Here is a 57671-nt window from a genome sequence, read left to right as displayed (position 1 = left end):
CAGCAGGCGGGTGGTCTGGTCAGCGAAGCCGCGCGCTTCGAACTGGGCCAGCCGGGGCAGGGCGCGCGTCATGCCGCACACCACGTAGAGCAATATGTCGCACCGGTGAAATCGCTGCCGCCGGCCAAGACCGCACGAGCGCTGCCCGCCCCGCGCAAAACGGTAGCAAAACCGGCCCCCGTCGCACGGACCGCACCGGCTGCGCCCGCGGCAACGAAACTGCGTCCGGCCCAGAAGCCTGCCGCACCTCAACGCGCGGCGGCCGTGCCGGCTGCGGTCCGCCCGCCGGTCCAGCGCAAGGCCGACGCCGCGCCGGTGCTGGCCCGCCAGCCCGCCAAGCCCGCTGCGTCCCGCGCGCCGGTCGTGCATCAACGCAAGGAACCGATCCTGGCCACCGCGCGCCGTCCGGCCGCAGCGCCCAAGCCGGCCATGGCCGATGCGGGTGACTGGGAAACGTTCTGATCTTCTGACCGACTCGCGGGCGGGTAGCCAAAAAGCGGCGCAGGCAAATCCTGCGCTGTTATTTTTGGGGGTTGCCCCCCACTGAAAGCAAACAGTCAGGCGCGGTTTTCAGCGGTCGCATAAAATGTCGGCTCTCTCCATCCGACACAAGAGCAGCGATCCCGCGCCGTGGGGTCATCTGCCTGTCAGGCCAATCCATGTCCGCTGCATCCAAGCTCGCCCCCGACCCGTCGTCGAACCATGCGCCGGCCAACGTCCCCGTCATGCAGGTCATCTTCGGCCTGATGCTCGCCATTCTTCTCGGCGCGCTGGAGCAGTCGATCGTGGCGGTGGTGCTGCCCGATATCGCGCTGCAACTGAACGGGTTCGAGGACATGGCCTGGGTGATCTCCGCCTACCTGGTGGCGTCCACCGTGGTGACGCCGATCTACGGCAAGCTCTCCGACGTGCTGGGCCGCCGCGCGGTGCTGACGTTCGCCATCGTGTTGTTTTTGCTGGCGTCGGTGGCCTGTGCCATGGCCACGACCATGCCGATGCTGATTGCCGCGCGCATCCTGCAGGGGCTGGGCGGCGGCGGGCTGATTTCGGTTTCGCAGGCGACGATTGGCGACGTGGTGCCGCTGCGCGAGCGCGGACGCTACCAAGGCTACGTCAGTGGCGTGTGGGCCGTGGCCAGCATGGCCGGCCCCGTGCTGGGTGGCTATCTGGCGCACTTCCTGTCGTGGCGCTGGATCTTCTGGATCAACATTCCGTTGGCGCTGCTGGCGCTGGTGGTGGTGCGCCGCGCACTGCGCCATCTGCCGGTGAGCGGGCGCAAGCACCGGATCGACTATCTCGGCGCGTTGCTGTTCGGTGGCGGGCTGTCGGGCGTGCTGGTGTTCCTGACGCGGCTGGGGCAGGGCCATGCGCCGCTGGAGCCGCAGACCATCGGCCTGCTGGCGGCGGGGCTCGTCGGCATGGCGCTGTTCGTCTGGCAGGAGCGCCGCGCGGTGGACCCCGTGATTCCGCTGAACCTGCTGGCCGTGCCCACGGTGGCCATCTGCTGCCTGACGCTGTTCCTCTGTTTCTTCCAGTTGATTGCGATGTCGGTGCTGCTGCCGCTGCGCTTTCAGGTGGTGGGCGGCGCCCATGCCGATACTGCGGCGCTGCGACTCGTGCCGCTGACGCTGGCCATTCCGTTCGGCGCGTATATCTCCGGCCGGCTCATGACGTGGAGCGGGCGCTACAAGCCCATGCAGATGACTGGTTCGCTGGTGGCGCCCGTGGCCATCGTGGCATTGGCCTTCACGCCGCCCGATGCGGTGCTGCTGGCCGCCCTCGTGATGATCGTGCTTGGGTTGTCGATCGGGCTGCAACTTCCTGCGGGCCTGGTGGCCACGCAGAACTCGGTTCCGCATCACCAGATGGGGATCGCCACGGCACTCACGGCCTTCGCCCGTCTGCTGGGCGGCGCGGTGGGCGTGGCTGTGCTGACCACGGTGCTGATCGCGCTGCTGCGCCATAGCGGCGTGGCGGTGTCCGACCTGAAGGGCGGCGAGGATGTACTGATGAGCATGTTCCGCCGCGTGATGGGCGGAGGCGACCAGGCGGATGCGGCAGCGGTGCGCATGGCGGCGGAGCGCGCGTTTCGCCTGCTGTTCCTGATGAGTGCGGGGGTCTCGCTGATCGCGCCGTTCTTCGTGGCACGCCTGCGCGAAACCACGCTGCGGGGCAGTGCCGTGCCGGCGCCGGCAGCGGCGGACTGAATCTAGCGCGGCTCGCGCGTCATCATACGGCAGACCGCCGCCAGGGCCAGCAGGTTGGGGTCGCGCTCGCGGCGGCGCAGGAAGCTCAGGCCGATGGTCTGCTTCATGCCGTAGTCGGCGGTCAGCGGCACAAAGGCCACGTTGCGGGCCACCACGTCGCGCACGCGGCCCGGCAACAGCGTGTAGCCGATGCCGCCGCCCACGAGGTTCATCAACGAGAAGATGTCGCCCACCTTCATCACCACGTTCGGTGTGAAGTCGGCAATGCGGAACGCCTCGGCAAATCCGCTCGACGTCACGAATCCATCCCCCAGCGACACAAACGGCTCGTCACGGCACTGGCGCAGATCCACGGCATCCATGCGCGCGTAATCCGAATTGGCGGGGGCGGCAAAGAAGATGTCGTCCTCGAACATCGGGATCGATTCGATCTCCGGGCTTGGATCGGGCATGCCCATCAGCGTGGCGTCGATGGTGCCCTGACGCAGCTTGTCGAGCAGGTCCGCGTTGGAGCCGAGCACCAGTTCCGTCTGCAGTTCGGGCCGGCGCATCTTGATGCCGATCACCACCTGCGGCACGGTGCGTACCGTCAATGAATAGAGCGATCCGATCTTGAGCTGGTCTGCCGAGTAGCCGGCGGCCTCGCGCGTGATGCGCACGCCGTCGGCCATGGTCTTGAGCACGTCGCGCGCCACATCGGCCAGCACATGGGCCGCTTCGGTGGGCAGCAGGTTGCGTCCCTCGTGGCGGAACAGCGTGCAGCGCAATCCTTCCTCCAGCGAATGCAGGGCCCGGTGGATGCTGACCGTGCTGACCTCGAGCGCCTCGGCGGCCTTGGCCAGGTTGCCGGTTTCCATGAAGGCGAGCAGTGCCTCCAGCTTGCGGAAGGTGATGTCTTCGCTGATGCGTTCGGGCATGGGGGGCGCCTTGGGGAAGGCGGAAATGCGAACAGGCCACGATGATCGCACACCGTGGCCTGTCATGTCATAGCGAGGGGGCTGGCCTCATCGTCTTCATGCCTGCTGCAGGTCTCCTTGCATCGTGTCTTCGGTCGCTCCCTTCGTCTCCTCCACAGCTGTGCTGCGTTGCTGCTTTGCGGCGAGGCGCAGTGCCTCGGTCGTTGTGCCCTGGCCGTCCGGTGCCCAGCCCGGAGGCATCGTCAGGTAGCCCAGTGCGTGCCACGGCTTGCGGGAGTTGGCCATGTCGCGGAACAGGCTGACCCAATGTTCGAACTGGTTGACGATCGGGTTGGCGGTAGTGGTCGGGTGAACCAGGCCGTAGCGCACCGGCTCTTCAGCGCGTTCTTCCACATAGGTGCCGAACAGGCGGTCGAAGATGATCAGCACACCGCCGTAGTTGGCGTCGAGGTAATCCAGGTTCGAGGCATGGTGCACGCGGTGGGCCGACGGGGTGTTGAACACGTATTCGAACCAGCCAAGCTTCGGAATCCAGTCGTTATGGAGCCAGAACTGATAGAGCAGGTTGGCGGACAGCGTAGCCAGCACAACTTCGGGACGCACACCCAGCAGTACCAGCGGTGCAAAGAAGACGGCGCTGCCGGTGATCTTGCCGGTCCAGCCCAGACGATAGGCAGAGGCCAGGCTCATCTGGTTCGGCGAGTGGTGCACGGCATGCGTGGCCCAGAAGAAACGGATGCGGTGCGAGGCGCGGTGATACCAGTAGTAGCAGAACTCTTGTCCGATGAAGAGCAGGAACACCATCAGCGCGCTGTTCAGCGTCACGGTGAACAGGCGGTGTTCCCAGGCCAGATGAAAGACCGGCGTGGCCAGCGACAGCGGCAGCAGCACGGAGAGCTTGCGGCCTGCGAGGTCGGCCAGCGACAGCCAGACTTCCTTCCACGAGTACGGGTTGTCGGTGCCCTGGCGGCGGCGCCAGAGGATGGCGGCTTCGACGAGCGATACGGTGACGATGAACGCTGTCACGGCGGTGGCGATGGTTCCGCTAGTCAACATGATTTTCCTCACGGTGTGTCTGCTTCTGTCTGGGGTGACGCGGTGTTGCTGCGTCGGTGAGGCAAATGTAGTGGGGCGACCGTCGGGCATCCAGTCATCAATTATGTCGTTCCATGTCACCGATTTTTCGTGACATATCCCGACATGATTTGCGGGGCGACAGCCGCCGATCCACGTCCTAGAGTTCAGCCCGTCGACGCGATACGCAGCGTCCCGAAGCAAACCGAACTCGAAGGACATCATCATGGCAAACCGAATCCTGATCGCCGCCGCCGGCTCCCTGCTCCTGCTGGTCAACGCTTCCGCGTTTGCCTGGAGCGGTGGCCACTTCAATGCCTATACCCCGCGAGGCACCTACAGTGGCGGCCACGCCATGTCGTGCGGCGGCGGAAGCTGCGGCCATGCCGGCGGCGTGGTCGGCCCCTACGGTGGACTGGCGACCAACACCGGCACCGTCACCCGCAATGCGCCGGGACAGTTTTCGAATAGCGGCACCGCGGTCGGCCCGAACGGCCGCTCGGTGCAGCACGATGGCAGCACCAGCTGCGCAGGCGGCACTTGCAACCACACTGGCGACATGACCGGATCGAATGGCCACTCGGCCACGACCGATGGCAGTGTCACCCGTAACGGCGCCGGGCAGTACAGCTCGTCGGGCACCGTGACGGCGGGCAACGGCAACAGCTACAACCACTCGGCATCCACGTCCTGTGCCTGGGGCACTTGTGATCGCTCCGGCACCGTCAACGGCAGCTATGGCGGCACCGTCACGCATTCGGGCAGTGCTACCCGTGTGTCGAGCGGTGTGGTGACCACCGGTGGCGGTACAACGGTCGTGCATGGCGCGACGGTGAGCACCGGCTCGACTGTCGTGGTGGGCGTGCCGCCGGTCTATGTTCCGCCGCCCGCTCCGATTGCCGTGGTAGCCCCGGTGCCTGCCGTCATGCCGCCGCCCCCGCCGCCGGTTGTGGTTGTGCCCGCGCCGGTGCCGGTGGCCCCCGTGGTGATCGCACCGCCGCCGCCCGTACGCGTGGCCCCGCTGCCGATGGTGGTGGTCACCGCGCCGCGCCCGGTGTATGTCGCACCGCGTCCCGCCTACGTAGTCCCCGGCCACTGGGTGGGCCGCGTCTGGGTGCCGACGCACTACGCCTGACCGATCCTTTCCTGTTTCCCTTTTTTCCTTTTTATCAACCGGCCGGCCCAACGTCGGCCAACCCACGGAGTTTCATCATGAAGAAGATGATGGCTGTACTTATCTTGTGTATTGTTTCTGCAGGCGCCAGCGCCCAGGGGATGCCGATGGCAGGCGGGGGCGACAAGTCGGTGCGCGCCGAGCAGGTGCTGACGCAATTGCAGGAACGCTTTGCCGCCGCCAACACCACGCGCGATGGCAAGCTGACCCGGGCGCAGGCACAGGCCGGCATGCCGATGGTGGCGCGTCATTTCGACGAGATCGATGCACAACGCGTTGGCTACATCACGCTGCCGCAGATCGAAGTCTTCATGGCCCAGCACATGAAGCAGCGTTGATGCGTCAAGCCCGCAACCGTGGAGGAACGGATGGAGCAGGCGAACCGGATTATCGTGCTCGACGACGAAGCGGAACTGCGCAACATGCTGCAGCGCTTCCTGACCGGCCATGGCTTCCAGGTACGCGCCGTGGCCGACGGCAAGCAGCTATCCCGCTACATGCAGCGCGAGCCGTATGACCTGCTCGTGCTGGATCTGATGATGGAACCCGAGGATGGCCTGACCATTTGCCGAAAGCTGCGCGCAGAAGGCCAGACCATCCCCATCCTGATGCTGACCGCCAAGGGCGATCCAGCCGATCGCGTGGTCGGCCTCGATACCGGGGCCGATGACTACCTGGCCAAGCCCTTCCTGCCCGATGAGCTCGTGGCACGCATCCGCGCCTTGCTGCGGCGCCAGAAAATCGCCGCAGGCGATCCCACCGTTTCCTCGCAGACCCTGAGTTTCGGGGCATTCCGCTTCGATGTGGGCAAACAGACGCTCACGCGCGATGGCGAGACCATCGAGGTGCACTCCGCCCAGATGCTGCTGCTCCATGCGCTGGGATCGTCGCCGAACCGCGCGGTGAGCCGCGAGAACCTGCTGGCACGCGCACGGGGCCGTGATCACGATGCGCTCGACCGCAGCATCGACGTGCAGATCCTGCGCTTGCGCCAGATCGTCGAGGAAGACCCGTCGAAGCCACGCTTCATCAAGACCGTGTGGGGCGTGGGCTACATGCTCGTGGCGGGTGTGGAGGGATGAGTCGCACCTTGCTGCCGCGCTCGCTGCTGGCGCGCAATATCGCGCTGCTCGTGATCCTCGTGTTCGTCACGCAGGCGTGCTCGCTGTTCGTGCTGCTGCATTTCGTGCAGCGTCCGCGCGTGGAACGGGCAGCTAGCGTGTTCTCGCATTACGTCACGTTGATGGATAGCGCATTGACCGGGCTGCCACCGGAAGAGGGGCGCGCTGCATTGGCCCGCATCGGCGGACAATTCACGCCACCGCCTGACGAACCGACAGGTGCCGATGTGGCGCATCCGTTCCGCACCTGGCAACGCGATACCTTCATGCAGGCGCTGCGGCGCGACCTCTCGCGCGATACCGATGTGCGATGGCAGGGCAGTGCCGATCAGGAAAAGCTCTGGATCGGCATACACGTAGCCGGTGCGCCGGCATGGATTGCCTTGCCGATGACTGCGGACTCGCAGGCCAGCGGGGTGACAGCCGCCATCGCGTTATCGGCGGGACTGGGTTTGCTTGCCGCGCTGGCGGGTTACCTGCTGCAGCGCCACATCAATCGCCCCTTGCGCGAACTGGAGCGCGCCACGCGTGACATCCACGCCGGCGATATCCCGGAGCCATTGCCCGTGGATGGGCCCACCGAAATCGCAGCGGTCAGCGTGGCGTTCAACGAGATGACCGAAGCACTCCAGCAGGCCGAGAAAACACGCGCGCTGATGCTCGCGGGCGTCTCGCACGACATCCGCACGCCGCTCACCAAGTTGCGGCTCGCGATGGCGATGGCCTTGCCGCGTGGCGCGGACGACGCGTTCGTGGCGTCCGTCGAAGGCTATCTCGATCACATCGACACCATCCTCCAGCAGTTCATGGACTACGCGGGCAGTGGCGAGCGGGAGACGCCGGAGCCGGGAGACCTCAACGCGTTGGTCGAACAACTGGCGGCGGATTTCGCGGGGCTTGGCCATGGCTTCGAACTTGACCTGCAGCCGCTGCGGCCCGTGCCGTATCGCCCGACCAGCATGTTGCGCATGTTGATGAACCTGATGCAGAACGCCATCCACTACGGCAAGACGGGACTGCTGGTGCGCACGTGGCAGGATGCGGCCAACGCGCACGTGGCGATCTGCGACCGTGGCAGCGGCATCAGCCTGGCCGAACTGGAGCAACTGCGCGCGCCGTTCAGCCGGGGCAGCAACACGCGTGGATCGAGCGGCACAGGGTTGGGTCTCGCCATCGTCGAGCGCATTGCAAGGCTGCACGGCGGGCAGCTCACGTTCCGCGCCAGGGAGGGCGGTGGCCTCGAAGTCGTGGTCTCGCTGCCTGCATGAGCGCGTGAAACAAGCACGTGAAGGGCCGTGACATTTCCCGACATAGTTGATGCCTGGCGTGTTGCACGCCCGTATCCAATACTGGGTCCTGCCCGGCACCGATGTCCGGTGCCAACGAAACTCACCAAGGACCCATCATGCAAGCCACCCTCAAGACCATTGCCCGCCAAACCAAGCTGACCGTCATCGCCGCACTCGCTGCGTCGTCGATGATGATGAGCGGCTGCGCCTCTGCCACGACGATGATTTCCGAGCCGCTCGCACCGGTCTCGGCCAGCGCCATCCACCCCGACATCGTCTATGTGCGCAACTTCGACACCACCGCTGCCAACGTGAAGACGGACACCACCGGTGTGGTCAAGCGCATCACCGCCATGGCCGAAGGCAGCAGCGCGGTCAATAGCGAAGACAAGGACACCACTGCAGCCCGCAACGCCACGGCTGACGAAATCGTGAAGCAGTTGCAGGCCAAGGGCCTGCACGCGGTGCGCATCGACGGCCCGGTGCCGACGGACGCCAATGCGCTCGTGGTGGAAGGCCGCTTCGAGAAGATCGACGAAGGCACGCAGCGCCGCCGCCTGCTGATCGGCCTGGGTGCCGGCAAGAGCGACGTGACCGCATCGGTGCAAGTGTCGTATCAACCCGCCCACGGCCAGCCAGTGCCGCTCGCCCTGTTCGAAACCCATGCCGATAGCGGCCATATGCCCGGCATGGCGGAAACGGCTGGCGTGGGCGCTCTGGCCGGTCACGCTGCTATCTCCGCAGGCGCGGATGTCGGCGTGCATGGCGCAACCGGCAGCCGCGACAGCGTCGGCGGCGAAGCCCGCCGTGTCGGCGACGCCGTGGCCAGGCAGGTCATGGCTGTGATCGACGGCCAGGGCGCCGTCAGCGCCCGCAGCTAAGCGCGACGCACTGTGGCGGGGTCCATGGCCTATGCAGTTTCGGATGGATCAGATACATTGACGCGATCCGATCTTCCGATCTGCTGGAAATGCCGTGAAACACTACACACGCGAAAACTTCCAACCGACGCACAGTGTGGGGTTCCATCTGAACCGGGCCCGTAACACCCTGTTGATGGAAATGGATGCGGCGCTGCGTCCGCTGGACATCACCGGGCAACAGATGGGCATCCTGCTGGCGCTGATGCGTGGCGCCGCCAGTACGCCACTGGAGATCAGCCGCGCACTGGGCATCGACACCGGCCTGATGACGCGAATGCTCGACAAGCTGGAGAACAAGGGCCTGCTGCAGCGTCAGCGCAGCGAAGAAGACCGGCGCGTGGTGCATCTGCTGCTGACCGACAAGGGCCGGTCCGTTGCGGGCACCATTCCCGAGATCGCGCCGCAGGTGCTGAATCACCGCCTGCGGCATTTCTCGCCCGAGGAGTTCCGCGAATTCCTGCGGCTGCTTCAGAAGTTTACGGACGGCGCGGCTGGCTGACTGGTTTGCGCGCCACGAAGTCCGCCGCAAACGCCACCGCCATCGCCACTGCCCCACAGGTAAAGATCAACGCGTAGTTTTCGTGGGTATGCGAAAACAGATACGCATATCCGTAACCGCCGATGGCCTGAAAGAGCGCGAACGATGCCGTGGCCCGGCTCCATGCGGCACGCTGCGCGACGGGATCGTGCGGCATCATGTCCTGCAGCTTTCCCAACACCATCGGCACGATGCCCGGTGTGAACGCGCCGAGCAGGATCGTTGCGATCCACAGCGCTACGGTGTGATGTGACACCGCCAGCAGCCCCACGGCAAAACCCTGCAGCACCATGGCGATGCGATAGCCATTGCGGTAACCCACCCGGCCCCCCAGCCAACTGCTGACCAGCGGCCCGGCGATGGCGGCCACGCCATACAGCACCCAATAGCCCGATCCCACGGAAGCACCTTGCCCGAGGCCACGCGCCACGTAGTCCACCAGCAGCACCATCGCGGGCACCAGTCCGAGCGCATTGGCGGCGTACTGGACGTAGATCACACGCAGCGCCTGCTTGTGCGACGCCAGCGCCTGATCGGCGGCGTGATGCCCTGCGGCCGTTGCCGCCGGCATGCCTGGAGGCGTGTCGCTGGCGGGCCAGCCGAGCCAGCTGATGGCGGTGAGCACCAGCGACACGGCACCGAGGCCGATCCACGTCGCGCGCAGTCCGAGCCTGAGCAACTCCGGCACCAGCGTGCCCGACGCGGCGATGCCGAGTCCCAGACCAAGGAAGATCAGGCCGCTCACAAAGGCGCGGCGTGGCGGCGCGATATGCGGCAGGATCGCCGTGGCCACCAGCACCATGATCGCGCCACCCGCCAGTCCGGACAGGAAGCGCCAGAAGAAGAACCAGCTTACCGAGAGCGGCATGGCGCAGGCAAAGAAGGCAGCCGTGGCAGCCACCATGAGCCAGCGCAACGCGTGCCGGTTCGACATTCGCGCAGCCAGCGGCCGACCCAGCAGGGCGCCGGCCAGGTATCCCGCAAAGTTGGCCGCGCCGAGCGTGACTGCATCGGAGGCGCTGAACCAATGCGCCTGGATCAGCGCCGGAATCAGCGGCGTGTACGCAAAGCGGGCCAGGCCAATGGCAACCAGACTGGCGCAGAGACCGGCCAGCGCGGCATGCAGCGCACTGCGGTCGAGGGCATCGTCAGCGGCAACCTTCCGTACGCTGGGTGGCGCGGCAGCGGCATCTTGTGACATGGGGGCGTTCCTTGTTGTCGATGTCCTGCTTTGGCAGGACGAGCGATACCGCCGCGCTGCGAGTGGCGCGTGTCGGATATCGGGAATTCGGGGGTATCGACGGCGGCGTGGCCGCTATCGGTCAGTGTGGCCCGTGCAGTGTGGCGCGCAAACCGAGCAGGCCCAGCGCCGGTCGCACCGAGGCTTCGAACAATGCGCGCTCGGGCATCACACGCGCCAGCACGCGCATGCCCACCTGAATCGATAACAGCATCGCGGCGATGTCATCCGCATCATGGTGCGCAGCAATGCTGCCGTTCGCTTGCGCCGCCCGCACCAGCCGGCTGAAGAAGTCACGCAGCAACGTCAGCTCCAGCGTCACGGCGGCTTGCATCTCGGGGTCTTCAGGCGAAGCTTCCAGCGCCGTATTGATCAGCATGCAGCCCCGATGCGGCAACTCGTTCGCACCACGCTCGATGCTTTCCGCAAAGAACTGCTCCAGCGCCTGCGCCGGGGCATAGCCGGATTCGATCCGCGCAATGCGCTCGCGCAGGGAACGGTTCAGGTAATCGTCCAGCGCCTGCATGAACAACTGGCGCTTGTCGCCAAACGCGTTGTAGAGGCTTGGCTGCGTCAGGCCCATGGCCTGCGTCAACTCGCGCGTGGACGTGGCCTGATAACCCTTGGCCCAGAACGTCTCCTGGGCCGCGGCCAAAGCGGTGTGGGCATCAAACTGCCGGGGGCGAGCCATGACGATCCTCGTTTTGTATCGATCGGTATGAAACCATGGGCGGAATTATAGATCGATCGCTACAAAACGCAATGTCCCTGTTGGGAGAGGGGGTCATGCGCGCGCAATTTCATGCCGCGCAGGGGGTGGAAATAGCCGTTCTTTTAAATGTGGCGTGACGTATTTGAAACCTGCGACAAAGGTAGTACCGTGCCACGCGCAATGAGAGTTCGCCGCCACGCAATGGGCGTGGCCGCGCTGTTAGCCACGTGATGCATGGGAGCCGGAGATGGTTGCAAGCAAGAACGGAGGGAAGCAGATTGTCAGGCGTTATGGAATTCGAAGAGGCGACCGTACCACTGCGGGTGGCGTGGTCGAAGGGGGCACCGCTGGCGCAGAGCTCGGTGGCAGGTTGCAGGCATTCGAGCACGATCCGGTCTGGTGTCCTCGTTGCAAGTCGATGGGACGAATCGTCTGCACCGGACCACGCATTCCGGCGAAAGGACCCGATGGCCGGGAAGCGGCGCTGAGTGAGGACTGGTGCGTTTGCGGCTGCGAACGGACCCCGCTTCTGGTGGCCTCGCAGTTCGACGCTTACGTCGAAGTCTGAGCCGGTGGCCACTTAGGCGGGCCACCGGTTCCTTGATTACCCCAATCCAAACACGAGCTGGCGCTCCGCCACGGCATTGCCCAAGGCACGATCATGCGTCACCAGCATCAACGCGCAGCCGCGCTCGGTGGTGACATCCACAATCAGGTCGATGACCTCTTTCTGCGTGACCGGATCGAGGCGCGAGGTGGGTTCGTCCGCGAACAGGAAGACGGGGTCGAGCAGCAGGGCGCGTAGCAGTGCGAAGCGCTGCAATTCTCCACCCGACACCGCGCCCGGCAGCCGCGTCAGCAAGACGGGCCGCAGCCGCAGGCGCTGCATCAGCGGTGCGATGCGGGCCGGGTCCACGCGGTGGCGTCGGCACAGGTCGTCGAGCGCGTGTCCCAGTGTGCGGCGTGGGGCGAAGGCGGCGGTGGGGTCCTGGTACAGCTTCTGATAGCGCACGCGCGCCACGTTCCCGGGTTGGTTCACGTGGCCCGCATCGGCCTGGATGAGTCCCAGCAGGATGTTCCCGAGCGTGGACTTGCCGCTGCCGCTTGGGCCGGTCACGGCCACACGCTCGCCAGCGTGCAGCGAGAGATCCAACTGGCGAAACAGGTTCTGCGCGCCGAACCGCTTGGCCAGCCCCGTGGCGCGAATCACCTCGTCGCCAGTGGCTGCCGCAGGCTTGCGCGGCCAGTTCAGGGGATCTGCGGCGATCAGCGTGCGCGTGTAGTCGTGCTGGGGTTGCGCCAGCAATGTATCGGCGCTGGCCTGCTCCACGATGGTGCCGTCCCGCATGACGGCCACCTCGCCGCCCAGCGCGCGAGCCACGGCGATATCGTGCGTGATGGTGAGCACGGCGCAGCCCTGGCGCATGGCGTCCTGCAACTGGGTGACGATGGCGTCGCGCCAGTGGGGATCGAGTCCCTTGGTCGGTTCATCCACGATCAGCACCGGCGCGCTGCCTGCGCGCGTGATGGCCAGTGCCACGCGCTGCGCCATGCCGCCAGAGAGCGTCGATGGCCACGCGTTGGCGGCGTGGGAGAGGCCCAGCGCGCCAAGATCCTTCAGGGTGTATTGCCAAGCCTCGGTGCGTGGCTTGCCGCCGACGAGCGCATGCGTCTCGGACAGTTGATGGCCGACACGCATCGTGGGATCGAGCGCCAGCGAGGGCTCCTGCGGCAGCAGGGCCAGCGCGCGGCCCCAGTGTTGCCGGCGCGCGCGGACATCGCCAGCATCGGAGGATTCGCGCCCCACCACGATGCGTCCGGCGGCACGCAGTCCGCGTGGCAGCGTGCCGAGGATGGCTTGTGCAAGCAGGCTCTTTCCCGCGCCGCTCTCGCCGAGCAGGGTCAGTGCGCGGCCGGGCAACAGCGAAAACGAGACGGGGCCGACCAGGCGACCGTCGACGCTGGAGATGTCGAGCTGGTCGACACGGAGAAGGGGCAGGGTGTCGGGCATCATGCGTGGCGCCTTTGCATGGCATCGCTCAATAGCACCAGTGCCAGCGTCGCGAGGGTCAGGACGACGATCGGGCTGGCGATGATCCACGGGGCTTCGGCGGCATAGGGCAGCAGTTCGGTCATCATCAATCCCAGTTCGGCCGCGGGCGGCTGTGCGCCTAGCCCAACGAAACCCATCGCCGCCAGGGCGAGCACTGCCGCGCTGGCGCCGAAGCTCATCAGCGTGGCCAGCAGCGGAAGCAATTCGGGCAATACGTGGCGCCAGAGCACATAGCCGGGGCCGAAGCCAAGCAATCGCGCCGCCTCCACATGACCGCTCGCGAACACGACGCTGGCCGTGGCCTGCGTGACGCGGAAATACTCGACCCACAGCACCAGCGACAGGCCAACATAGAGCGGCCAGAATGCGCCGGGCGCAAAGGCGCTGAGCAACAGCACCAGCAGCAGGCCGGGCAGCGCGAGCACCGAATCGGCCACCGTGCCGATCAGCCGTGCGGTCCAGCCGCCGCGCCATGCGGCGAGCAGGCCGAGCAGCGTGCCCGGAATCGCGGCGGTCAGTACGCTGATCAAGGCAAGGCCGAGCGACAACCGCGTGGCATCGGCCAGCCGTGCCAGCATGCTGCGGCCCAGGTGATCGGTGCCGAGGGGTTCGTGCAGCCCCGGCGCCTGCAGCACGCCGTACAGATCCTGTTCGAACGGGGCGCGCCCGGCCATCCACGGGCCCGCGAGTGCAAACAGCGCGATCAGCAGGAGCAGCGCGAGTCCCAGACCCTGGCGATCGAACTGAAAAAATCGACGATTCATCGACGTCCCCTTGCCAGCCGCACGCGCGGATCGATCCACGCGCAGGCGAGGTCCACCAGCGTGTTCAGTGCCACGAACATCAATCCCATGACCAGTGCGGTGCCCTGGATCATCGGTACGTCGCGTCCGAAGATCGCGTGTACCAGTGCGTGGCCGATGCCGGGCCACGCGAATAGCGTTTCAATCACGACTACACCTTCGACGAGATAGACGAGCTGGACGCCGAGATACGCCACCAGCGGAATGGCCGCGTTGCGCACGCCGTGCCGCAGCAGCGCTTGTCCATCTGTCAGACCCTTGACCCGCGCAAACGCAAAGTAGGGCGCTTCCGCCACCGACGCCATGGCGTTGCGTGCCACGCGCATTGACGTGGCGGCCAACCCAAGGCCCAGCGTCAGCGCTGGCATCAGCAGCGCGCCGTGTACATGGTGCCCCCCGGCCGGCATCAGGTTCCATTCGATGGCGAGCACCGTCACCAGCACGATGCCGAGCACGAACGGCGGCATGGCGCGTAGCAGGACCGACGCCACCAGCGTGCCGCGATCGAGTGCACCGCCGGCCCGCAGCCCTGCGGCGAAACCCAGCGGCACGGCAATCGCGCATGACACGGCAAGCGCCGCCACGGCGAGCCGCAGCGTGTGGCCGAGTTGATGGACGATCTCGTCGATGACGGGCGCACCCGTGACGGACGACAGGCCGAGGTCGAACTGCAGCAGGTGGTGCCACCAACGTAGCAATGCATCGGTCCACGGCAGGGCAAGGCCGAGTTCGGCGCGAACGGCTTCCGCGGCAGCGGCGCTGACCATGTCGAAGCCATAGCGCGCGGCGGCCACGCGAAACGCGGTATCGCCGGGCAGCATCCGCATCATCAGGAAGCTCAGCGTGCCAACCAGCGCCGCCACGACCAGCGCCTGCAGGCCGCGTTGCAGCAGGATGCGGCCCACGAGGCTGGTCGTGCGCCAGCGCAGCGGCGTGTGCTGGACGGGAGATGCCACCAGCGGCAAGGATGGTTCGTTCATGGATTCGCTCATGAATGCCAGTGCATTTGTGTCAGCCGGTAGCTGCGTTCGAACGGATCGATCGAGACGCCACCGAGCCTGGGCGAGGCCGCCAGGGTTTGGCGATACCAGACCACGGGGATCAGCGGCAGGTCGCGCTGCAGCGTGGCGGCGATCTGGCGACGCAGCCGGCCGCGCAGTTGGCCACCGTCCGCGTCAGCGGGAGTGGATGGCAGTGCGGCCAGCGCGCGGGTCACAGCCGGATCGGCCCAGCCCATCGCGCCCCAGTCACCTCCCTTGTTCCCGTTCGGCGGAAAGTCTTGCGAAACGGTGCCGAATGCATCGGGCACCACGCCGTAGTTGCGCGACATCAGGCCGATGTCGAGCGAGCCGTCGCGATGCGCGAACGGGATATCGCCCGAGTTGCCAACGGCCACGCGCATCGCGATACCCACCTGCCGGAACTGCTCCTGAAGTGCCGTGGCGATGACGGGCAACTCGGGTCGATCCGGGAAGGTGCGCAGCGTGATCGCGAAGCGTGCATCGCCGCGACGCAGGATGCCATCGGCGCCCGGTTGCCAGCCCGACTGGGCGAGCAGGGCGCGCGCGGTGGCGCGGTCGAAGTGCAGCGGCGGCAGTGCATCGTCATGCCAGCCTGTCAGCGACGGCGGAAACAGTTGCGTGGCCGCCAGCGCCGGATCACGGAGGATGGCCGTGGCAATGCCGCGCCGGTCGATGGCGAGCGACAACGCGCGGCGCACTGCGACATCGGCAAGAAACGGATGGCCGGCGTTGACCTTGAGCGCCGTCGTGCGCGGAATGGTCACTGCGTGCAGGCGCACGTTGGGACTCGTCGCCAGCCGCGCGATGCTGCCGGGGTCAAGCCCGTAGGCAAGTTCCGCCTGTCCGCCCTCGGCCATCAGCGCGCGCATCTCGGCGCGGCCCACGGACAGGTACGAGGCGCGCCGTATTGCCGGGGCCATGCCGCGCCAGCCATCGAACGCGGCAATCGAAAAACGCTGTGGCGGCTCGAGATCGACGATGCGATAGGGACCGGAGCCGATGATCGCGCGTACATTGCCATCGGGAGCGAACGAGGCGGGCGCCAGCACCTGCGCGCTGCTGTGCGAGAGCAGGGCGAGCAGCGGTGTGAAGGGGCGCGTCAGTACGATGCGGATGCCGTCGGGCTCCGCACCGATGTCTGCGATCGGCGCCACGCGCAGCATCCCCGCCGCATGGCGAGCGCGTTCGAGTGCCGCCACCACATGCGCGGGACGCACCGGTGTGCCATCGTGAAAGCGCGCGCCGGGCTGCAGCGTGAAGCGCCATGTCAGTTGATCGGCCGATAGCTGCCATCGCGCGGCGAGGGCGGGCGTTGGCAGTCCATCCGCATCGAAATCGACAAGTGTCTCCGTAACCTGCATGCGCGAGAACAGGTAACCGTTGCGCAACGGATCGAGCGAGGACAATTCCCATGGGCCGATCACGCGCACGGCGCGCTCGCCGGTTTCCGTCGATGCGGGTGCGGAAGTGTGTGCCATCAGCGGCAGCGCAGGCGCTGCAGCGGCTGCCCCGGCAGCCAGCAGCAACCGGCGCCGTTGTGAAGAGAGAACCTTTGCCACGGTCAATAGCTCAGTTGCAGGCCGAGCCGCACCGTGCGTCCGGCGCCCGGCATGATCCAGACATTGCTGGCGGCGCTGGCGTAGTAGGTGCGGTCGAACAGGTTGTCGACGTTGAGCGCCACGCGCACGGTCTTGCTGTATTGCCAGTAGGCAAAGGCGTCCGCCAGCGTGTAGGCGGGCAGCGAGAAGCTGTCCTGCGCGTCGCCGCCGCGCGTGCCCACGTAGCGCACCCCGGCGCCCAGGCCATAGCGCTGGCCGATGGGCGCCTGGTCCTCGAAGATCGCCATCAGGCTGCCGCTGGTGCGCGGTACGTTGGCCAGCGGCGTGCCGGCGGCCAGCCGGGTGTCCTGTGTGACTTCGGCATCGGTGTAAGCGAAGTTGCCGGTCACGCGCCAGTGGGTGCCGATGCGGCCAGCCACGTCGAGTTCCACGCCCCGGCTGCGCGCTTCGCCGGCTGCGCGCAGGAACGAGGGGTTCGACGGATCGGTGGTCAGCACATTGCGCTTGCGGATCTCGAACACGGCCAGCGTGGCAGTGGTGCGATGGTCCGGGCTTTCGTACTTGGCACCGGCTTCCACGGCGCGGCCATGCTCGGGCGAGAACGCATTGGCATTGGCATCGCTGCCCGGGTTCGGACGGAACGACTTGCCTGCGTTGGCGAACAACGAAACCGTCGGCGTGGCGAGGTAGGTCACACCCAGCCGTGGCGAGACGGCAGTCTGGTGCTGGCTGGTGCTGGCGCCGGAGAGTCGATTGTCGAGCGACTGGTTGTAGATGTCGAAGCGCGCGCCGGCCAGCACGCGCCAGCGCTCGCCCAGCCGCAACTGGTCTTGCGCATAGAGGCCGACGTTGGTCTGGCGCTCGTAGGTATTGGTGTTGGGCAGCAGCGTGGGCGGGGTCTGTCCGTAGACCGGATCGTAGATGTCGATGGCGTACGGCGCAGCGGCGGTGGGGTTGCGGCGCAGCATGACTTGCGACACGCCGAAGCGGTAGGTATCCACGCCCAGCAGCACCTCGTGGCCGATGGCGCCCGTGTTGAACTTGCCCGCGATATCGGCCTGCAGGGAGACATCGTCGGACTGGAAGTCGCGATAGCGCCGCTGGCGGGTCAGCGTGCGGCCATCGGCCTGCAGCGCGGTCGCTTCAGTGGAGTAGCCTTCGAGCGAACCGCCGCGATAGGCCACGGCGACGCGGCCCTTCCACGTATCGGAGAAATCATGCTCGACGGAGAGTTGGTGCGACTGGCTGTCGAGGCGGATGTCGCCATCGTTCGGCTCGCCCAGGAAGCGCGAGCGCGGCACGGCGCCGAGCCGGCCGTTCACGGCCACCACGCCCCGGTCCAGCGGCACGGTATAGCGCTGGATCTCGCCCGCATACTGGATCACCGTATTGGCGCCGAGCGCCCAGGTGAACGAGGGCGCCAGCAGGAAGCGGCGACTGTTCACGAAATCGCGCGTGCTGCCTTCGTGGTCGGCCACGGCAACCAGGCGGCCCGCCACGTTGTCGGAGAGGGCGCCCGTGACATCTGCCGAGACCCGGTACTTGTCGCGCGTGCCAACCTCGAAGCCATACGTTTGTGACGGCTTGAATTGCGGTTGCTTGGTGACGACATTGATCACGCCACCGGGGTCGCCGCTGCCGTAGACCGACGAGGCTGGCCCTTTGAGCACTTCCACGCGCTCGATGGTGGCGGTGTCGCGCGGCGCGGTAAAACCGCGATTGGCCGCGAAGCCGTTGACCAGGTATCCCGCGCCGGTGTTCTCGTTGCCGGTGAAACCACGGATCGAGAAGTTGTCCCAGAGTCCGCCGTAGTTACCTTGACGCGCCACGCCGCTCACGTAGTCAAAGGTGTCATCGAGTCGCGTGGCCGCGATGTCGTCGATCAGTGCGCGCGATACGACCTGTACCGAGAGCGGCACTTCGCGCAATGGCGTCTCGGTGCGCGTGGCGCCCGTGGCATAGGGGGCTGGCGCATGGCCGCGCACGGAAACTTCAGGGAGGGTCTGGTCGTCGGCGGCGTTGGCAAAAGCGGTGGCGGCAAACAGGAAAGCAGGCGTGAAACGGCGTCCGGACATGAATGGGGGCGAGCGGAAATAGGGCGGGCTTATTGCAACAGGGTTGCATTATAGCGAGCCTTCCGCGCCACACCATTACATTTTTGCGACAAGCTGTCCGCGCCCTGCCGCACTACCCCATCAACGCCGACAAATCCTTCGCCGCAGCCTTTACCTCTTTCTCGGCCCGCTCGCGCAGCGCGCCATCGGCTTCGAACCGTTGCTGCGGCCCCGCCACGCTGATCGCGGCGATGATGTTGCCTTGTGCGTCACGCACTGGCGCCGCGCAGGAGTCGATGCCCGGCTCGAAGGCCGAGAAACTCCACGCGCAGCCGCGTTCGTGGTCGGCGGCCAGGATTTCGGCAAGGCGCCGATGGGTGCCCGCGCTCTGCCCCGTGACGGTGGGCAGGGGATCGGGACCAAGGCGCTCGCGCAGTTCTTCCGGCGACAGATGGGCGATCAGCATGCGCCCCGGCGTGGTCAGATGGGCTGGCACGCGGCTGCCTACCTGGATATTGCTGACGAGCCCGGTGTTGGGCATCTCGCGCAGTAGATAAAGAACGTGGCCGCCATCGGGTACGGCGAGGTAGGCCGATAGCTGCAGCGATTCGCTTAGTCGCGCGAGGATGCGCCGTGCAAACGACGTGAGGTCGTTGGCCGCCAGCGCGCGTGACGCGAGCTTCAGGAAAGAAAAACCCACGGTATGCCCGCCCTGCGGCAGCCGCTCGACCATGCCCTCGTGTTCGAGCGTGGCGAGCAGCCGCATCACCGTGACGCGGTTCACGTCGATGCGCCGGCCCACTTCGCTGAGGTTGGCCGTGGAGCCGCCCTCGGCGATAAAGCGCAGCAGGCGCATGCCCCGGATGACGGGGGATACCAACTGCGGGTTTGCGCCATCGTCGGCGTCCGGATCGGCAACGTCAGGTTCGGGCAGCGGCTTGGGCTTCGGCATTCGCAAACGGGCAGTCAGGGGAGTTCACTCAGGAGGGACCTGGACGCTTACTGAAGCGGCGCGGTCCAGGCGTTGTAATCGTACACCCAGTCGGCATTGCCGCCGGCCTTGAGCCACTCGTTGCCGCGCGAGCCAATCTGGATGCGGCTGGTGCGTTCGTGGCGCGCGGCCTGATAGCGGGCCAGTGCGGCAGGTACGGTGTCCGTGGTGGCTTCGGCCAGGCAGCGCGCCAGCACCACGCCATCCTCGATGGCCATGCCCGCGCCCTGTGCCATGAACGGCATCATCGGGTGGCAGGCGTCGCCCATCAGCGCGATATGGCCGGACGACCACGACGGCAGCGGATCGCGCACGTACAGCGCGGAGATCAGCACGTCGTCGCAGGCATCGAGCAAGGCGCGTGCATCGGGATGAAATCCGGCATAGGCGGCGCGCAGGTCTTCGACGCGGCCCGGCGTGGTCCACGACTCGTTGCGCCAGCTATCTTGTGCCACGGTGGCGAAGACGAAGATCTCACGGCCTCGGTTCAGCGGAAAGGTCACGATCTGGCTGGTGGATTCCGGCCCCCACCACTTCGTGAACGCGCCGATGTTCGGCACGCCGGCCAGCTTCTCGGCGGGCACCACGGCGCGGTAGGCCACTACGCCAGTGAAGATGGGATGCTCGTCGCCGAGCAGCGCGCGGCGCACCACCGAGTGGATGCCATCGGCCCCGATCAGCACGTCAACGTCCTGCTGGCTGCCATCGGCAAACGTGAGCGTGGCGCCTTGATCTCGTGCCGTGATCGCGGTGGCCTTGTGGCCGAGCTTCACGTTGGCCGCTGGCACGGCAGCTTCCAGCGCAGACATCAGGTCACCCCGGTGCATGGTCAGTTGCGGTGCGCCGTAGCGGCGCTCGGCCTCGTCGGACATCGGCAGGCGCGAGGTTTCCTCGCCGGAATCCCAGGTGCGGCTGATGCGATGCGTGGGCCTTGCAGCGGTGTCGCGGAGCGCCTCGCCAATGCCAAGCCCATCGAGGGCGCGCACGGCGTTGGGTGTCAGGTTGATGTCGGCGCCAACCCGCGCAAAGCGCGCCGCCTGCTCGAACACCACTACATCCATGCCGAGGCGGCGCATGGCGATGGCCGCAGCCAACCCGCCGATGCCGGCACCGTTGATACCAATCTTTCCTGAAAACATGGGGCGCTCCTCTTTCCGACTCGATTTATGTATGTTCAAAAATGAACGATAAGTTCATAAAAAGAATATCCATGGCGAGAGGCTTTCGTCAAGCGGAGGGGGCGCCGCATCGTCGTTTCCGGGCAGGGTTGCGAGAGGCCATGTGCGTCCAAATGCTGTTGTGGGAATTGTCTTACGGATGTTTCAGCAGCGGTCTTCTGCTTCGGGCGGGCGGCAAAACATACATTGCAGTTACAGCACGGCCACGCAGCATGACCCCTCCAGGAAAGCGATGCGTGGCCCAGAACATCCACTCTGAAAAAGGAGCACGACATGATTGCAAAGACGTTTGCCAAGAAGTGGCTGACCGCCGCGGTGTGTTCGATGATGGTGGCCGCACCGGCCGGCTTTGCCTACGCCCAGGCCGGGTCAAAGGCTGATTACGACGCAGCGGTCAAGCAGGCCGACGCCGACTACAAGGCTGCGGGTTCGCGCTGCGATGCCCAGTCCGGCAATGCCAAGGACATCTGCAAGGCCGAAGCCAAGCGCGACCGCGACGTAGCCAAGGCCAATGCCGAGGCCAAGCGAGACGGCACGGACAAGGCCCACGCCAAGGCGATGAAGACCAAGGCCGATCGTGACTACGACGTGTCCAAGGAAATGTGCGACGACAAGAAGGGCAACGACAAGGACGTTTGCGTGAAGGAAGCCAAGGCTTCGCACGAACGCGCCCTGGGCGCGGCCAAGGTCGAGAAGGCCGCCGCGACGGGTACGAGCACTGACGTGGCGGAAACGCGCGCCGATGCCCGCAAGGACACCGTTGATGCCGCCTACAAGGCCGACAAGGAAAAGTGCGATGCCATGTCCGGCGATGCCAAGGACAAGTGCCAGGCCAACGTGAAGGCCAAGTACGCCAAGTAATCCGCTTCATCGGTCGACATACGTCGACTCCCGAGCAACCTGCGGCCGCCCGGAGCGGCCGCGCTACTCAAACAAGGAGCCGCATATGAACTGGGATCAGATCGAGGGCAAGTGGGACCAGGCCAAGGGCAAGGTCAAGGAAAAGTGGGGCAAGCTGACCGACGACGACATCACCGTCATCAACGGCAAGCGTGACCAACTGGCTGGGCGTATCCAGGAGCGTTACGGATACACCAAGGAGCAGGTCGAGGATGAAATGAAGGCGTGGGAGCGCGATACGCGCTGGTAACCTGCACCGGTGGTAAACCCGATCACGCCAGCGTGACTGGCGTGTGAACCCCGCGCAAAAAAAGCGGCAAGGCTTCGGCTTTGCCGCTTTCTTTGTCTGCCCGCATTCACGCCGGACATCTTGCCCAAGTCTTTTTGTGGAAACCTGATTTCTACGTCAACGCAGGAATATTTCAGTACGTTACGGAATATTACGAGCCGGACCTGCACCCCACGAACTCAAAAACCGACAGGCTGGCCGCCCGCCCTGCGCATGTCCGCAGCGGCGTCAAAGGACATCAGGGTTGAAGCTGCGCGCACGGCACCGCAACGTACGGACCGGCGCGCCAGAAGGGGAGCGTTGTCGTGGAAGGACCTGTTTCGCGTGTGCAGGGGCTGTTCAAGGCCCAGGCGGAGAATCACCTGTTTGCGTCGCCGGGCCGGTATTTGCGGTATCTCGGCACCATGTTGGCCGTATCGGCCGCGTGTTATCCGGCAGGCAGCCGGAAGTGGATGTCGCGCCGGCTGAAGTGGCTGGCGATGTCGGCCATGCGCTCGAGTGCCGCGCAGCCGTGGCTGCGTGCCGTGGCTTCGTGCGCGCTGCTGCAGCGCGTGGTGGCGGCTCGCCCGTTGCTGCTCGAAAAACCCTACCGTCCACTGGGCGCGCTGGGGTTGGGTTTCGGGGAGCGCGCGCGGCTGGTGCAGGAGCACTACGCTGTCATGCATGCCGCATTGCCCGTGGAGACTTGCGAGCGCATTTGTCTGCGGGGCGGTGTGGAGTGGCCGTTTGCGGATGGCCGCTACACGCTGCGGCTTGCCGATGCCGGCCCGAATCCGAAGGAAGGCGAGCTGGCCTTCTACTGGATCGACAACGAGACCGGCGCCAGCCTCACGCAACTGAGCTTCTTCCTGCGCTTCGGGGCGATGGGCCCCGACGTCTTCGTCGGCGGACTGCAGGGACCGAAGAGCGAAGCCAGCCGTGAGTGGATTCGTGCTTCCACCAAGGCTTGCGAGGGTTTGCGTCCCAAGGATGTGGTGATGGAGGGCCTGCTGGCGCTGGCCGGCCATATCGGCGCGCGGCGCATCGTGGCGGTCTCGCGGGCCAACCATGTTGGCCGCCAGCGCAACACGCCACGCGAGATCCAGTGCGACTATGAAGCATTCTGGAGCGAATACCACAGCGTACCGACCCATGACGGCAATCTTGAACTGCCCGTCAGCCAGCCCGTGCGCGATATCGCGGAGATTGCCTCGAAGAAGCGCTCGGCCTGGCGTCGCAAGCAGGCCGTTGCGGAATCAGTGCGCGGCGCCGTGGCGGCGGGTTTGTGTTGCGAGCCGACGGCTGCGCCTGCAGTGCCGGCGTCGGAGAGTCCCGCCTTCCCATCGGCACTGGCCATGGCCTGAAGCCAGAACATTGCGTAAACCCTAGTAGTCTAGTCACCTAGACTTTTAATACAGTCCGGTATCGACCTGCCGTGCGTGATGTCACACGCACGGCTTTTCCTTTCCCGATGCCGGACACCGCCGACCTTCTCTCACGCAGCCGCGAGCCTGTCTACTTGCAGCTCGCGACCATCTTCCGACGCCAGATCGAAAGCGGGGCCTGGCGCCCCGGCGAGCAGATTCCGTCGCTCGAAGCGCTGTGCCGCCAGTACGGCGTGGCGCGCATGACCATGCACCACGCGATTTCGCAGCTCGATGCCGAAGGGCTCGTGGCGCGCTCGCGTGGCCGGGGCACGTTCGTGAAGACTGCCGGGCGCGCGCGCCGCCAGATGGCACTGCCCGTCAGTTGGGACCAGGCCGTGGCCGTGGGCGACCAGCTCTCTACCGAGGCCATGGTCGAATCCACTGCCGATGTGGCGCTGCCCGACGATCTCGGCATGCCCTGCGATGGCCGGCGCGCCGATGCCTATCACTTCCTGAAGCGCGCACATCGGCTCGATGGCCGCCCGTTTGCCGTGGGCGAGGTCTACATCGCGGCGGACGTCTTTGCGCGCGAGCCGGAAGCGTTCCGGCAGGGTGCCTCGGTGCCGGTGCTCGATCGCTTTCCCGAACTCCAGGTCAACGCGGCCCGGCAGCGCATGTCGATCGTGCCGGCCGGTGCAGCGTCGGCCGCCGCGCTGGAACTGGCCGTGGGTGCGCCCGTGGCCGAGTTGCGCCGCTTTGCGTGCGTGGACGATGTGATCGTCTACTACGCACGCATCGAATTTCCTACCGAGTATGTCTGTCTGGATTTCGACTTGCTCGCCCCCCATTCCTGACAACCGCAACCTGAACGGAACCCGAGATGGAGACACAAGAATCGATGAATGGCGCGGAAAGCCTGGTCAAGACGCTGCTCGCCAGCGGCGTGGATACCTGCTTCGCCAACCCCGGCACCAGCGAAATGCACTTCGTGGCGGCACTCGACCGCATTCCCGGCATGCGCTGCGTGCTCGGCCTGTTCGAAGGTGTGGTGACCGGTGCGGCCGATGGTTATGCGCGCATGGCCGAGAAGCCCGCAGCCACGCTGCTGCACTGCGGACCCGGCCTGGCCAACGGCCTGGCCAACCTGCATAACGCGCGCCGTGCGCAGACGCCCATCGTCAACATCATTGGCGATCAGGCTACGTATCACCGTCCGTTCGATGCGCCGCTCACTGCCGATACCGAAGGCTGGGCCCGTCCGGTCTCGGTCTGGACGCGCACTGCCACGCACGCCGCGTCGGTGGGCGCCGATGCCGCCGTGGCCGTGCAGGCCGCGATGGGCGCGCCGGGTGGCGTGGCCAGTTTGATCCTGCCATCGGACGTGTGCTGGGATGAAGGTGGAAAGGTGGCCGCGCCGCTGCCCGCGCTGCCGGTGCCGAAGGTATCGCCCGATGCCGTGCAGAACGCCGCGCGCATTTTGCGTAGCGGTCAGCCCGCGCTGATCGTGCTGGCTGGCAGTGCATTGCGCGAAGGCGTGCTGGCCGATGCGCATCGCATTGCCGCTGCCACCGATGCACGTCTCATCACGCCGATGTCGAACTCGCGCGTCACGCGCGGGCAGGGTCGTCTGGCGATCGATCGCATTCCGTACTCGGGCGATGCGGCGCGCCAGAAACTCGCTGGTATCCGCAACGTGATCCTGGTGGGCGCCACCACGCCGGTGACGTTCTTCGCCTATCCGGGCAAGTCGCCGCGTCCGTTCCCGGAAGATGCAAACATCCATGTGCTGGCGCGTCCCGAGGAGGATCTCGGCGAGGCCGTGGCGCGGCTGGCCGATGAACTGGGCGCACGCAGCGCAACGCTGCCATCGGCCGCGCCTGCGGCTCGCGTGGAAGCGGCACGTGGCGCCATCACCTCGGAAGCCGTCGCGCAATCGCTGACCGCGCTGCTGCCCGAACAAGCCGTAGTCGTGGAAGAGAGCGTGAGCTTCGGCCGCGCGTTCTATCCGGGCACCGTACACGCCGCACCGCATGACTGGCTGCAACTGACGGGCGGGGCGATTGGCGCGGGCCTGCCGCTGGCGACGGGCGCAGCCATCGCGGCACCGGATCGTCGCGTGGTGGCGTTGCAGGCCGATGGTTCGGGCATGTACACGCTGCAGTCGCTGTGGACCATGGCGCGCGAGAAGCTCGACGTGACCATCGTGCTGCTGGCTAACCGCAAGTACGCGATCCTCTTGGGCGAACTGGCTGGCGTGGGTGCCAATCCCGGCAAGACCGCGCTCGATATGCTCGACATCGGCAATCCGGACCTGGACTGGGTCAAGATGGCCAACGGCATGGGCGTGGAAGCGGCGCGCGCCGATACCATGGATGCATTCAACGACCTGTTCGCTTCCGCCAACCAGCGCAAGGGTCCGTTCCTGATCGAACTGGTGATCTGATGCCGTGATCCACGGCGGGCGGCGCGATGGAACACGATGTTCCATTGTGCCGCGCCCGGCCCCGCCACAGCATGGTCCCGCGTGATAGTCACGCCAAGAGAGGGACCATCATGATCAAGATGTGGATCTGTATCCTGGGCGCTTCGCTGAGCCTGCCGGGTTGTACCCAGACGAAGCCGAAGCCACCAGGAGTTACCCAGGCCGCAGGCAGCTACGCCATCGTATGCCTGTACTCGCACCGGCTGCCGGACGACCCTATCGTCATGCCGGCCCGTCCCGGCGTCGCCATGCAGCATGACTTCTTCGGCAACACGACGACGAACGCCTACACCACGGCGGAGGTCCTGCAAAAAGTGCCGGGCACCACGTGCGAGAACGCGGCCGATGGCACGGCCTACTGGGCGCCTTCGCTGCGCTTGCCCGATGGCACGGTGGTTCCGCCGGTCTACCAGAAGACCTACTACACCAATCAGGCTGTGCCATCGCCGAATCATTTCCCGGTGCAACCGTATCCGCAAGGCATCAAGCTGATGGTGGGCGACCATCATGGCACCACGCCGAATTCGCGCATCTCGTTCCTCTGCACCGGGGGCAACTACACGAACTCGATTCCCACCAACTGCAAGCCCGACCCCACCAACGGTACGCAACTCAATATCGGCATGCACTTCCCGACATGCTGGGATGGCAAGACCCTGTCACCCACGATGGGCACCTACGACAATGCGGTGGCACCCGACAGTGCGGGGAATTGTCCGGCTGGATATCCGGTGCGTCTGCCCGATGCGAACATGAACATCGCCTACAACCTCGGGCAGATCACGGACCTGACCAATGTGCAGTTGTCGCTTGATCCTCAACTCGATTCGGCGGGCAATGTCGTGAAGCAGTTGTGGGGATCGCTCTACACCGCGCACGGAGATTTCTTCATGGGATGGCGTCCGGATGCGGCGAGTTTCATGGCGGAGTTCTGCCTGAACAAGGGCATCAGTTGCAACCATCTGATGGCGTACTCGTATCTCAAGATTGCCGAGGATGCCACCGTGCGCGCCGCCGATACGACCAACTATGGGACCAATGCGGCCCTGTACGCGCAGCAGACGTCGGGAAGCACGCCGGAATCGCGCAGCTATCTCAAGGTCGGTATTCCGAAAGGCGCGCAAACGCTGCCGCCTGATTTCAAACCGGCCTACATGCTGATGATGTTTGGAGGAAACATGACCGATACCACCACGCAGACGTTCACCGTCTATCGCGTGGCAACGGACTGGAGCGAGACCACGATCAATGGCGCCAACGCGCCAACCTGCAGCGGCACCAGTGTCACCAGCAACCTGAACAATACACAGGCATACCGTGCGTTCGACGTGAGCAAGCTGGTCAACGAGGCGCTTTCGCAGGGCGCGGAACACATCGCGTTCTGCATTCGCGGCCCCGCTGGCCAGCAGCAGATCAAGTTCAGCAGCAAGGAGGGCGGCAACGGTGGCGTGTTGTTCATCAATGCCGTCAACAAGCTGCCCTACTGAAAAGATGGTTCGCGCCTAGCGTTCGACTTCGGCCCAGGCGGTCATGGCCTGCCCGCCGGCATCGTCGCCAGTCCATAGCTGCACACGACCGGCGGTTTCGGGATCATCCCGGCCGCCGACTGTCACGGTGTCCTGATGGAACAGTGGCGCCAGGCCACGGAAGCCGAAACGCTTCACCTGTGCCTCGGGACGCTCCGCACGCAGCAGTTCAAGCGTCAGCATGGCCTGCAACGGGCCATGCACGATCAGGCCCGGATAGCCTTCCACGTCGCGCACATAGTCGAGGTCATAGTGGATGCGATGGGCGTTGAATGTCAGCGCCGAGAAGCGGAACAGCATCACCGGATCGGCCTGCAGTGCGCGGCCAAATTGCGCATCCTGCGCCAGACGCGGACGCGGCGGTTGCGGCTGGCCGACCTCGGGCATCGCACGATAGACGATGTCATGGCGCTCCTTCAATGCCACGTCGCCATCCACGCTCAGTACATGATCCACGGTGACGAACCACAACTCGCCCGTGCGCCCGGACTTGTGCTGGACATCGGTGATCGTCGAGGTCTTGGTCACCGTGTCGCCCACGCGCAGGCCGCGATGGAACGACAGTTCGCCACCGGCCCACATGCGGCGCGGCAGCGGCACGGGCGGCATGAAACCGCCCAGCGTGGGATGTCCGTCGCTGCCCAGCGTGTGCTGCGGGGCGCGCGGCAGGAAATAGAGCCAGTGCCAGAGCGGCGGCAGCGGCTGGCTGGCGATGGCATCGCCATCGAGATCGAACGTGGCGGCCAGCGCCAGCACGGGCTCCAGCGCCAGTGTTTCGGTGCGCGATTCCGAACGGCCGATCCATTCGCGCAAGTGTTCGAGCGTGGTCACGGGCAAGTCCTCAGCGTGCGGCAGGCAGCCAGTTGTTGACGTTCGGCGCGCGGTCCAGATCCCAGACGCGCGCGATGATCGTGCGCATCTCGGCCTCGGTGGCGCCGTGGCGGAATGCGCCAAGCTGGATGGCCTTGGCTTCGAGTTCCGGGCGCGACAGCGTGTTGTCGGGGTCTCCCTTCGGCACATCGACACGTGCGCCCAGCGTGCGGCCATCGGTGGTGCGCACCGTGACGCGCCCAATCCACTGGCGCGGATATGCAGCGTTGATTTCGTCGTCGAGTTCCATCGTCACTTTCTCGCGGAAGGCGGCGATGCGTGCATCGTGCAGCGCATGGTCCTCGAATTCTCCGAGCCCGGCATGCGCATGGACGGCCACGAGGCCAAGCACCGTACCCATCGAGAACTTGGCCTGATGGATGGTCGATGGATTGACCACGGGGCCCAGCACGTCGATGGCGCCCTGGTGAACGTGCGTGGTCACCGCTTCGATCTGTTCGGCGCGCAGGTTCTCGCGCAGCATCAGTGCCTTGAGCGCATCGGCAGCGGGGTGCGTGTGGCGGCACGATGCGAAGAACTTGAACGAGGTTTCTGCGGTGGCCCAGCGCGTACCGAGTCCATCGGTCAGTGCAGCAGGGTTGGCATCGCTCGACATGCCAGCGGCCATGCCCTGCGGACCTTCGAGAATCTGCTTCGCGCCTGTGAAACCAGCACGTGCGAGCCAGGCCGACTGCAGGCCATCGGCAGCGGCCTTGGCCGTGTGCAGTTGCTTGGAGTCGGCGGCATCGCGCAGGAATTCCCACAGGCCGGAAGCCTGCGTGCCGGCCGAGCCGAGCGCCTGGTTGATGCCTTCGGCGTCGAGTCCGAACAGTTTGGCCACGGCGGCGGCGGCGGCCAGCGTGCCGACCGTGCCGGTGGTGTGGAAGATGCGATAGTGCGAGCGTCCCATGAACTCGCCGATGCGGATGCCCGCCTCATAGCCGGCGATGGATGCGAGCAGAACGTCCGCACCAGTCTTGCCTTCGGCTTGCGCGGCGGCCATCACCGCCGGGAATACCACGGCGGCGGGATGCAGCACCGAGCCGTTGTGCACGTCGTCCTGTTCCACCACGTGCGACGATGCCCCGTTGATCAACGCGGCGAAGTAGGGCGAGGTGCGGCGGCGGTCCACCAGCACTTCGGCGTCACCGGTGCCGGGGCCCATGGCTGCGGCGAATTCCTGAATGCGGCGCACGGCGGGTGCGTCCTTGCCAGCGATGGCCGATGCCATCCAGTCGAGGAACAGGTCCTTGGTGCGTTCCACTACCGGCGCGGGCACATCGGCGAGTTTCAGGTCCGCGAGGAACGCGCAGAGTTGCCGGGTGGGATACGTGTTGTCGTTGGGCATGAGCGAGTGTGCGTAGGTGCGAATGTCTCGGGTCAGAACGAACGCGGCAGTTCGAGCACGTGCTCGGCCACATAAGACAGGATCAGGTTGGTGGAGATCGGTGCCACTTGATACAGGCGCGTCTCCCGGAACTTGCGCTCGATGTCGTATTCGGAGGCGAAGCCGAAGCCGCCATGCGTCTGCAGGCAGACGTTCGCGGCTTCCCACGAGGCATCGGCGGCCAGCAGCTTGGCCATATTGGCTTCCTTGCCGCAGGCTTTGCCGGCGTCGAACAGTTGCGCAGCCTTGTAGCGCATCAGGCTGGCGGCTTCCACGTTGACGAACGAACGTGCGATCGGGAACTGCACGCCCTGGTTCTGGCCAATGGGACGATCGAACACGATACGTTCGCGTGCATAGCCGCTGGCACGTTCCACGAACCAGTAGCCATCGCCAATGCATTCGGCGGCAATCAGGATGCGCTCGGCGTTCAGGCCGTCGAGGATGTACTTGAGCCCCTTGCCTTCCTCGCCGATCAAGTTCGCGGCGGGAATTTCGAGGTTGTCGAAGAACAGTTCGTTGGTCTCGTGATTGACCATGTTGCGGATCGGCTGGACCGTGAGGCCGTTGCCGATGGCTTCGCGCAGATCCACCACGAACACCGATAGCCCTTCCGATTTCTTCTTCACCTGGTCAAGCGGCGTGGTGCGCGCCAGCAACAACATCAGGTCCGAGTGCTGCACGCGCGAGATCCACACCTTCTGGCCGTTGATCACGTACTTGTCGCCTTTGCGCACGGCGGTGGTCTTGAGCTTGGTGGTGTCGGTGCCGGTGGTCGGCTCGGTCACGGCCATCGACTGCATGCGCAGTTCGCCGGAAGCGATGCCGGGCAGCCAGCGTTGTTTCTGCACGTCGGAGCCATGGCGCAGCAGGCAGCCCATGACGTACATCTGGCCGTGGCAGGCGCCGGAGTTGCCGCCGTTACGGTTGATCTCTTCCATGATCACCGAGGCCGCGGTCAGCGGCAGCCCGGAACCTCCGAATTCCTCGGGAATCAGCGCGGAGAGCCAGCCGGCGTGCGTCAGCGCCTGCACGAATTCTTCGGGGAAGTCGCTCTTTTCCTCGATGCGCTGCCAGTAGGCGGAGTCGAATCCCTGGCAGAGATCGCGAACGGCTTCGCGGATTTCCGGGTAAATCTGGTCTTGGTCCTGTGCAGCATGCATGGCAATGTCCGTGTCGGGGCTGATCGATGAGGGCCATTATTCCCGAGGCCATCGCGCCGAAACATTCGCATTTGCCGAAGCACGGCTTTTGTCGGGGCTTAGGTTGGCGAGTAGCGGCACCTCTGCGGGCTAGGGTTATCCCGTGGCTTTTCTGCCGCCGTGTCCAGCCTTCTGCAAATCCGAATTGTGGGGCGGGACGAATGGCCGCAGGCTGCACATCGACCGATGCCCGCATCGAGACCACACAACATAAACAGATTCGACAGGAGACTACCGATGAACCCATTGCCGCAGCAGGCGCGCTTGCTTGCCCTGTTCGCCGTGACTGCATTCGCGTCCGCCCACGCGCTGGCTGCGGACCCATACCCGTCGCGCCCGATCGCGATGGTGGTGCCCTTTGCCGCAGGCGGTCCCACCGATGTCGTCGCGCGTTCGGTGGCGGCGGCGATGTCGAAATCGCTCGGGCAGAGCGTGGTGGTGGAGAACCGGCTGGGCGCAGGCGGCACCATCTCGGCGGCGTTCGTCGCCAAGGCCGCACCGGATGGGTACACCATCCTGATTCACCACAACGGCATGGCCACGGCACCGGCGCTGTACTCGAAGCTGTCCTACAAGCCGCTGACCGACTTCACGTTCGTGGGGCAGGTGGCCGATGTGCCGATGACCCTGCTGGGTCGCCACGATCTGCCAGCCAACACGCTGCCGGAGCTCGTCAGCTACATCCAGAAGAACCAGAACAAGGTGAACCTGGCGAATGCGGGCCTTGGTGCGGTGTCGCAACTGTGCGGCATGTTGTTCCAGAAAGCCATCGGCGTGGAACTGCAGACGATTCCGTATCAAGGCACCGCGCCTGCGATGACCGCGCTGCTCGGCGGACAGGTGGACGTGCTGTGCGACCAGACCACGCAGACGCTGCCGCATATCAAGAGCGAGAAGGTGAAGCTCTATGGCGTGACCACGGCGGAACGGATTCCGGCGCTGCCCAACACGCCCACGCTGCGCGAAGGCGGCCTGAAAGGCTTCGAGGTGAAAGTGTGGCACGGCATTTACGCGCCCAAGGGCACGCCGCCCGCCGTGATCGAGAAGCTGAACGGCGCACTGCGTGCCGCGCTAAAGGACCCCAACGTGACCGCGCGGATGAAGGACCTCGGTGCGGTCATCGTGCCGGAAGACAAGCAGACGCCGGAAGGGTTGCGCACGTGGCTGGCTTCGGAGATCGACAAGTGGTCGCCGATCATCAAGGAGGCCGGCGTCAAGGCGGACTAAGTCCGAGGTTACACAGGTTCGGTTGCAGCAGCGGCGAGGTACTTGATCAGTGCCTCCGCAAATTGTGGCAGTTCTCGACCGGGGCGGCGCACAAGCCGTATTTCGCGCCGCGCCCAGTCGTCTTCCAGCTTGATGAAGCGCAGCACCTTGCGGCTTGCGTAACGGCGCGCGCAGCTATTCGGCACGATGGCGATGCCTGCGCCAGCTTCCACCATGCGGCACACCGCATCGAAGCTGCCTACCTGGATGCGCAGGCTGATGCGCTTGCCCATACCACTGGCAATGCGGTCCAGGAACGACTGGATCGCCGATGACTGGTTCAGCCCGACAAAGCGGCAGGTATCGAGCAGATCGGCAAAGTGCAGCGCCTTGAACGCGGGCAACGGGTGGTTGACCGGGGCGATGACGATCAACTCGTCGCTGCAAAGCTGCATGGTGTCGAGGTCTGCCGTGGCCACTTCTCCGGCCACGATCCCCAGGTCTGCCGCACCGGCGCCGATGGCCGAGACGATATCGGCGGACAGGTGCTCTTCCAGTTCGACATCGACATCCGGGTTCTCGGAGAGAAAACGCGACAGCGCGTTGGCCAGGAAGGAGTTCGTTGCCGTGGTATTGGCCAGCAGCCGCACGCGGCCCTTCACACCCTTGGCGTAGGGGCGCAGGTCGGAGTGCAGGCATTCCAGCTGGCGGAACACCTCGCGTGCATGGCGCAGCAGTTCGTCTCCAGCCGGTGTCAGCCGCACACCCTTGACCTGGCGGATCAGCAGCTGGGTCTGGAACGCCTCTTCCAGTTGCTTGATGCGCGAACTGGCAGCGGGCAGCGACAGGAAGCTGCGTTCTGCAGCGCGGGTCAGGTTCTCGGTCTCCCCCACATTGAGGAAGAGGCGCAAATCGGTCAGGTCGTAGTGCATGGGTTCAGCGGGCACGAAGCCCGCTTTTGTCATTTGTGAATTCCGGAAACGTCGCCGCCAATTTATCGTATCCCGTTAGGCAATAACACGGGTACGCTCCCGCACCCGGAAAAACTGGCAGCCAAGGAGGCAGCGATGAGTGGAATGATGGAAGGCAAGGTAGTGGTCGTGACGGGCGCTGGCGGCGGCATCGGCCGTGGCATTGCGCTGGGCATGGCAGCCGCCGGCGCGCGCGTGGTGGCCAATGACCTGGGTGTCTCGATGACCGGCGAGGGCGGCGATGCGGGTCCGGCCCAGCGCGTGGTCGACGAGATCCGCGCCGCGGGTGGTGAGGCGGTGGCCAGCACGGACAGCGTGTCCACGTGGGCAGGCGCCAACGCCATCGTGCAGTGCGCGCTGGACAGCTTCGGGCGCATCGATGCGGTGGTCAACAACGCCGGCAACCTGCGCGACCGCATGTTCTTCAAGATGAACGAGGAAGAATGGCGCTCGGTGATCGACGTTCACTTGCACGGCACGTTCTTTGTCAGCCGCGCGGCAGCGAACTATTTCAAGGATCAGGAAAGCGGCGCTTACGTGCATATGACGTCCACGTCGGGGCTGATCGGCAACCTGGGGCAGGCCAATTACTCGGCGGCCAAGCTCGGCATCGCGGCGTTGTCCAAATCCATTGCACTCGACATGGCGCGCTTCAATGTGCGCTCCAACTGCATCGCCCCGTTCGCATGGAGCCGCATGACGAGTTCGATCCCGGCCGAAACGCCCGAGGAAAAAGCCCGTGTGCAGCGTCTGCAGAAGATGGAAGCCGGCAAGATTGCCCCGGTTGCCGTGTTCCTGGCCAGCGATGCGGCCAGCGAAGTCAACGGCCAGATCTTTGCCGTGCGTGCCAACGAGATCATGCTGATGAGCCAGCCGCGCCCCGTGCGCTCCGTGCATACAAGCGAAGGCTGGACGCCGGAGACCGTGGCGGAGATCGCCATGCCGGCCATGCGCAGCAGCTTCTTTGCGCTGGACCGTTCGCCCGACGTCATCAACTGGGACCCGATCTGAACGGGTGACTGGCAGCGCGTGGGACGCCGCGCGCTGCATTGCAGCAATCTTCGCGTGGCACGCATTCTGCTCATTGCGCAGAGATCGCACCTGCACGCACGCGGCGCACCGGGAGGGTGCGCCGTCGCAGCGGAAAAAACGCAAGGAATCGCAAAAGCGGTGCATGCCGTTTCGGACGCCCGTTCTACTGCGCATCGATGATGGCATTGGCGATGGAATCACGCTGATCCATTCCTTATCGAAATGTCCCTACAGAATCAGTCATTCGATATGAGAATGCCGCTGCGGCTCATGCGTTTGCACGATACCGGCCGCAGCATCCTTCGCGCACGATGAATGGCAGACGGAGTGCCTGTAGGACCGTGCCGGACAAGGGTTGTCAGATGTATCGGGAATTGCCCGATCGTTACACAACACGCTGTGCATGAAGCGCGTGAAAGGTGTAATGTGTGTCACAAGGCATGGTCAATGGCCCGTCACGGTGGTGCGAGATAGCGGGTGTTCTTTCCACTGCGATGCACGTCACAAGCGCGCGTTGCAAATGGCAGGCAACCCGATTGGGATGTACGCAGTCACGACGTTGCGAACGTAGTGAAACACTCGCAACAAGCGTCAACTCAAGACTCACATCCGCCGTTATTTGACTATGATGAAGTAAAGACTTCGCAACTTGGCAACTCCACCAAGCCGGGGTGGCGGAACGCAAGATTGCCGCGAAGTCTTAGGGGAGTAGAACTACCTTCGCCTCGGACGTGGGACTCTGACGGGAGTGAGGTATGGACATTTTTGGCCACTACGCCACGCGCTTCGAAGCACGCAAGGAAGAGGAATACAGCATCCAGGAGTATCTGGAGATCTGCAAGAAGGATCCTACTGCCTACGCGACTGCCGCCGAACGCATGCTCGCCGCAATCGGACAGCCTGAACTGGTGGATACCCACCACGATCCTCGCCTGTCTCGACTGTTCTTCAACAAGGTCATCCGGGTCTATCCCGCGTTCCGTGACTTCTACGGGATGGAGGACACGATCGAACAGATCGTCTCGTTCTTCAAGCACGCGGCGCAGGGCCTGGAAGAGCGCAAGCAGATCCTGTATCTGCTCGGGCCTCCGGGCGGCGGCAAGTCGTCGCTGGCGGAGAAGCTCAAGGTGCTGATGGAAGAGATTCCCATCTACGCACTGAAGGGATCGCCCATTCACGAATCGCCGCTGGGCCTGTTCTCCGCCGAGGAGGATGGCAAGATCCTGGAGGAGGACTACGGCATTCCGGTGCGCTACCTGAATACCATTCCTTCACCATGGGCCGTCAAGCGGCTGCACGAGTTCAACGGCGACATCACCAAGTTCCGCGTGGTGAAGCTGCGCCCCTCGGTGCTCGCGCAGATCGCCATCTCCAAGACGGAGCCGGGCGACGAGAACAACCAGGATATTTCCTCGCTGGTAGGCAAGGTGGATATCCGCAAGCTTGAAGATTTCCCGCAGGACGATCCGGATGCCTACTCGTACTCCGGTGGACTCTGCCTGGCCAACCGCGGCCTGCTGGAGTTCGTGGAAATGTTCAAGGCGCCGATCAAGGTCCTGCACCCGCTGCTGACCGCCACGCAGGAAGGCAACTACAAGGGCACGGAAGGCTTCGGCGCAATTCCGTTCGATGGCGTGATCCTCGCGCACTCGAACGAGGCCGAATGGCAGACCTTCAAGTCCGACAAGAACAACGAGGCATTCCTCGACCGGATCTATATCGTGAAGGTGCCGTACTGCCTGCGCGTATCTGACGAGGTCAAGATCTACGACAAGCTGCTGCGCAGCAGTTCGCTGTCGGCGGCGCCGAACTCCCCGAACACGCTGAAGATGATGGCGCAGTTCGCGGTGCTCACGCGGATCAAGGAACCCGAGAACTCGAATGTCTTTTCGAAGATGCGCGTCTACGACGGCGAAAGCCTCAAGGACGTGGACCCGAAAGCGAAGTCGTATCAGGAGTATCGCGACTACGCCGGTATCGACGAAGGCATGAATGGCTTGTCCACGCGCTTCGCGTTCAAGGTATTGTCGAAGGTCTTCAACTTCGACAATACCGAGGTGGCCGCCAATCCGGTGCACCTGCTCTATGTGCTCGAACAGCAGATCGAGCGCGAGCAGTTCCCGCCGGAGCAGGAAGCCAAGCTGATGTCGTATATCAAGGAGTACCTGACCACGCCGTATGTGGAGTTCATCGGCAAGGAAATCCAGACGGCTTACCTGGAGTCGTATTCCGAGTACGGGCAAAACATCTTCGACCGCTACGTGGTGTTTGCCGACCTGTGGATCCAGGACCAGGAGTATCGCGATCCGAACACTGGCGAAATCCTGGACCGCAACGCGCTGAACGATGAACTGGAGAAGGTGGAGAAGCCGGCGGGTATCTCGAACCCGAAGGACTTCCGCAACGAGATCGTCAACTTCGTGCTGCGGGCACGGGCCAACAATGGTGGCAAGAACCCGGTCTGGACCAGCTACGAGAAGCTGCGGATGGTGATCGAGAAGCGCATGTTCTCCACCACGGAGGACTTGCTCCCGGTCATCTCGTTCAACGCCAAATCGTCGCGCGAGGATCAGGACAAGCACGAAAACTTTGTCAACCGCATGGTCGAGAAGGGGTACACGCCCAAGCAGGTTCGGCTTTTGGTGGAGTGGTATCTGCGCGTCAGGAAGTCGTCGTAAGTCATACGGACGCGGTGTCCTTCATCCACGGCGCTCTCATGGCTGTTTTCATGGGAGCGCCCCAACAAGGCGGGCGAACGGCTTATGGGCACGGTCATCGATCGGCGCGAGAACGGCGGCAACAAGAGCGCCGTCAATCAACAGCGCTTCATCAAACGCTACCGGCAGCAGATCCGGCAGGCGGTGGCGAAAGCGGTGTCCGGCCGGAAGATCATGGACATCGAGCAAAGCGGTCAGGTGTCCATTCCGGTCAAGGACATCTCGGAACCGATTTTTCATCACGGGCAGGGGGGCAAGCGGGAGTGGATTCATCCCGGCAACAAGAAGTTTGTCAGAGGTGACAGCTTTGACCGTCAGCAGCAGGGCAGCGGCGGCACGGGGTCGCGCGCCAGTGACAGCGGCGAGGGCGAGGATGATTTCGTCTTCACGCTATCGAGAGAAGACTTCCTGAATTTCTTCTTCGAAGACATGGCGCTGCCGGATCTTGCCAAGCGCCACCTCGCCAAGATTGCCGAAGTGCGCAAGGTGCGCGCCGGCTTCTCCATCGACGGCACGCCATCGAACCTCTCGATCCTGCGCACCATGCGCAGCTCGCTTGGGCGACGCATCGCGTTGTCGAGCCCCTATTTGAAACGCCTGCACGCCCTCGAGGCGGAGTACAACGAGGTGCTGGAGAAGGAAGGGGAAGGCCCCTATTCCGAGCAGGCAGAAGCGCTGATGGAGAAGATGCGCCACCTGCGCGCGCAGGTGGACCGTGTTCCATTCATCGAGAAGCTCGACCTGCGGTACAACAACCGCGTCATGAAGAAGCGGCCCCAGGCGCAGGCGGTGATGTTCTGCCTGATGGACGTTTCCGGCTCGATGGACGAAAGCCGGAAGGACCTGGCCAAGCGGTTCTTCATGCTGCTTTACCTGTTCCTTAAGCGGAATTACGAGCGCATCGACGTGGTGTTCATCCGCCATCACACGGTGGCGAAAGAGGTGGAGGAGGAAGACTTCTTCCATTCGCGGGAGTCCGGTGGTACGGTGGTGTCGAGCGCGCTCAAGCTGATGGTGGAAGTGATTCACGACCGCTATCCGCCGAGCCAGTGGAATATCTACTGCGCCCAGGCATCGGACGGCGACAACTGGGCGGGGGATTCGGAGTTGTGCGGCAGGCTGCTGCGTGAATCGATCCTGCCACTGGTGCAGTACTACGCGTATGTGGAAGTGGCTTCGGAAGAGCCGCAGAATCTCTGGGAGGAATACCTCACGGTGAAGAGCCAGTTCGAGCACTTTGCGATGCAGCGCATCATCGGTGCCGACGAGATCTACCCCGTGTTGCACGATCTCTTCCAGAAGCGGGCCGCGTGGCCCGGCAGGTAGCAAGGGCAGCAGGCCGGTACGCTGCACCCGGCGTGTACCGGCACGTCACTGGGGATGTCTATGGCCTATCTATCGACGGGCTCGGAGTGGACCTTCGAGCTGATCCAGCGCTATGACCGCGAAATTGCCCGCATCGCCGGCGATTTTGGTCTGGACACCTATTCCAACCAGATCGAGATCATCACCGCCGAGCAGATGCTCGACGCCTACGCGTCGGCCGGCCTGCCGGTGGGATACAACCACTGGTCCTACGGCAAGCACTTCCTGTCCTCGGAGCGCAGCTACCAGCGCGGCTACATGGGGCTGGCCTACGAGATCGTGATCAACTCGAATCCCTGCATCGCGTACCTGATGGAGGAGAACACGATGCCGATGCAGGCGCTGACCATTGCGCATGCCTGCTACGGCCATAACTCGTTCTTCAAGGGCAACTACCTGTTCCGCACCTGGACCAACGCGGACGCCATCATCGACTACCTGTTGTTCGCCAAGAACTACGTGGCCGAGTGCGAGCAACGCTACGGCGAGCAGGAGGTGGAGCTGCTGCTCGACTCCTGCCACGCGCTGCAGAACTACGGCGTGGACCGCTACAAGCGGCCCAAGAAACTGTCCATCGTCGAAGAACAGGCGCGTCAGCAGGAGCGCGAGAACTACCTGCAGATGCAGGTCAACGATCTCTGGCGCACCTTGCCGCGCCATCGTCCGCATGCACTGCGCGAGGAAGAGGAAGCAGCAGAGTACGAAGCTACGTTCCCGCCCGAGCCGCAGGAGAACCTGCTGTATTTCATCGAAAAGAACGCGCCCAAGCTGCAGCCGTGGCAACGCGAGATCGTACGGATCGTGCGCAAGATCGCGCAGTACTTCTATCCGCAGCGGCAGACCAAGGTCATGAACGAAGGCTGGGCCACGTTCTGGCACTACACGATCCTGCACCAGCTCTACGAGGAGAAACTCGTCAACGACGCCTTCATGCTTGAATTGCTGCAGGCACATACCAACGTGATCTACCAGCCGCCGTACCACAGCCCGTATTACAGCGGCCTGAATCCGTACACGCTGGGCTTCCTGATCTTCCAGGACTTGCGCCGCATGTGCGAGAACCCGGACGACGAGGATCGGCGCTGGGCGCCCGAGATCGCGGGCAGCGACTGGCGCCAGACGCTGGACTTCGCCATGCGCAACTTCAAGGACGAAAGCTTCCTGCTGCAGTTCCTGTCACCGCGCGTGATCCGCGAGCTGAAGCTGTTCTCGGTGCTGGACGATGACCGCGAGGGCAAGCTGCGTGTGACGGCGATCCACGACGATGAAGGCTATCGCCAGATCCGCCAGTTGCTGGCCAACCAGTACGACCTCTCGAACATGGAGCCCAACATCCAGGTGACCAACGTGGATGTGGGCGGTGATCGCTCGCTGACGCTGCGGCACCTGCAGAACGAGCGTCGGCCGCTGGCGACGAATTTCGACGAAGTGATCCGCCACGTGACGCGGCTGTGGGGATTCACCGTGCGACTGGAAGTGGCCTACGAGGACGGCCGCCGTGAAATGAAATACGAATGCAAGCCGGAGCGCAGGCACCAGCAGCAGAGGAAGGCGGCCTAGCGTAGCCCGCCGGTCCGCTTCAAAAAAAGAAAGGCTCCCGCTGTGGGAGCCTTTCCTCTTGATCAATGCCCGGTTAATCCTTGCGCGCGTGCCCCGTGCGCGGACGGGCCGCCGAACACGCCCCGGCGCGTTCCAGGTCCACGCCCGGCAGCAGATGCAGCAGGCGCACCAGCTCCGACTGGCGGTGCGTGCCGGTCTTGCGCAGCGTGTCGCGGATATGGACCCGCACCGTGTGGGGCGACAGGAATTCGCGCTCCGCGATCTCGTTCAGTGTCTCGCCGGCGGCCAGTCGGATCGCGATGATGCTTTCCTTCTTCGACAGGCCGAACAGCGACGTCAGCACCGCGGCGTCCAGCACCGAACGCGATTCCGAGTTGCCGAGCAGCATCATGGCCATCGGCAGTTGCCAGGGGCCTTCCACCGGCTGGCGCGAGACCAGCGGCATCACGATGATCGGCACGGGCTGTCCGCCCGAGGTGATGTGCATCCACGAGCCCGCCGCGGCGCCGCCATGGCGGCCACCGTGCGCGGCGTTGTCGAGCATCCTGGCCAGCACCGATTGCAGTGAATCGGGCTGGGCGCAGAGCACGCCGTTATCCAGCGCCAGGTGCGTGTCGGCCTGCACAAGCGCTTCGGCCCAACTGTTGGCGTAACGCACGCGCATGTCGGCCTGCAGGATCATCACGCCGAAGTCGAGGGTGTCGAGGCTGGCCAGCCCCAGCGAGGCCAGGCCGCTCAACTCGAAATTGCGGTGCTGCATGCGCGCAGCGCGTGCCCAGTGAGGCATGACATGGGCCACACGCCGATTGCAGTCGTGCTCGGTGCAGCGATCGCAACCCGGAGTGGCGCTCATCCAGACGCACACGTCGTGCGTGTCGAACAGGCGGATGCCGCCAGACAGTCCGCTGTAGTCGATATGCGCGTCAACGTGTCCGACATCGCCGATGTCGCCGGCGGTGGCCAGTGCCACGCTCGCGCGCGAGGGCAGGGCGCGCATGCTCTCGGGCATGCTGCTGGCATTGGTGAAGCAACCGTGCGGTGTCACCCCAAGGCGCGCCTGTCCCGCGAGCTTGTCCCATATCAGGTAGCTCGGGCTTTCCGAGCAGGTATAGCGGGAGAACAGGTCCAGTGCGGCCGGCATGGCCGCCACGTCCATGGCCGATTCATAGATGCGGTCGACGAGGCGATGGAATACGTCGTCGCCAGGCAAGTGTTCGCCCATTTCATTTTTCCCCGGTGGCAAACGCCTTCTTTCCTCAGGCCGCTGCAGCTTGGCGCGACCTTCTTTTGTGTTGATTCCACTGCGGGCAACCGGCACTCATCGAGCGATGGGTGCGTCTTGCCGTGTATCGGATCATCGTGCAAAAACCGGATGCGGGAACATCCCGCCGTGGGAGGGGGCGCTTGCTCAAAACCTGCGCCGCGCCTGCCTTTCCGGTTGATTGGGGACAGTGCACCGGTCTACGTCGGGCGCTGTCGAAGTTGGCGAGATAGTAATGCGGCGACGGACCTATTTCAAACTAATAGACAAGAATGTCCGGATTTTTCTTGGCGTAAATGAGACAGCCGGCAGCGGGCGAGACCCGCCCTCCACATCCCGGCCGAAATCATGTCGTAGACGGCGCTTTGGACGTGACGATTTCGGCGCCTGCGCCAGCCGCGGCAGCGATGGCATTTTCGGCACTTCCGCCATCCACCTGAACGGTCACGTAGGGTGCTGCCATCCGGATGCCCTCCGCATCGAAGTTGCGTTTGAGCCGGATATTGAAGGCGCGCGAGATGTCGGACTGCATCAGGGGGCGGGTCTTGAACTGGGCCAGCACCACCTGTCCGTTCGGATCGAACCGGTCGAGGCCAAGGATGTCGAGTCCCGATAGCAGGTTGCGGCTATAGCGATAGTCCGAAGACACCTCGGCGCCGGTCTCGCGAATGATTTCCAGCGCGCGGTCGAAATCGCTCTGGTAGGAAATCGAGATATTGAAGACCGCGAACGCGTAGCCGCGTGACAGATTTTTGACAGCCTTGATCTGGCTGTAGGGCAGCGTGTGCAGCGCGCCCTTGCCGTCGCGCAGCCGCACCGTGCGGATCGTCATGCCCTCCACCACGCCCGAGTGGTCCGGCAGTTCGATCGAATCCCCGATCGCAATGGAATCCTCGATCACGATGAACAGGCCGGTGATCAGGTCCTGCACCAGGCTTTGCGCACCGAAGCCGATGGCCAGCCCGACCACGCCCGCGCCCGCGAGCAGCGGCGTGACGTTGACGCCCAGGTTGGCCAGCACTGCAATCATCGCCACCACCAGCAGGGCCACGAATGAGGCATTGCGCACCAGCGGCAGGATCGTCCGGGCGCGCAGGCTTGGCTGCGGCGCGCGGGTGTTACCGGGAGTGAGCGACTGCGTGATGGCGGTGTCGATCAGTAGCCAGACCAGCCAGGCCAGCAGCACCACGCCGATCACGCTCAGGATCGATTGGGTGATATGACGGCCCAGGACGGTGGCCTCGGCCAGTCGCATCAACGAGGTGTTCCAGATGCGCGCATTGAGTTCGAGGAAGGCCACCCAGATGGCCACGCGCACGATGGCCACGCCAAAACGCCCGAACCGCTGGATATACGCCGAACGCCGGCGGTCGCGTAGCCGGGGCGCGCGCTTGGTGGCCTTGGGCGAGCGGCCTACGACAAGCGTCAGCAACGTGGCGCTGACGAACAGCGCCACGGTCAACACCGCGCGTCGCAGGAATTCATCGGCATGACCCGTGGCCATGATCGTGCCGATGACCGACGCCACCACCACGGCGAGCATCGGCAGGTACCACGCCTCGCCCGTCATGCGCAGCAAGTCCATCAGCGCGGGATGTTCCTGGCGGAACGCAAACGGGCGGCAGGCGATGAGCTGGCCAATGGCGCGGCGGAAACGTACCGCGAAGACGCCAATCAGGATGGCCGCCAGGATATTGGCCAGCGTGCTGATCAGCGCCGACAGATTGACGCCCAACGAAGCAATCACACGCGGGTCGGTGTTGGCTTCGCCCAGCGCTGCCAGTGCCCCGGTCACGAACAACAGCAGCGGTGAATGCCCGAGCAGGTCGCGCACCGCGGCCCGCCGGTGGCCCGACTGGAACAGCGCAAAGATGACCTGGCAGACCGCCGACATGATGGCGCCCGCCACGATGGCATAGGCCACGAGCACCGCGCCCATGCTGGCTGGCGTGCGTCCGAAGACCTGGTAGGCCAGCAGCAGCGTCAGCCCGAACGCGATGATCCATGGTCCGATGCGCCGCAGGAAATAGATGCCCACGTCGATCCACGAGGGCACCGTGGGCAGCGGTGTGGGACGCGGGCCGCGCACCCGGCTGCGGTGCAGGCGTCGCGACAGTTCGAAGAAGACCCAGCCCGTGGCCGCCCAGCCCAACAGCACGACGCCGAACTCGCGCCACGATTCCAGGCTGCTGCGTGTGCGTCCAACGGTCAGCGCCTCATGCCACTCCTCGCCCGCGAAGTCGATACGCCAGCGCCAGTACTGCCACGGACCGCGGTCCTTGTGCGGCGCGCGGTCGATGTCCTGCAGCGCCTGGGCCACCGCGCCAATCAGGCCCGGTGATGCGTCGCTGGCGGATGCGGCAGCCGAAGAGGCACCGGCCGCTGACGCATCCAACCCGCGTCGCAGCGTCTGTAGTTGCGTGACAAGTGCCTGGCGGTCCTTGTCGTTCTGCAACGTGTGGATGACCTCGTCGAGCGATTGGGCCAGCGGGGCACTGGCGGCAGGCGCCGAGGCTGGCGGGGCTTCGGCCTTCTGAACGGCGGCGAGGATGGGCGATCCGGCGGCCATAGCCGGATTGCCACCCGCCAGCACGAGCAGCAGGGCAGCCGTCCAGAGAGACAGCAGGCAGAACAGGGAGCGGGGGCGCAAACGATGCATGGAAGGGCGCAAGCGGTGGTCGATCACCGTCGGTGAGCCAGCATGCGCGTCACTGTAGCGCATTGCGGCGCGGCATCGCGCAGGCAAGTCGCCTGCCGGGCGCATGCGTCGCCCAACCTCGATTCAAAAAAATTGAATGACTCGTCCTTAACATGGCGATTTTACGATGAGGGCGGAAGCCTATAGTTCTGTTCATGGACGGCGCGCAACAAAGCGGGCAGCGAAGAAAGTAGCCAGGCCGAACCGCGCCGGACCATACAAACCAACCTACAAATTTTTGATCGTTTTTTACCGGAGAGCATCATGACCAAGACCAACGCCCTGAATATCGCTTCTGCCCTCGTCCTGTCGCTGGCTGCGCTGGGCACCGCCCAAGCCGGCACCGTCCCGGCCGACCAGTATGGTTACCAGTTCCGCACGACGGTTTCCGCAGACAAGTATGGTTATGAATTCCGCACACACGACGCCTTCACCGACGGCGCCCGTGCCGGCAAGGTGGATACGTTCACGGACGGCGCCCGCACGGTTGCCGGCCTCGACAAGGTGGGCGTCTCGGCTGCCCCGGCTCGCACAGCTGATCCGTATCTGGACGGTGCCCGCAACGCCGACCCCTATAACGACGGCGCGCGCTTCATCGCCGGACGTGACCAGATCGGTGTCTCGGCTGCCCCCGGCCGCACGTTCGACCCGTACCTGGACGGCGCTCGCGCATGAGGACCATGTCACGCGGCACAAGCAAGGCGTTACGTAACCCGTAACGCCTTTTTTGTTTCCGGCAGCGTGTTTGGCGAGTGCCGGAGCGGCATTCTTCCGCCCGACTGAAGTGGGGTGGGGCAGTCTGAAACGACCGCCTGGCGCGGCCTGGCGCCGCATCGCTTCAAACAGCGGTATGGGTTGGCCTGATCGGTGCCGATATTGGCATGTCGCTTGCAGACTGTATCCGGTGAACAAGATCGCCAGCCATAAGACTTGCCGACCGGGAGACCACCATGTTCCAGACCTTCGCCACCCGCACCCATTCCACCTTTGCACACGACGCCGTGATCGCCCGCGCCATCGACGCTGCCATGCTGCGCCGTCGTGATGATTACAACGGCCAGCCCATGGCCTGGAAGATTTTCTGCGAGGCTTCGCACGTAGCGACACTGGCCGATCCGGCGCGCACGGCCTTTATCGAACGTGTGGCCAACGAGCGCGGCGCGGATGCCGCCCTGCGCCTGAAGGTCAAGTCAGAGGCAATCCGTGCCGAGGCCATCGCCCGCCTCATGTAAGGCCGGGAATGCCGGAAATGCCCGCTAGGCGAAGGTAATCGCGCTGCGCCGTTCGGCGCGTTCGAGGTGCGGCACGTTGTTAAAGCTCAGCAGACGCTGCGTGCCCCGGCCGACGATCAGTTCGCAGAAGCCGGTATTGCGGAATTGCAGGTTCAGTTCGATGGCGGTTTGCGTAGGTGCGCCGAGCAGGTCGGCCACGGCGCGGCCAATTGCACCGCCCGAACTGACCACGAGTAGTGAATCCTCGCGCGCGGCCCCTTCCACGGCATTCGACAGGGCAGTCTGCATGCGCGCGCCAAAATCGATCCAGGTTTCCGGCATGCCGTTCAGTTCGCCCTGCGTCCACGCTGCGAAGGCCGCCCGGAACGTGCGCCAGTAGTCCTGGTAATCGCTATTCTGATGAGCCCGATGGTCGGCACCATCGGTAAAGCTGCGATAGAGCGATTCCCCATCGTATTCATTGAGTCCCGCATGAGACTCCACGGCCAGCCCGTCCACGCCCATGCCGCTCAGGATCTCGGATGCCGTGTCCTGCTGACGCACCAGTGTGCCGGCCACCACACGCCGAAACTGCACCCCGCGATCCTTGAAGTATTCGCCTAGCCATCGCGCCTGCTGCCGTCCCACGTCGGACAGGCAGTCATAGTTGGCGGCACCGAAAGAGGCTTGTCCGTGACGGACCAGAAATAGCGTGGCCATGGGGAGGGAAATCGGGAAATTGCGATGTCGCGATTCTAGATGCGCGACGCCGGCGGACCTAGCGAGGCCCGCCGGAATTCATGCCGGCCATCGGTGCCATGCATTCGGAGGATGAACGCATGGCCGCAGCAACATCCATCCAGCCTCAGTCCAGCGTGACGCCGGTATCGGCCGTCAGCTTGAGGATCACGGGCAGATACGCCTTGTAGGCGCGCTCGGCCTCGGCGGGCGTGTTGCCGATAGGCTCGGCGCCCATCTCGTCGATCTTGGCCTGCATCTCCGGCGTCTTCACCAGCGCGGAGGTTTCGCGCCCCAGCCGTTCGATGATGGCTTCCGGCGTCTTGGCCGGCGCCACCAGCGTGATGGGGCCGATGATCTTGTATGCGGCATCGCTGTAACCGGCCTCGGTGAAGGTCGGCACGTCGGGCAGCGCCTTGGCGCGCGTGGTGCCTGCCACGGCAATCGGCCGCAACTTGCCTGCGGCCATGTGCTGGCGCAGCGTGGTCACCGAACCCACCGTCATGTTCACCTGTCCGGCCAGCAGGTCCGACACCATCGGGCCTTCGCCACGATACGGTACGTGCAGGATGTCGATGCTGTAGGTCTTGTCCATGTACGCCTGGAACGTATGCGGCTGGGTGCCCGGCCCCCACGATCCCATGCGCAGCTTGCCCGGCTCCTTCTTGGCGTAGGCAATCAGCTCGTTGACGGTTTTCACCGGCACCGTGCTGTTGACGGTCAGCACCGTGCGCGCGTTGGCGATGTCGGAAATCGGCCGCAGTTCGGTGCGCGGATCGTAGGGCAGCTTCTTGTAGAGCGCGATGTTGGCCGTCAGCGGGCCGGGGATGGTCATCAGCAACGTGTAGCCGTCCGCCGCCGACTTGGCGACGAAATCGGTGCCGATGATGCCGCCGGCACCGCTCTTGTTTTCGACGACCACGGGCTGCCCCAGCCGCTTCGACAACCCGTCCGCCACCTGGCGGGCCAGCGAGTCGGTCAGGCCGCCGGCCGGGTAGGGCACTACCAGGCGCACCGGCTTGTTGGGATAGTCGCCCTGTGCGGATGCCGCCAGGGGCAGCAAGGCGGCAAGCGCCGCGCAGGCCAGGCTCGAAAGCTTCATGGTGTGTCTCCTCGTTATAGGCCCGGTCCGAGCGGGGACGTGCCGCTATGGTTGCGGCTGATGCGGGCGGTTGGTGGGTGAAGCGAGGGAAAACAGGGGGCTTCGGTCGTTCAGGCGTCGTCGAGCTGCAGGTAGCTGGCGACCATCCGCGACATTTCCTGCGGCAGCCGGTCGTCGTCGAGCGGGAACGGGCCGGGATTGTTCAGGATGGCGTTGACCAGCGTGCCGAATGCCATCTGCATGGCAAAGCGCAGCCGCAGTTCCGCTTCCTCGGGGGGGCCGGGCAGGCGCGGCACCACGACTGTCACCAGCCGTTCGATGATTTCCTGGCCATTGCGCTGATGCGGCAGCCATTCCTCGGGACGCGCCGTGGCGTGTTTGAGGGACGCACGAATCACGCCGCGATTGTTGCGGCAGCCATTGACCATGAAGTGCAGCGTCTTCTCGATGACCTGGCGCGGCGGCACGTCCTGCCAGCGATGCTCGGCCATGTAGCGGGCCACAGAACTGTCCGACTCCTCCATCACCGACGCACGCAGCGCCTCGAAGAATGCCATCTTGTCCCGGAAGCGGCCGTAGAAGGCGCCCACCGACACCTGGCAGGCCGACGCGATCTGGGCCACCGAGACCGCAGTGAAATCGCGCTCGGCCAGCAACTCACGGCCGGCGGCCAGCAGCGCCTGCTCGGTTTCGCGCGCACGGCGTTGGCGCGGCGGCTGGAGGACGGAGGTGGTATCGACGCGCGGGAAGGCGGCGTGGCTCGATTCCATGTTGGGTGACAGGGCAGGCATAAGAATTTTCCGTATTCGAATTCGGATTCGGTTTTGAACGTTACGGATGGCCGCAAGGGCCGTCAAGTCGGGGTTTACGATCTGTATTTCCAATATATGGAAATTCGTTCCGCTTTTTGACACACAATGATCGGGCCGACCACACTGGGAAACAGGAGACGACATGCCGATGAACAAGCCCGTCGAACAATTCATTGCCGAGCGCCGCCTCGAGGACCCCTCGTTTGGCGGACTGCTGGCCAAGGGCTTCGCGCTGCTGCGCTGCTTTATCGACGACCCACGACCGCTCGGCAACGGCGAACTGTCGCAGCGGCTGCAACTGCCCCGCGCCACGGTATCGCGTATCTGCCGCACATTGTTCGAGTTGGGCTATCTCGACTGGGACCCCAAGCTCGACAAGTATTTTGTCGGCGCGCAAGTGCTGGCGCTGGGCTATCCCTACCTGGCCGGGCTGCAGGTACGGCATCTGGCCCGGCCCCTGATGCAGGCGCTGGCCAACGAGGTGGAGGGCGCCGTGTCGATGGGCGTGGCACACCGGCTCGACGTGACGTATCTGGAATCCTGCACGCATCACGAAGGCACCTCGGCCCGGCCGGCCGTGGGCGCGGTGCGCAGCGTGATGACCACGGCGATGGGGCGCGCGTTCCTCTGCACGCAATCGAAACGTGAATTCGAAACGCTGATGGAAGCCGCCCGCGTGGAGCGGCCGGATGAATACGCGGCCTGCTACGACACCGTGTGCCACAACGTGGCGCACTACCCAAAACGCGGCTTCGCGCTGAACGAGGGCGATGCCGGCGAGGGTATCCACGGCGTGGGCGTGTATTCGCGCATCGTCTATCTGAACCGGCCGCTGCTGTTCAACTGCGCCATGCCGGGGCTGCGCGTCCGTCGAGGTTCGATGGAGAAGCGCGTGGCGCCACTGCTGCGCGAGATGGTGCGGTCGATCGAGATCATGGCTGGCGTGGGACGCTAGCCGCCGGGCGCGGGACCGGAATTCCCGCACGAACGAATGCTGGCGGCATGTACCGCAGGCATCGAGGATGGAGACAACATGCAGGATTTGCAGCCGTTGCTGTGCCCACGGTCGATCGCGATCGTCGGTGCTTCGACCTCTCCCGATAAAGTTGGCGGTGTCCCCGTGCGACTGCTCGCCGAACTCGGCTACGCGGGCCGTGTCTTCCCCGTGAATCCCGGTGCCGACTCCGTGCAGGGCCTGCGGGCCTATCCGGATATTGCCTCCATCGGCGAGCCCGTGGACTTGGCCATCGTCGCCGTGCCGGCCTCCGGAGCGCCCGAGGTGATGGCGCAACTGGGTGGCGCCGGTACGCGTGCCGCCATCGTCTTCACTTCCGGGTTTGCCGAAGTGGAGGGCGGCGATGCCCTCCAGCACGCGCTGGCCTCGCAGGCACAGGCCCACGGCGTGCAACTGCTCGGCCCCAACTGCCTCGGCGCGATGAATCTGCGCGAGCGCATGTTCGGCACGTTCTCGCCCATTCCGCTGACTGGCGTGCCGCCCGTGGGTGAGGTGGGACTGGTCAGCCAGAGCGGCGCCTTCGGTGCGTATGCGTTTGCGCTGGCGCGCGAGGCCAAGCTTGGCTTGAGCCACTGGGTGACCACGGGCAACGAGGCCGGCCTGCAAGTGGCCGATGTCATCGAATGGCTCGCGCACGATCCGCAGACACGCGTGATTTTGGCCTATATGGAAGGGGCGCGCGATGGCGTGCGGCTGCGTCGCGCACTGGCTGCCGCACGCGACGCGGGCAAGCCTGTGGTCATCGCCAAGGTCGGCACCACGGCGGCCGGTGCCAGCGCCGCGCAATCGCATACCGCCAGCCTGGCCGGCGAGGATGCCGTCTACCAGGCGGTGTTCGACGAGTACGGCGTGCATCGGGCGCATACGCTCGAAGCGTTTTTCCGGCTCGGGTACACGCTCGCGCGCGGCAGCCGGCCTCGCCAGTGGGCCTCCCGCTCGGGCCTGCCCGCCGATGCCGTGGCGCCGGTCGCCATTGTCACGGTGTCGGGCGGCGTGGGCATCATGATGGCCGACAGCGCCGAAACACAGGGCCTGCCGCTCCCGGCCATGCCCGCCGCCGCTGCGCAGGCATTGCGCAAGGCAATTCCATTCGCAAGCACCACCAACCCCATCGACGTCACGGGTCAGGTGGTGGCGCAGCCGCAAGTGTTCGTCGACGCGCTCGCCAACGTGGCGCGCTGCGGCGAATACGGTAGCGTGGCCGCATTCCTGGCCGGCGGTGCCAACGCGCCGCGCCTGTGGACGGCGCTGCAGGACACCATCACCGGACTGGCCGCCGACCCCAGCGCCGCGCCGCTGCTGATCTCTGGCGTGATGGACGACGAGAAACGCGAATGGCTGGAGGCACGCGGTTGCCTGGTCTTCCGCGAACCCGCACACACGATGGAAGCCGTGGCGGCGCTGGCCCGCGCGGCTGCCATGGAAGCGACGGCATCGGACGCTGGCAGGACGGCGCAGTCCACCACATCGAAGCTGTCCATGCCGGTTCCCGATGGCGTGGCCGCACTCTCCGAAGCCGAGGCCATGACATGGCTGGCCGAGGCTGGCGTGCCCGTGGCGCCGCACGGTCTGGCACACGATCCCGACGAAGCGGTGCGCGTCGCGCAATCGATCGGCTTCCCGGTGGCGGTCAAGCTCTGCTCGCGCCATGTGCTGCACAAGAGCGATATCGGCGGCGTGGTACTGGGCTTGCAGGATGCCGATGCGGTACGCGCGGCGTTTGCGCGCGTGCGGGATGCGGCAGGGACCGTACAGGGCGCCGATGGCAAGCCGGTGCCGTTCGAAGGTGCCATCGTGGCGCGCATGGTGCGCGGCTGGGGCGAGATCATGGTGGGCGTGCGGCGCGATCCGGTCTTCGGACTCGTGGCGCTCGCGGGTATTGGCGGCACGGCCGTGGAGATTTTTCGGCAGATGGCGTTCGGCCTCGCACCGCTGTCGCGGCAACGTGCACGGGCCATGCTCGAACAGAGCCGCGCGGCAGCGTTGTGTACCGGGCATCGCGGTCATCCATCGCTCGATCTGGATGCGGTGGCCGATGTGCTCGTCAACGTATCGCGCGTGGCGGATGCGATTGGCGAGCGGCTCGACACACTCGAAATCAATCCGTTCATCGTCAGCCGCGACGGCCTTGTCGCTGCCGATGCAGTCATCACGCTGCGCTGAGCGTCATTACAAGAGGAGACATCACCCATGCGACACACCATTCGCAGGACGCTGCGCGGGCTGGCCTTCATGACGATTGCGGCACTGGCGACGGGCTTCATGTCAGGACCCGCCACGGCGGCCGACAACTATCCGGACAAACCGATCCGGCTCGTGGTGCCATTCCCGGCAGGCGGGGGTACGGATGTGGTGGGGCGACTGCTGGCCGCACGACTGTCGACGTACCTCAAGGCCACGGTTATCGTCGAAAACGTGGCCGGCGCTACGGGCACCATCGGCAGCGCACAGGTGGCACGCGCGGCGCCGGACGGCTATACGCTGCTGCTCGGCATCTCGGGCACGCACGCCATCGCCCCGTCGATCTATCCAAAGCTGCCGTACGAACCGCTGCGCGACTTCGTGGCGATTGGACGCATCGCGTACGGCGGCAACGTGCTCGTCGCGAATCCAGCCTACCCGGCGCGCGATATCAAGGCGCTGGTCGCGCTGGCGAAGCAGCCCGGTGCTGACGTGACCTACGGCTCGTGGGGACCGGGTTCGGGCGGCCATCTGGCTGGCGAGAGCCTGAACGTGGCGGCCGGCATCCACCTTCGCCATGTGCCGTACAAGGGTGTGGCGCCGATGTTGAACGACCTGATGGGCGGCACGCTGCAGATCGCCATGGCAGACCTGACCGCCGCGCTGCCGCAGATTCGCGCCGGCAAGATCCGCGCGCTGGCCGTCTCCGGCGCCGAGCGGTCGGAGGCGCTGCCCGATGTGCCCACGTTCGCCGAATCGGGCATTCCGTTCAAGCTCGATAGCTGGTTCGCGCTGTTCGCCCCGGCGCGCACGCCGACACCCATCGTCGACAAGCTGGATCAGGCGATGCAGCACTCCATGCAGGACCCCGCGCTGCAGGCGCAGATCGCCAGCTTCGGCATGCGCTACGCGCCGATCAGCCGCACGCAGTTCACGACGCAGATCCGCGAGGACACCCGCACCTGGGCCACGCTCGTGAAATCCAGCGGCGCCGCACTCGAATAACGCATCGAACAGAAAACAGGAGACACAGACATGAACCATCCCGCATCGCCCGAGGCGCTTGCCTCCCGCGCGATTTCCGCACCGGTCTACGCCAGCCCGCAAGAGGCGTTCGTGGCCGCCGCCGCATTGCCGCTGGTGATCTACGGCTATCCGCTGATCGAGACGCTGCGTACCTGCCAGTTGCAGACGTCGGTGGATGCTCCCACGGGTTATGGCCGCGCGCCGATGAACATGCTCTCGGCCAGCACGCGGCAGTGGACGCACGAAGACCGCGATATCGTCACGCCGGCCAACGACCTGCTGTACTTCTGCGGCTGGCTCAACCTGGCCGATGGCCCGGTGACGCTGCGCGTGCCCGCTCTGCCCGATGCCGACCGCTTCTACGTGGTGGAACTGCTCGACGCGCATACCAACAACTTCGCCAATCTCGGCGCGCGCAACGTGCCCGCCGAAGGCGCAGATGTGGAGATCGTCGGTCCCGGTTGGCAGGCCAGTTCGGCCAATGCCGTGGCTTCGCCTACTTCGTTGGTCTGGGTGCTGGGGCGCGTGCTGGTCACGGGCGCCGAGGATCTGCCGCGCGCCTACGCCTTCGAACAGGGCTTTCAGGTTGTGCAAAGCGCCGGCCCGGCGCGTCCGCTCAGCGTCACGCAGTGGCAGGACACCGGCGATGCCGCCATGGACTTTTTCCAGAACCTGTTCCGCGCGCAGCGAGATTTTCCGCCCACTGCCGAAGAGCAGGGCGTCTTCACGCTGCTGCGCAAGGTAGGCATCCGGATCGAGGACGAGCCAGAGATTGCGTCGATGCGCGCATCGGTTGTCGCGGGCCTGCGCAGTGCTTACGCGCAGGGTATGGCGTTGATCGAGGCCCATACGCGCAGCCAGGGCCAGAAGGCGTGGGGCTACAGCCTGAAGCTCGGTATATACGGCGATGACTGGCTGCTGCGCGCCTGTACGGCGATGAAGGGACTGGGAGCGTTGCGCGCCGACGAGGCCGTCTACGCGATGTCGGATTTCGATGCCAACGGCGAGCGACTGCATGGATCGCACAGCTACGCGCTGCGTTTCGATGCCGGCCGGCTGCCGCCCGCCGAGGCGTTCTGGTCAGTCTCGCTCTATGGCGAGGATCGCTACTTCACCGCCAATGAAGCCGGCCGCTATGCCGTGGGCGACCGCACGCCGGGCCTGCGTTGGGAAGCCGATGGCTCGCTGGTCATCGACATCTCGCACAAGCGTCCCGCCGACGATGCGAACTGGCTGCCCGCGCCCGCAGGCAGCTTCTACCTGATCCTGCGCCTGTATCACCCGACTACGGGATTCATGACGGGGCAGTACGCGATTCCCGCCGTGCAGCGGGTCGCCTGAGCGGCGGCATCCTATCCATACAAGAACAGATCGGAGACAACCTTCATGCCGCAGAGCTACACCGAATTGCAGCAACTGGCGCGCGATGCCGTGATCCACACGCTGCCCCTGTACGAAATGGCGCGCATGCGCGCGGCAACCTGCCCGCGCCGTGACCGCGCAGGGCACTTTGCCGGCGATGGTCCGGATTCCACGCTGCGCTGGGTGAACCACCTGATCCATACGCGTGAACTGCTCGGCCCGCAGCATCGCCAAGTGGTCACACCAAACAACGACACGCTATACACCAACGCGTGGCTCGACCTCTCGCGCGAGCCCGTGGTGATCGACGTCCCCGACTTCAATGGCCGCTACTACGTGCTCGGCCTGCTCGACGCCTACACCAATCCGTTCGGCTATATCGGCAGCCGCACCACAGGCACGCAAGCAGGCAAGTTCCTGCTGCATGGACCGGACTGGCATGGCGTAGTGCCGGAAGGCATGCATGCCGTGGCATGTGCGACCAATGCCGTGTGGATGATCGGACGGCTGCTCGTCGATGGCGAAGCCGACCTGCCGGCGGTCCACGCCTTGCAGGACGCCATCGCGCTGAACCGGATCGACGGTTCGCCTGCCGCGTTCCCGTTCGATGTCTCCATGCAGCCGCGCGAGCACCTTGGCGATGCGCGCCGGTTCGCGGAGATCGTCAACTGGATGCTGGCCGACAATGCGCCGTCGGTGGCCGAAGCCAGGCTGATGCGACGCTTTGCCGAGGTCGGCATCGGCGCAGGCTTGACGGCTACTGCAACACAGCTCGACATACTTGCTGGCGCGCTCACGGATGTGCTCAAGGATCTGGCCGAGCCGCAGGCATCGGACATGGGCGGCGGCTGGGCGATGTCGGTGGACGTGCGCGAATCGTACGGCACAAACTACCTGCAACGTGCGCTGGTGGCACGCAACTACATCGGCGCACTGGGCGTGCAGGAAGCGATGTACATCATCGCCGACCGCGATGGCGATAACGCCCCGCTCGATGGCCGCCATGCCTACCGGCTCGACTTCGCCCTCGACAATCTGCCCGAGGTCGGCGCCTTCTGGTCGCTGACCATGTACGACAAAGGTGACTGCATGCTCGTGCAGAACGAGATCGCGCGCTACTCGCTGGGCGACCGTTCGCCCTCGCTCGCACGTGGCCCGGACGGTAGCCTGACCCTGCATCTTTCCGCGCAGCCGCCGAGCGATGCGGCACAGCAAGGCAACTGGCTTCCCGCGCCGGCTGGCCCGTTCTACGTGGCACTGCGCCTTTACGTTCCGCAGCCTTCGCACCTCGACAGGACGTATCGATACCCGGCCATCGCGCGGGTCAGGGAGGCATCATGAATCCGACCAACCTCGTGCGCCGCCGACTGGTGGGCGCGATGATGCTGGCCGGCATCGTTCCCTCCGCATTCGCCAATACGTGGCCCACCAAGCCGGTGCGACTGGTCTCGCCCTATGGCCCAGGCGGGTCGAACGATACATCGGCACGCGTGCTGGCCGAGGCGTTGAGCCGCAAGTACGGCCAGCAGGTAGTGGTGGAAAACAAGCCGGGCGCCGGCACGCGTGTAGCGAGCGAATCCGTGGCGCACGCCGCGCCCGACGGCTACACGCTGCTCTGGGCCGCCGCGCCGTTCGCCATCAATACCGGGGCCGGACTGTCGCAGCGCTTCGACATCCACAAGGATTTCGTGGCTGTGGGCCCGCGTGTGCTCGGCCCGGTCTTCCTGATCGTCAACGCGAACTCGCCCATCAAGACCGTTGGCGATTTCGTGAAGATGGCGCAGCAGAAGCCCGAGGGCGTGACATTCGCCTCGCCGGGCATCGGCTCGGGGCCGCACCTGACGGCGGAGTTGTTCGCGTCGCAATCGAAGTTCAAGGCGCTCAATGTCCACTACCGGGGTGATGCCACTGCATATACGGAATTGCTGGCCGGACGTGTCGATGCGACGCTGACCGCGATCACCACGGCGCTGCCATTCATCCAGGCCGGCAAGCTGCGCGTGATCGCCGTCGCAGCCGATGCGCGCACACCGGTTTATCCGGACGCGCCGACTTTTGCAGAACAGGGCGTGCCTGGCGTGATCGGCTATGGATGGTTTGGCATCGTGGCCCCGGCGGGGACACCGCCCGCCATCGTCCAGCAGATCAACCGCGACGCGAGTCAGGCGCTTGAAGATGCGCAGATCCGTCAGAAACTGTTGTCGCTGGGATTGCAGCCCGCGCCGGGCAGCAGCGCGGAGTTGTCTGGTTTCATCGATGCCGAAGTGAAGAAATGGGGCGCGCTGGTGCGGGCGCGCGGCATCGTGCTGGAGTAGCGATGTCCGATCGGTGATCAGCCAGTGCTGGCCGGCTTACGCGCCAGCCTGGCGCATTGCCCAATCAGACTCTGGGTGCAGCAGGCATCGCCGCTCCACTCGCCCCGGCTGACGTGTCCGTCGGGGCCGGCGATGAGCTTGCGCTGGCACTGACCGAAGCGCTGCGGCGGCTCCAATCCGGCATCGCGCGGGCCATATCCGGGGGCATGTGCCAGGGGCACTTCATCGTTCCATATATAAGCGGTACCGCCGGAGACGTTCTGTACAGACTTCGGCGGCCCCCATTGGGCCTTGGCCTGATCGATGGGCGCGCCTTTCCAGGAATCGAAGATGCGCGACATGGTGCCGCCTTCGATATTGGCGCACGCGGCGGCCAGCGCGATCGCGGCCGGGGCGAGCAGGAGGCGACAGGCTGTATGGCGGGACAACGCAGGCATGGCGACTCCATCTTGGGCGGCAGACCCATTTGTCGGAGACTAGACGACTTCCTGCCGGGCTGACAGCGGCAGGTCGCAAGATTATGCGCGCTACCGCACCAATTCGTGGGCCTTACCCAAACAGGGACAAGGTATCCGCGGCTCGGTCCCTCAGCTGGCTCCGGGCAGTCAGGCGCGGCCGGCCCGCAGCATCCCGTCTGGTTGGCAGGGGCGTGGGAGCGGTCAGCATGAAGCCTCGCGCCGATACAAGCGGGACGGCCCGAGCCAACAGATCCGACAGATAGGGCAAGAGGATCTGGTAGGTATCGATATCGAAGCGGGCCGGCGGCTCGGTCAATTGCGCCGCTTCCTCCAGCGTGTTGGCCATGCCGAGGTAGCACCAGTCCTCGATGACATGCCAAGGCTGGTGATCCGCCTCGCGCCAGGCGACCGGGCCGTCAAACGGCCATCGCCGTAACGCCTGCGACTCGATGACGGCGAGCGTCCGCCTGCCATGCGCCGGCCCGGACTCTTCGCCGGTGCAGGCACCGTTGCAACGGTGCAGTTGCCGCGCAAAGCAAGGATTGCCCCGCCGCGCAGCCGGCTCCAACAGCAACGTCACCTGACAAAGGCGGTGCTCGTTTGCCAGGGCTCCCAGCCAGGCGCGCGCCGCAGTGCGGCTGGTGAACGCGCCATGGAGTGCCGCGTGACGGCTGAAATCGGTCAGGCGATTGGAGCGCAGGCGCGGCGCAGGCATGCCCTCCATCATCTCCCAGGCGAACAACTCGTCGTAGTGACGGAGTTGCTGGTTATATAGAGGGCGAAGCGACTTGACGAGGTGCGCCTCCAATAGCAGCGCACCGGCCTCGCACCCAGTCTCGCGCCAATCCACCCGGCGCACCTGACGAGACAACTGCATGTCCTTGCCGTTGGTGTGATCACCAGAGAAGTGCGCGCGAATGCGCTGGCGCAGATGAATGCTCTTGCCGACGTAGAGCGGCGCGTCATCGTCGCCATGAAACATATATACGCCGGGACGGTCGGGAACATCATCCAGCGATGTCTCGGTCAGGCCAGACGGCAGGCTCGCATGCTTTACCAATGATTTGACCGCCGCTTCGACAAGATCCACGGAATAAATACCATGGACCTTTTGCCAGAACTGCCAAAGCAGTTCCGCATCGGCCAGTGCACGGTGGCGCCCCTTCGGTGCCAGGTCAAACCGGGCGATCAGCGCATCGAGCCCGTGGCGCTCCACCGAGGGGAACAAGGAGCGGGACAGGCGCAGGGTGCACAGCACATCCGCCCGGAACGTCAGGCCGGCGCGCCGGAACTCGGTCTTCAGGAATCCGTAGTCGAACCGCGCGTTATGGGCAATGAACAGCTTTCCCTGCAGGCGCTCGATCAGTCCTTCTGCAATCGAGCCGAAGGTCGGCTGGCCACGCACCATCTCTTCTGTGATGCCAGTCATCCCCTGGATGAATGGCGGGATGCTGGCTTCGGGGTCCAGGAGGATGTCCCATTCCTGAATACCGTCCGGCCCCACTTCGACCACGCCGATTTCTGTAATCCGGTCACGCTGGGCATCGGCACCGGTCGTTTCCAGATCGACAAATACAATAGGACGCGCCAGCGCGGCAGCCAGTGCATGCGCATCGAGCGCCCCCGCCTGGCGAGTTTCCAGGCGTTCAGGCAGGTAGGTAAGATCCGACGTCATCCGGCGATTCTAGCGAATCGGAAAATTCTTTTACGTAACCCCTTGCGCAATCCTCTTGGCTGGCCTAATATTCGCCCCCTCGCAACACAAACCGCGCTGCAAACGCAGC

Annotated in this window: 50 protein-coding genes (1 of these 50 running past the window's edge); 28 read left to right on the top strand and 22 right to left on the bottom strand. The window is 64.9% G+C overall.

The genetic code is table 11. The features are described from left to right. Together ABDB81_RS22070 and ABDB81_RS22065 are read left to right on the top strand one after the other, a co-directional pair. Window positions 1-462: the final stretch of a methyl-accepting chemotaxis protein gene (locus tag ABDB81_RS22070; protein WP_137927655.1), read on the top strand. It extends 1503 nt beyond the left edge of the window; only the last 462 of its 1965 coding nucleotides appear in the window; the start codon falls outside the window, past its left edge; its stop codon occupies window positions 460-462. A 197-nt stretch (window positions 463-659) separates the two neighbouring features. Next, a complete protein-coding gene (locus ABDB81_RS22065) occupies window positions 660-2207 on the top strand; it encodes an MDR family MFS transporter (RefSeq protein ID WP_346813590.1) in 1548 nt (515 codons plus the stop codon). A gap of 2 nt (window positions 2208-2209) precedes the next feature. Here the strand turns inward: ABDB81_RS22065 and ABDB81_RS22060 are convergent, their stop codons facing one another. Together ABDB81_RS22060 and ABDB81_RS22055 are read right to left on the bottom strand one after the other, a co-directional pair. Then, entirely contained in the window at window positions 2210-3124 is a 915-nt protein-coding gene (locus ABDB81_RS22060) for a LysR family transcriptional regulator (protein WP_137926310.1), read from the bottom strand. A gap of 96 nt (window positions 3125-3220) precedes the next feature. Beyond that, entirely contained in the window at window positions 3221-4180 is a 960-nt protein-coding gene (locus ABDB81_RS22055; protein WP_346813589.1) for a sterol desaturase family protein, read from the bottom strand. A gap of 244 nt (window positions 4181-4424) precedes the next feature. Here ABDB81_RS22055 and ABDB81_RS22050 point away from each other — a divergent pair, with 244 nt between their 5' ends. The 6 genes from ABDB81_RS22050 (at window position 4425) to ABDB81_RS22025 (ending at window position 9204) form a co-directional block, all read left to right on the top strand. Next, window positions 4425-5333, top strand: a complete 909-nt coding sequence (locus ABDB81_RS22050; RefSeq protein WP_160474145.1) for a hypothetical protein — start codon at window positions 4425-4427, stop codon at window positions 5331-5333. Between the two features lie 77 nt (window positions 5334-5410). Beyond that, window positions 5411-5710, top strand: a complete 300-nt coding sequence (locus ABDB81_RS22045; RefSeq protein ID WP_346813588.1) for an EF-hand domain-containing protein — start codon at window positions 5411-5413, stop codon at window positions 5708-5710. Between the two features lie 30 nt (window positions 5711-5740). Next, a complete protein-coding gene (locus ABDB81_RS22040; protein WP_346813587.1) occupies window positions 5741-6454 on the top strand; it encodes a response regulator in 714 nt (237 codons plus the stop codon). Next, entirely contained in the window at window positions 6451-7761 is a 1311-nt protein-coding gene (locus ABDB81_RS22035; RefSeq protein WP_160474142.1) for an ATP-binding protein, read from the top strand. Before ABDB81_RS22040 ends, ABDB81_RS22035 begins: the two co-directional genes overlap by 4 nt. Before the next feature lie 137 nt (window positions 7762-7898). After that, complete coding sequence (locus ABDB81_RS22030) at window positions 7899-8663, top strand: DUF4410 domain-containing protein (RefSeq protein ID WP_346813586.1); 765 nt, start codon at window positions 7899-7901, stop codon at window positions 8661-8663. 94 nt (window positions 8664-8757) lie between these two features. Next, window positions 8758-9204, top strand: coding sequence for a MarR family winged helix-turn-helix transcriptional regulator (locus tag ABDB81_RS22025; RefSeq protein ID WP_137926316.1), 447 nt, complete (start codon window positions 8758-8760; stop codon window positions 9202-9204). Here the strand turns inward: ABDB81_RS22025 and ABDB81_RS22020 are convergent. Both ABDB81_RS22020 and ABDB81_RS22015 read right to left on the bottom strand, forming a co-directional pair. After that, on the bottom strand, window positions 9182-10444 hold the full coding sequence (locus ABDB81_RS22020) for a YbfB/YjiJ family MFS transporter (protein WP_137926317.1): 1263 nt from the start codon (window positions 10442-10444) through the stop codon (window positions 9182-9184). The genes ABDB81_RS22025 and ABDB81_RS22020 overlap by 23 nt on opposite strands. A 121-nt stretch (window positions 10445-10565) precedes the next feature. Then, on the bottom strand, window positions 10566-11174 hold the full coding sequence (locus ABDB81_RS22015) for a TetR/AcrR family transcriptional regulator (protein ID WP_346813585.1): 609 nt from the start codon (window positions 11172-11174) through the stop codon (window positions 10566-10568). A gap of 268 nt (window positions 11175-11442) precedes the next feature. Here ABDB81_RS22015 and ABDB81_RS22010 point away from each other — a divergent pair, with 268 nt between their 5' ends. Beyond that, the gene (locus ABDB81_RS22010) at window positions 11443-11763 is read left to right on the top strand and encodes a PAAR domain-containing protein (RefSeq protein ID WP_137926319.1); all 321 of its coding nucleotides are present in this window, start codon (window positions 11443-11445) and stop codon (window positions 11761-11763) included. 36 nt (window positions 11764-11799) lie between these two features. On the opposite strand, the gene ABDB81_RS22005 is transcribed toward ABDB81_RS22010, so the two are convergent. The 7 genes from ABDB81_RS22005 to ABDB81_RS21975 all read right to left on the bottom strand — a co-directional run bounded on the left by ABDB81_RS22005 (window position 11800) and on the right by ABDB81_RS21975 (window position 20816). After that, window positions 11800-13209 carry an ATP-binding cassette domain-containing protein gene (locus ABDB81_RS22005; protein WP_346813584.1) on the bottom strand — a complete coding sequence of 470 codons (1410 nt, stop codon included), beginning with the start codon at window positions 13207-13209 and terminating at the stop codon, window positions 11800-11802. After that, window positions 13206-14012, bottom strand: a complete 807-nt coding sequence (locus tag ABDB81_RS22000; RefSeq protein WP_137926320.1) for an ABC transporter permease — start codon at window positions 14010-14012, stop codon at window positions 13206-13208. Before ABDB81_RS22000 ends, ABDB81_RS22005 begins: the two co-directional genes overlap by 4 nt. After that, complete coding sequence (locus ABDB81_RS21995; protein WP_346813583.1) at window positions 14009-15031, bottom strand: ABC transporter permease; 1023 nt, start codon at window positions 15029-15031, stop codon at window positions 14009-14011. The genes ABDB81_RS22000 and ABDB81_RS21995 overlap by 4 nt, the downstream gene beginning before the upstream one ends. Window positions 15032-15039: 8 nt before the next feature. After that, the gene (locus ABDB81_RS21990; RefSeq protein WP_346813582.1) at window positions 15040-16632 is read right to left on the bottom strand and encodes an ABC transporter substrate-binding protein; all 1593 of its coding nucleotides are present in this window, start codon (window positions 16630-16632) and stop codon (window positions 15040-15042) included. A 2-nt stretch (window positions 16633-16634) separates the two neighbouring features. Continuing rightward, a complete protein-coding gene (locus tag ABDB81_RS21985) occupies window positions 16635-18707 on the bottom strand; it encodes a TonB-dependent siderophore receptor (protein WP_346813581.1) in 2073 nt (690 codons plus the stop codon). A 112-nt stretch (window positions 18708-18819) separates the two neighbouring features. Further along, window positions 18820-19638, bottom strand: a complete 819-nt coding sequence (locus tag ABDB81_RS21980) for an IclR family transcriptional regulator (protein WP_137926322.1) — start codon at window positions 19636-19638, stop codon at window positions 18820-18822. Window positions 19639-19685: 47 nt separating this feature from the next. Next, window positions 19686-20816, bottom strand: coding sequence for an FAD-dependent monooxygenase (locus ABDB81_RS21975; RefSeq protein ID WP_346813580.1), 1131 nt, complete (start codon window positions 20814-20816; stop codon window positions 19686-19688). 312 nt (window positions 20817-21128) lie between these two features. Between ABDB81_RS21975 and ABDB81_RS21970 the strand changes: the two genes are divergently transcribed. From ABDB81_RS21970 to ABDB81_RS21945, 6 genes are all read left to right on the top strand, one after another. Continuing rightward, window positions 21129-21716, top strand: a complete 588-nt coding sequence (locus ABDB81_RS21970; protein ID WP_137926324.1) for a hypothetical protein — start codon at window positions 21129-21131, stop codon at window positions 21714-21716. Between the two features lie 85 nt (window positions 21717-21801). Then, window positions 21802-22005, top strand: a complete 204-nt coding sequence (locus ABDB81_RS21965; protein WP_137926325.1) for a CsbD family protein — start codon at window positions 21802-21804, stop codon at window positions 22003-22005. Window positions 22006-22349: 344 nt separating this feature from the next. Then, window positions 22350-23387, top strand: a complete 1038-nt coding sequence (locus ABDB81_RS21960) for a VirK/YbjX family protein (protein ID WP_137926326.1) — start codon at window positions 22350-22352, stop codon at window positions 23385-23387. Between the two features lie 107 nt (window positions 23388-23494). Next, window positions 23495-24244: a GntR family transcriptional regulator gene (locus ABDB81_RS21955; RefSeq protein ID WP_137926354.1), complete on the top strand. Its 750-nt coding sequence runs from the start codon at window positions 23495-23497 to the stop codon at window positions 24242-24244. 44 nt (window positions 24245-24288) lie between these two features. Next, window positions 24289-25833 (top strand): acetolactate synthase large subunit, encoded by a 1545-nt coding sequence (locus tag ABDB81_RS21950; RefSeq protein ID WP_346813606.1) that lies wholly within the window; start codon window positions 24289-24291, stop codon window positions 25831-25833. A gap of 110 nt (window positions 25834-25943) precedes the next feature. Beyond that, window positions 25944-27359: a DUF1996 domain-containing protein gene (locus ABDB81_RS21945; RefSeq protein WP_346813579.1), complete on the top strand. Its 1416-nt coding sequence runs from the start codon at window positions 25944-25946 to the stop codon at window positions 27357-27359. Between the two features lie 15 nt (window positions 27360-27374). Here ABDB81_RS21945 and ABDB81_RS21940 read toward each other — a convergent pair whose 3' ends face one another. The 3 genes from ABDB81_RS21940 to ABDB81_RS21930 are packed head-to-tail and all read right to left on the bottom strand — an operon-like array spanning window position 27375 to window position 30818. Further along, window positions 27375-28235, bottom strand: coding sequence for a MaoC family dehydratase N-terminal domain-containing protein (locus ABDB81_RS21940; protein ID WP_346813578.1), 861 nt, complete (start codon window positions 28233-28235; stop codon window positions 27375-27377). Window positions 28236-28239: 4 nt separating this feature from the next. Further along, the gene (locus ABDB81_RS21935; protein WP_160474132.1) at window positions 28240-29616 is read right to left on the bottom strand and encodes an MmgE/PrpD family protein; all 1377 of its coding nucleotides are present in this window, start codon (window positions 29614-29616) and stop codon (window positions 28240-28242) included. 32 nt (window positions 29617-29648) lie between these two features. Further along, complete coding sequence (locus tag ABDB81_RS21930; RefSeq protein ID WP_137926330.1) at window positions 29649-30818, bottom strand: acyl-CoA dehydrogenase family protein; 1170 nt, start codon at window positions 30816-30818, stop codon at window positions 29649-29651. 276 nt (window positions 30819-31094) lie between these two features. Here ABDB81_RS21930 and ABDB81_RS21925 point away from each other — a divergent pair, with 276 nt between their 5' ends. Next, window positions 31095-32084 (top strand): tripartite tricarboxylate transporter substrate-binding protein, encoded by a 990-nt coding sequence (locus ABDB81_RS21925; protein WP_202126855.1) that lies wholly within the window; start codon window positions 31095-31097, stop codon window positions 32082-32084. 8 nt (window positions 32085-32092) lie between these two features. Here the strand turns inward: ABDB81_RS21925 and ABDB81_RS21920 are convergent, their stop codons facing one another. Next, window positions 32093-32995 carry a LysR substrate-binding domain-containing protein gene (locus ABDB81_RS21920; RefSeq protein ID WP_137926357.1) on the bottom strand — a complete coding sequence of 301 codons (903 nt, stop codon included), beginning with the start codon at window positions 32993-32995 and terminating at the stop codon, window positions 32093-32095. A 135-nt stretch (window positions 32996-33130) separates the two neighbouring features. Here ABDB81_RS21920 and ABDB81_RS21915 point away from each other — a divergent pair, with 135 nt between their 5' ends. The 4 genes from ABDB81_RS21915 (at window position 33131) to ABDB81_RS21900 (ending at window position 39708) form a co-directional block, all read left to right on the top strand. Then, window positions 33131-34045: an SDR family NAD(P)-dependent oxidoreductase gene (locus tag ABDB81_RS21915; RefSeq protein WP_137926331.1), complete on the top strand. Its 915-nt coding sequence runs from the start codon at window positions 33131-33133 to the stop codon at window positions 34043-34045. A 776-nt stretch (window positions 34046-34821) separates the two neighbouring features. Then, complete coding sequence (locus ABDB81_RS21910; protein WP_137926332.1) at window positions 34822-36744, top strand: PrkA family serine protein kinase; 1923 nt, start codon at window positions 34822-34824, stop codon at window positions 36742-36744. Between the two features lie 84 nt (window positions 36745-36828). Continuing rightward, window positions 36829-38109, top strand: a complete 1281-nt coding sequence (locus ABDB81_RS21905; RefSeq protein ID WP_137926333.1) for a YeaH/YhbH family protein — start codon at window positions 36829-36831, stop codon at window positions 38107-38109. Window positions 38110-38169: 60 nt separating this feature from the next. Beyond that, entirely contained in the window at window positions 38170-39708 is a 1539-nt protein-coding gene (locus tag ABDB81_RS21900; protein WP_137926334.1) for a SpoVR family protein, read from the top strand. A gap of 73 nt (window positions 39709-39781) precedes the next feature. Here the strand turns inward: ABDB81_RS21900 and ABDB81_RS21895 are convergent, their stop codons facing one another. Both ABDB81_RS21895 and ABDB81_RS21890 read right to left on the bottom strand, forming a co-directional pair. Continuing rightward, window positions 39782-40930: a helix-turn-helix transcriptional regulator gene (locus ABDB81_RS21895; protein ID WP_137926335.1), complete on the bottom strand. Its 1149-nt coding sequence runs from the start codon at window positions 40928-40930 to the stop codon at window positions 39782-39784. Window positions 40931-41315: 385 nt separating this feature from the next. Then, a complete protein-coding gene (locus ABDB81_RS21890) occupies window positions 41316-43628 on the bottom strand; it encodes a mechanosensitive ion channel family protein (RefSeq protein WP_137926336.1) in 2313 nt (770 codons plus the stop codon). 303 nt (window positions 43629-43931) lie between these two features. Here ABDB81_RS21890 and ABDB81_RS21885 point away from each other — a divergent pair, with 303 nt between their 5' ends. Next, window positions 43932-44342: a hypothetical protein gene (locus ABDB81_RS21885; RefSeq protein ID WP_346813577.1), complete on the top strand. Its 411-nt coding sequence runs from the start codon at window positions 43932-43934 to the stop codon at window positions 44340-44342. A gap of 275 nt (window positions 44343-44617) precedes the next feature. Next, window positions 44618-44899, top strand: coding sequence for a hypothetical protein (locus tag ABDB81_RS21880; protein ID WP_346813576.1), 282 nt, complete (start codon window positions 44618-44620; stop codon window positions 44897-44899). A gap of 24 nt (window positions 44900-44923) precedes the next feature. Here ABDB81_RS21880 and ABDB81_RS21875 read toward each other — a convergent pair whose 3' ends face one another. From ABDB81_RS21875 to ABDB81_RS21865, 3 genes are all read right to left on the bottom strand, one after another. Continuing rightward, the gene (locus tag ABDB81_RS21875; RefSeq protein WP_346813575.1) at window positions 44924-45598 is read right to left on the bottom strand and encodes a histidine phosphatase family protein; all 675 of its coding nucleotides are present in this window, start codon (window positions 45596-45598) and stop codon (window positions 44924-44926) included. A 145-nt stretch (window positions 45599-45743) separates the two neighbouring features. After that, complete coding sequence (locus ABDB81_RS21870; protein ID WP_137926340.1) at window positions 45744-46718, bottom strand: tripartite tricarboxylate transporter substrate binding protein; 975 nt, start codon at window positions 46716-46718, stop codon at window positions 45744-45746. A 110-nt stretch (window positions 46719-46828) separates the two neighbouring features. Continuing rightward, window positions 46829-47509, bottom strand: a complete 681-nt coding sequence (locus ABDB81_RS21865) for a TetR/AcrR family transcriptional regulator (protein ID WP_137926341.1) — start codon at window positions 47507-47509, stop codon at window positions 46829-46831. 169 nt (window positions 47510-47678) lie between these two features. On the opposite strand from ABDB81_RS21865, the gene ABDB81_RS21860 reads away from it, so the two are divergent. The 6 genes from ABDB81_RS21860 (at window position 47679) to ABDB81_RS21835 (ending at window position 55429) form a co-directional block, all read left to right on the top strand. Next, entirely contained in the window at window positions 47679-48485 is an 807-nt protein-coding gene (locus ABDB81_RS21860; protein WP_137926358.1) for a helix-turn-helix domain-containing protein, read from the top strand. 78 nt (window positions 48486-48563) lie between these two features. Next, entirely contained in the window at window positions 48564-50708 is a 2145-nt protein-coding gene (locus ABDB81_RS21855) for an acetate--CoA ligase family protein (RefSeq protein ID WP_137926342.1), read from the top strand. Window positions 50709-50735: 27 nt separating this feature from the next. Then, window positions 50736-51731, top strand: a complete 996-nt coding sequence (locus tag ABDB81_RS21850) for a tripartite tricarboxylate transporter substrate binding protein (protein ID WP_160474130.1) — start codon at window positions 50736-50738, stop codon at window positions 51729-51731. 30 nt (window positions 51732-51761) lie between these two features. Continuing rightward, window positions 51762-53093: a DUF1254 domain-containing protein gene (locus ABDB81_RS21845; RefSeq protein WP_346813574.1), complete on the top strand. Its 1332-nt coding sequence runs from the start codon at window positions 51762-51764 to the stop codon at window positions 53091-53093. A gap of 45 nt (window positions 53094-53138) precedes the next feature. Beyond that, window positions 53139-54455 carry a DUF1254 domain-containing protein gene (locus tag ABDB81_RS21840; protein WP_346813573.1) on the top strand — a complete coding sequence of 439 codons (1317 nt, stop codon included), beginning with the start codon at window positions 53139-53141 and terminating at the stop codon, window positions 54453-54455. Then, entirely contained in the window at window positions 54452-55429 is a 978-nt protein-coding gene (locus ABDB81_RS21835; RefSeq protein ID WP_137926346.1) for a tripartite tricarboxylate transporter substrate binding protein, read from the top strand. The genes ABDB81_RS21840 and ABDB81_RS21835 overlap by 4 nt, the downstream gene beginning before the upstream one ends. A 17-nt stretch (window positions 55430-55446) precedes the next feature. Here the strand turns inward: ABDB81_RS21835 and ABDB81_RS21830 are convergent, their stop codons facing one another. Beyond that, window positions 55447-55866: a hypothetical protein gene (locus ABDB81_RS21830; protein WP_160474127.1), complete on the bottom strand. Its 420-nt coding sequence runs from the start codon at window positions 55864-55866 to the stop codon at window positions 55447-55449. 112 nt (window positions 55867-55978) lie between these two features. After that, window positions 55979-57562: an exonuclease domain-containing protein gene (locus ABDB81_RS21825; protein ID WP_346813572.1), complete on the bottom strand. Its 1584-nt coding sequence runs from the start codon at window positions 57560-57562 to the stop codon at window positions 55979-55981. Between the last annotated feature and the right edge of the window lie 109 nt (window positions 57563-57671).

Origin of the sequence: Cupriavidus sp. DL-D2 (genome assembly GCF_039710735.1) — a bacterium.
Lineage (GTDB): Bacteria > Pseudomonadota > Gammaproteobacteria > Burkholderiales > Burkholderiaceae > Cupriavidus.
The sequence above is the reverse complement of the archived record's forward strand: the minus strand, read 5'-3'. Positions and strand labels throughout refer to the sequence as shown.

Excerpts from the sequence above, each read along its gene's own strand:
- ABDB81_RS22065 (WP_346813590.1), top strand. The coding sequence starts at position 660 with ATGTCCGCTGCATCCAAGCTCGCCCCCGACCCGTCGTCGAACCATGCG.
- ABDB81_RS22060 (WP_137926310.1), bottom strand. The coding sequence starts at position 3,124 with ATGCCCGAACGCATCAGCGAAGACATCACCTTCCGCAAGCTGGAGGCA.
- ABDB81_RS22055 (WP_346813589.1), bottom strand. The coding sequence starts at position 4,180 with ATGTTGACTAGCGGAACCATCGCCACCGCCGTGACAGCGTTCATCGTC.
- ABDB81_RS22050 (WP_160474145.1), top strand. The coding sequence starts at position 4,425 with ATGGCAAACCGAATCCTGATCGCCGCCGCCGGCTCCCTGCTCCTGCTG.
- ABDB81_RS22045 (WP_346813588.1), top strand. The coding sequence starts at position 5,411 with ATGAAGAAGATGATGGCTGTACTTATCTTGTGTATTGTTTCTGCAGGC.
- ABDB81_RS22040 (WP_346813587.1), top strand. The coding sequence starts at position 5,741 with ATGGAGCAGGCGAACCGGATTATCGTGCTCGACGACGAAGCGGAACTG.
- ABDB81_RS22035 (WP_160474142.1), top strand. The coding sequence starts at position 6,451 with ATGAGTCGCACCTTGCTGCCGCGCTCGCTGCTGGCGCGCAATATCGCG.
- ABDB81_RS22030 (WP_346813586.1), top strand. The coding sequence starts at position 7,899 with ATGCAAGCCACCCTCAAGACCATTGCCCGCCAAACCAAGCTGACCGTC.
- ABDB81_RS22020 (WP_137926317.1), bottom strand. The coding sequence starts at position 10,444 with ATGTCACAAGATGCCGCTGCCGCGCCACCCAGCGTACGGAAGGTTGCC.
- ABDB81_RS22015 (WP_346813585.1), bottom strand. The coding sequence starts at position 11,174 with ATGGCTCGCCCCCGGCAGTTTGATGCCCACACCGCTTTGGCCGCGGCC.
- ABDB81_RS22010 (WP_137926319.1), top strand. The coding sequence starts at position 11,443 with ATGGTTGCAAGCAAGAACGGAGGGAAGCAGATTGTCAGGCGTTATGGA.
- ABDB81_RS22005 (WP_346813584.1), bottom strand. The coding sequence starts at position 13,209 with ATGATGCCCGACACCCTGCCCCTTCTCCGTGTCGACCAGCTCGACATC.
- ABDB81_RS22000 (WP_137926320.1), bottom strand. The coding sequence starts at position 14,012 with ATGAATCGTCGATTTTTTCAGTTCGATCGCCAGGGTCTGGGACTCGCG.
- ABDB81_RS21995 (WP_346813583.1), bottom strand. The coding sequence starts at position 15,031 with ATGAACGAACCATCCTTGCCGCTGGTGGCATCTCCCGTCCAGCACACG.
- ABDB81_RS21985 (WP_346813581.1), bottom strand. The coding sequence starts at position 18,707 with ATGTCCGGACGCCGTTTCACGCCTGCTTTCCTGTTTGCCGCCACCGCT.
- ABDB81_RS21980 (WP_137926322.1), bottom strand. The coding sequence starts at position 19,638 with ATGCCGAAGCCCAAGCCGCTGCCCGAACCTGACGTTGCCGATCCGGAC.
- ABDB81_RS21975 (WP_346813580.1), bottom strand. The coding sequence starts at position 20,816 with ATGTTTTCAGGAAAGATTGGTATCAACGGTGCCGGCATCGGCGGGTTG.
- ABDB81_RS21970 (WP_137926324.1), top strand. The coding sequence starts at position 21,129 with ATGATTGCAAAGACGTTTGCCAAGAAGTGGCTGACCGCCGCGGTGTGT.
- ABDB81_RS21965 (WP_137926325.1), top strand. The coding sequence starts at position 21,802 with ATGAACTGGGATCAGATCGAGGGCAAGTGGGACCAGGCCAAGGGCAAG.
- ABDB81_RS21955 (WP_137926354.1), top strand. The coding sequence starts at position 23,495 with ATGCCGGACACCGCCGACCTTCTCTCACGCAGCCGCGAGCCTGTCTAC.
- ABDB81_RS21950 (WP_346813606.1), top strand. The coding sequence starts at position 24,289 with ATGAATGGCGCGGAAAGCCTGGTCAAGACGCTGCTCGCCAGCGGCGTG.
- ABDB81_RS21945 (WP_346813579.1), top strand. The coding sequence starts at position 25,944 with ATGATCAAGATGTGGATCTGTATCCTGGGCGCTTCGCTGAGCCTGCCG.
- ABDB81_RS21935 (WP_160474132.1), bottom strand. The coding sequence starts at position 29,616 with ATGCCCAACGACAACACGTATCCCACCCGGCAACTCTGCGCGTTCCTC.
- ABDB81_RS21930 (WP_137926330.1), bottom strand. The coding sequence starts at position 30,818 with ATGCATGCTGCACAGGACCAAGACCAGATTTACCCGGAAATCCGCGAA.
- ABDB81_RS21925 (WP_202126855.1), top strand. The coding sequence starts at position 31,095 with ATGAACCCATTGCCGCAGCAGGCGCGCTTGCTTGCCCTGTTCGCCGTG.
- ABDB81_RS21920 (WP_137926357.1), bottom strand. The coding sequence starts at position 32,995 with ATGCACTACGACCTGACCGATTTGCGCCTCTTCCTCAATGTGGGGGAG.
- ABDB81_RS21915 (WP_137926331.1), top strand. The coding sequence starts at position 33,131 with ATGAGTGGAATGATGGAAGGCAAGGTAGTGGTCGTGACGGGCGCTGGC.
- ABDB81_RS21910 (WP_137926332.1), top strand. The coding sequence starts at position 34,822 with ATGGACATTTTTGGCCACTACGCCACGCGCTTCGAAGCACGCAAGGAA.
- ABDB81_RS21905 (WP_137926333.1), top strand. The coding sequence starts at position 36,829 with ATGGGCACGGTCATCGATCGGCGCGAGAACGGCGGCAACAAGAGCGCC.
- ABDB81_RS21900 (WP_137926334.1), top strand. The coding sequence starts at position 38,170 with ATGGCCTATCTATCGACGGGCTCGGAGTGGACCTTCGAGCTGATCCAG.
- ABDB81_RS21895 (WP_137926335.1), bottom strand. The coding sequence starts at position 40,930 with ATGGGCGAACACTTGCCTGGCGACGACGTATTCCATCGCCTCGTCGAC.
- ABDB81_RS21890 (WP_137926336.1), bottom strand. The coding sequence starts at position 43,628 with ATGCATCGTTTGCGCCCCCGCTCCCTGTTCTGCCTGCTGTCTCTCTGG.
- ABDB81_RS21885 (WP_346813577.1), top strand. The coding sequence starts at position 43,932 with ATGACCAAGACCAACGCCCTGAATATCGCTTCTGCCCTCGTCCTGTCG.
- ABDB81_RS21880 (WP_346813576.1), top strand. The coding sequence starts at position 44,618 with ATGTTCCAGACCTTCGCCACCCGCACCCATTCCACCTTTGCACACGAC.
- ABDB81_RS21875 (WP_346813575.1), bottom strand. The coding sequence starts at position 45,598 with ATGGCCACGCTATTTCTGGTCCGTCACGGACAAGCCTCTTTCGGTGCC.
- ABDB81_RS21870 (WP_137926340.1), bottom strand. The coding sequence starts at position 46,718 with ATGAAGCTTTCGAGCCTGGCCTGCGCGGCGCTTGCCGCCTTGCTGCCC.
- ABDB81_RS21865 (WP_137926341.1), bottom strand. The coding sequence starts at position 47,509 with ATGCCTGCCCTGTCACCCAACATGGAATCGAGCCACGCCGCCTTCCCG.
- ABDB81_RS21860 (WP_137926358.1), top strand. The coding sequence starts at position 47,679 with ATGAACAAGCCCGTCGAACAATTCATTGCCGAGCGCCGCCTCGAGGAC.
- ABDB81_RS21855 (WP_137926342.1), top strand. The coding sequence starts at position 48,564 with ATGCAGGATTTGCAGCCGTTGCTGTGCCCACGGTCGATCGCGATCGTC.
- ABDB81_RS21850 (WP_160474130.1), top strand. The coding sequence starts at position 50,736 with ATGCGACACACCATTCGCAGGACGCTGCGCGGGCTGGCCTTCATGACG.
- ABDB81_RS21845 (WP_346813574.1), top strand. The coding sequence starts at position 51,762 with ATGAACCATCCCGCATCGCCCGAGGCGCTTGCCTCCCGCGCGATTTCC.
- ABDB81_RS21840 (WP_346813573.1), top strand. The coding sequence starts at position 53,139 with ATGCCGCAGAGCTACACCGAATTGCAGCAACTGGCGCGCGATGCCGTG.
- ABDB81_RS21835 (WP_137926346.1), top strand. The coding sequence starts at position 54,452 with ATGAATCCGACCAACCTCGTGCGCCGCCGACTGGTGGGCGCGATGATG.
- ABDB81_RS21830 (WP_160474127.1), bottom strand. The coding sequence starts at position 55,866 with ATGCCTGCGTTGTCCCGCCATACAGCCTGTCGCCTCCTGCTCGCCCCG.
- ABDB81_RS21825 (WP_346813572.1), bottom strand. The coding sequence starts at position 57,562 with ATGACGTCGGATCTTACCTACCTGCCTGAACGCCTGGAAACTCGCCAG.